The sequence below is a fragment of the Methanococcus voltae genome (assembly GCF_024807655.1).
Lineage (GTDB): Archaea > AGJL01 > Methanococci > Methanococcales > Methanococcaceae > Methanococcus > Methanococcus voltae_D.
This window is the reverse complement of the sequence record NZ_JANUCR010000007.1, coordinates 1-50,806: the sequence shown is the minus strand read 5'-3', so window position 1 is coordinate 50,806 and position 50,806 is coordinate 1. Positions and strand designations below refer to the sequence as shown.

Annotated in this window: 37 protein-coding genes; 19 read left to right on the top strand and 18 right to left on the bottom strand. The window is 28.4% G+C overall.

The features are described from left to right. The 5 genes from J3E06_RS07705 to J3E06_RS07685 form a co-directional block, all read right to left on the bottom strand. Positions 1–1,342 (bottom strand): right-handed parallel beta-helix repeat-containing protein (locus tag J3E06_RS07705; RefSeq protein WP_259164969.1); only part of this gene is annotated, 1,342 nt, incomplete at its 3' end. 194 nt (positions 1,343–1,536) lie between these two features. Then, positions 1,537–3,762 carry an Ig-like domain-containing protein gene (locus tag J3E06_RS07700; protein WP_013180021.1) on the bottom strand — a complete coding sequence of 742 codons (2,226 nt, stop codon included), beginning with the start codon at positions 3,760–3,762 and terminating at the stop codon, positions 1,537–1,539. 254 nt (positions 3,763–4,016) lie between these two features. Beyond that, positions 4,017–5,420, bottom strand: a complete 1,404-nt coding sequence (locus tag J3E06_RS07695) for a Fic family protein (protein WP_013180022.1) — start codon at positions 5,418–5,420, stop codon at positions 4,017–4,019. Positions 5,421–5,735: 315 nt separating this feature from the next. Then, positions 5,736–6,269 (bottom strand): hypothetical protein, encoded by a 534-nt coding sequence (locus J3E06_RS07690; protein ID WP_013180023.1) that lies wholly within the window; start codon positions 6,267–6,269, stop codon positions 5,736–5,738. Between the two features lie 494 nt (positions 6,270–6,763). Continuing rightward, positions 6,764–8,671 (bottom strand): beta-CASP ribonuclease aCPSF1, encoded by a 1,908-nt coding sequence (locus J3E06_RS07685; protein WP_013180024.1) that lies wholly within the window; start codon positions 8,669–8,671, stop codon positions 6,764–6,766. A 1,235-nt stretch (positions 8,672–9,906) separates the two neighbouring features. On the opposite strand from J3E06_RS07685, the gene J3E06_RS07680 reads away from it, so the two are divergent. Beyond that, a complete protein-coding gene (locus J3E06_RS07680) occupies positions 9,907–10,371 on the top strand; it encodes an Hsp20/alpha crystallin family protein (protein ID WP_013180025.1) in 465 nt (154 codons plus the stop codon). A 238-nt stretch (positions 10,372–10,609) separates the two neighbouring features. After that, positions 10,610–12,175 carry a phosphomannomutase/phosphoglucomutase gene (locus J3E06_RS07675; protein WP_013180026.1) on the top strand — a complete coding sequence of 522 codons (1,566 nt, stop codon included), beginning with the start codon at positions 10,610–10,612 and terminating at the stop codon, positions 12,173–12,175. A gap of 58 nt (positions 12,176–12,233) precedes the next feature. Here J3E06_RS07675 and J3E06_RS07670 read toward each other — a convergent pair whose 3' ends face one another. Then, positions 12,234–13,268 (bottom strand): bile acid:sodium symporter family protein, encoded by a 1,035-nt coding sequence (locus J3E06_RS07670; RefSeq protein ID WP_013180027.1) that lies wholly within the window; start codon positions 13,266–13,268, stop codon positions 12,234–12,236. Positions 13,269–13,530: 262 nt separating this feature from the next. Between J3E06_RS07670 and J3E06_RS07665 the strand changes: the two genes are divergently transcribed. The 3 genes from J3E06_RS07665 to cobA all read left to right on the top strand — a co-directional run bounded on the left by J3E06_RS07665 (position 13,531) and on the right by cobA (position 15,875). After that, on the top strand, positions 13,531–13,761 hold the full coding sequence (locus J3E06_RS07665; RefSeq protein WP_259164960.1) for a MoaD/ThiS family protein: 231 nt from the start codon (positions 13,531–13,533) through the stop codon (positions 13,759–13,761). Positions 13,762–13,892: 131 nt separating this feature from the next. Beyond that, positions 13,893–14,999, top strand: coding sequence for a 7,8-didemethyl-8-hydroxy-5-deazariboflavin synthase subunit CofG (gene cofG, locus J3E06_RS07660; RefSeq protein WP_013180029.1), 1,107 nt, complete (start codon positions 13,893–13,895; stop codon positions 14,997–14,999). Positions 15,000–15,131: 132 nt separating this feature from the next. After that, a complete protein-coding gene (gene cobA / locus J3E06_RS07655) occupies positions 15,132–15,875 on the top strand; it encodes a uroporphyrinogen-III C-methyltransferase (RefSeq protein WP_013180030.1) in 744 nt (247 codons plus the stop codon). Positions 15,876–16,001: 126 nt separating this feature from the next. Here cobA and J3E06_RS07650 read toward each other — a convergent pair whose 3' ends face one another. Next, complete coding sequence (locus J3E06_RS07650; RefSeq protein ID WP_013180031.1) at positions 16,002–16,283, bottom strand: hypothetical protein; 282 nt, start codon at positions 16,281–16,283, stop codon at positions 16,002–16,004. Between the two features lie 155 nt (positions 16,284–16,438). Next, on the bottom strand, positions 16,439–16,612 hold the full coding sequence (locus tag J3E06_RS07645; RefSeq protein WP_013180032.1) for a hypothetical protein: 174 nt from the start codon (positions 16,610–16,612) through the stop codon (positions 16,439–16,441). 449 nt (positions 16,613–17,061) lie between these two features. On the opposite strand from J3E06_RS07645, the gene J3E06_RS07640 reads away from it, so the two are divergent. After that, positions 17,062–20,538: a NosD domain-containing protein gene (locus J3E06_RS07640; protein ID WP_259164953.1), complete on the top strand. Its 3,477-nt coding sequence runs from the start codon at positions 17,062–17,064 to the stop codon at positions 20,536–20,538. 485 nt (positions 20,539–21,023) lie between these two features. Here the strand turns inward: J3E06_RS07640 and J3E06_RS07635 are convergent, their stop codons facing one another. After that, positions 21,024–23,177: a hypothetical protein gene (locus J3E06_RS07635; RefSeq protein ID WP_013180034.1), complete on the bottom strand. Its 2,154-nt coding sequence runs from the start codon at positions 23,175–23,177 to the stop codon at positions 21,024–21,026. Between the two features lie 334 nt (positions 23,178–23,511). Further along, positions 23,512–24,195, bottom strand: a complete 684-nt coding sequence (locus J3E06_RS07630) for a TfuA-like protein (protein ID WP_013180035.1) — start codon at positions 24,193–24,195, stop codon at positions 23,512–23,514. A gap of 265 nt (positions 24,196–24,460) precedes the next feature. Here J3E06_RS07630 and purM point away from each other — a divergent pair, with 265 nt between their 5' ends. The 3 genes from purM (at position 24,461) to pscS (ending at position 28,769) form a co-directional block, all read left to right on the top strand. After that, positions 24,461–25,519: a phosphoribosylformylglycinamidine cyclo-ligase gene (gene purM / locus J3E06_RS07625; protein ID WP_013180036.1), complete on the top strand. Its 1,059-nt coding sequence runs from the start codon at positions 24,461–24,463 to the stop codon at positions 25,517–25,519. Between the two features lie 113 nt (positions 25,520–25,632). Continuing rightward, complete coding sequence (pheT, locus tag J3E06_RS07620) at positions 25,633–27,354, top strand: phenylalanine--tRNA ligase subunit beta (RefSeq protein ID WP_013180037.1); 1,722 nt, start codon at positions 25,633–25,635, stop codon at positions 27,352–27,354. A gap of 215 nt (positions 27,355–27,569) precedes the next feature. Next, positions 27,570–28,769 carry an O-phospho-L-seryl-tRNA:Cys-tRNA synthase gene (gene pscS, locus J3E06_RS07615; RefSeq protein WP_013180038.1) on the top strand — a complete coding sequence of 400 codons (1,200 nt, stop codon included), beginning with the start codon at positions 27,570–27,572 and terminating at the stop codon, positions 28,767–28,769. A 20-nt stretch (positions 28,770–28,789) separates the two neighbouring features. Here pscS and J3E06_RS07610 read toward each other — a convergent pair whose 3' ends face one another. The 5 genes from J3E06_RS07610 to J3E06_RS07590 all read right to left on the bottom strand — a co-directional run bounded on the left by J3E06_RS07610 (position 28,790) and on the right by J3E06_RS07590 (position 33,794). Next, positions 28,790–30,058, bottom strand: a complete 1,269-nt coding sequence (locus J3E06_RS07610; RefSeq protein WP_013180039.1) for a geranylgeranyl reductase family protein — start codon at positions 30,056–30,058, stop codon at positions 28,790–28,792. 175 nt (positions 30,059–30,233) lie between these two features. Then, positions 30,234–31,484 carry a SufB/SufD family protein gene (locus J3E06_RS07605; RefSeq protein WP_013180040.1) on the bottom strand — a complete coding sequence of 417 codons (1,251 nt, stop codon included), beginning with the start codon at positions 31,482–31,484 and terminating at the stop codon, positions 30,234–30,236. Further along, positions 31,481–32,233, bottom strand: a complete 753-nt coding sequence (locus J3E06_RS07600) for an ABC transporter ATP-binding protein (RefSeq protein WP_013180041.1) — start codon at positions 32,231–32,233, stop codon at positions 31,481–31,483. The genes J3E06_RS07605 and J3E06_RS07600 overlap by 4 nt, the downstream gene beginning before the upstream one ends. A 263-nt stretch (positions 32,234–32,496) precedes the next feature. Beyond that, positions 32,497–33,078: an archaeoflavoprotein AfpA gene (afpA, locus tag J3E06_RS07595; protein WP_048187105.1), complete on the bottom strand. Its 582-nt coding sequence runs from the start codon at positions 33,076–33,078 to the stop codon at positions 32,497–32,499. Positions 33,079–33,191: 113 nt separating this feature from the next. After that, on the bottom strand, positions 33,192–33,794 hold the full coding sequence (locus J3E06_RS07590; RefSeq protein WP_013180043.1) for a flavodoxin family protein: 603 nt from the start codon (positions 33,792–33,794) through the stop codon (positions 33,192–33,194). A gap of 208 nt (positions 33,795–34,002) precedes the next feature. Here J3E06_RS07590 and J3E06_RS07585 point away from each other — a divergent pair, with 208 nt between their 5' ends. Both J3E06_RS07585 and J3E06_RS07580 read left to right on the top strand, forming a co-directional pair. Continuing rightward, entirely contained in the window at positions 34,003–34,497 is a 495-nt protein-coding gene (locus J3E06_RS07585; RefSeq protein ID WP_259164971.1) for a deoxyuridine 5'-triphosphate nucleotidohydrolase, read from the top strand. A 217-nt stretch (positions 34,498–34,714) separates the two neighbouring features. Continuing rightward, a complete protein-coding gene (locus tag J3E06_RS07580; protein WP_013180045.1) occupies positions 34,715–35,077 on the top strand; it encodes a hypothetical protein in 363 nt (120 codons plus the stop codon). Positions 35,078–35,150: 73 nt separating this feature from the next. Here J3E06_RS07580 and J3E06_RS07575 read toward each other — a convergent pair whose 3' ends face one another. Further along, on the bottom strand, positions 35,151–36,368 hold the full coding sequence (locus tag J3E06_RS07575; RefSeq protein WP_013180046.1) for an ABC transporter ATP-binding protein: 1,218 nt from the start codon (positions 36,366–36,368) through the stop codon (positions 35,151–35,153). A 340-nt stretch (positions 36,369–36,708) separates the two neighbouring features. Between J3E06_RS07575 and J3E06_RS07570 the strand changes: the two genes are divergently transcribed. From J3E06_RS07570 to J3E06_RS07550, 5 genes are all read left to right on the top strand, one after another. Beyond that, complete coding sequence (locus J3E06_RS07570; protein WP_013180047.1) at positions 36,709–37,854, top strand: nickel-dependent hydrogenase large subunit; 1,146 nt, start codon at positions 36,709–36,711, stop codon at positions 37,852–37,854. 337 nt (positions 37,855–38,191) lie between these two features. Beyond that, entirely contained in the window at positions 38,192–38,458 is a 267-nt protein-coding gene (locus tag J3E06_RS07565; RefSeq protein WP_013180048.1) for a 50S ribosomal protein L34e, read from the top strand. A gap of 12 nt (positions 38,459–38,470) precedes the next feature. Further along, the gene (gene cmk, locus J3E06_RS07560) at positions 38,471–39,007 is read left to right on the top strand and encodes a (d)CMP kinase (RefSeq protein WP_013180049.1); all 537 of its coding nucleotides are present in this window, start codon (positions 38,471–38,473) and stop codon (positions 39,005–39,007) included. Positions 39,008–39,152: 145 nt separating this feature from the next. Further along, complete coding sequence (locus J3E06_RS07555; protein ID WP_013180050.1) at positions 39,153–39,386, top strand: 50S ribosomal protein L14e; 234 nt, start codon at positions 39,153–39,155, stop codon at positions 39,384–39,386. Positions 39,387–39,984: 598 nt separating this feature from the next. Beyond that, on the top strand, positions 39,985–42,195 hold the full coding sequence (locus J3E06_RS07550) for a cache domain-containing protein (protein ID WP_013180051.1): 2,211 nt from the start codon (positions 39,985–39,987) through the stop codon (positions 42,193–42,195). 168 nt (positions 42,196–42,363) lie between these two features. Here J3E06_RS07550 and J3E06_RS07545 read toward each other — a convergent pair whose 3' ends face one another. Together J3E06_RS07545 and trxR are read right to left on the bottom strand one after the other, a co-directional pair. After that, positions 42,364–43,317 carry a metallophosphoesterase gene (locus tag J3E06_RS07545; protein ID WP_013180052.1) on the bottom strand — a complete coding sequence of 318 codons (954 nt, stop codon included), beginning with the start codon at positions 43,315–43,317 and terminating at the stop codon, positions 42,364–42,366. An 88-nt stretch (positions 43,318–43,405) separates the two neighbouring features. After that, positions 43,406–44,389, bottom strand: a complete 984-nt coding sequence (gene trxR, locus J3E06_RS07540) for a F420-dependent thioredoxin reductase (protein WP_013180053.1) — start codon at positions 44,387–44,389, stop codon at positions 43,406–43,408. 381 nt (positions 44,390–44,770) lie between these two features. Between trxR and J3E06_RS07535 the strand changes: the two genes are divergently transcribed. The 3 genes from J3E06_RS07535 (at position 44,771) to J3E06_RS07525 (ending at position 50,655) form a co-directional block, all read left to right on the top strand. Beyond that, positions 44,771–46,018 (top strand): uracil-xanthine permease family protein, encoded by a 1,248-nt coding sequence (locus J3E06_RS07535; RefSeq protein ID WP_013180054.1) that lies wholly within the window; start codon positions 44,771–44,773, stop codon positions 46,016–46,018. Positions 46,019–46,260: 242 nt separating this feature from the next. Further along, complete coding sequence (gene upp, locus J3E06_RS07530) at positions 46,261–46,959, top strand: uracil phosphoribosyltransferase (RefSeq protein ID WP_013180055.1); 699 nt, start codon at positions 46,261–46,263, stop codon at positions 46,957–46,959. Positions 46,960–48,000: 1,041 nt separating this feature from the next. Further along, the gene (locus J3E06_RS07525) at positions 48,001–50,655 is read left to right on the top strand and encodes an ATP-dependent helicase (protein ID WP_048187411.1); all 2,655 of its coding nucleotides are present in this window, start codon (positions 48,001–48,003) and stop codon (positions 50,653–50,655) included. Positions 50,656–50,806 lie beyond the last annotated feature (151 nt).

Below are 50,806 nucleotides of genomic sequence, written 5' to 3'. Positions count from 1 at the left end.
TTAATATAGGACCTTGAGTATCAAATACTAATGGTAAGTAATCTACATTTCCTAATGAGATGTTATATATTTCATCACAAAAACCATCGCCGTTTATATCGTTATGAGTTTCAGACCAACCGGTACCATCAGGTTTAAACCATAAGTTTCCCCCACCGTTTGCTTTTGTTGTATTTAAGTTATTTAAAATACTCGAAACTATATGTATATTATTCGTATTATTAAATATATTTTTTATAATCGAATTATTTTCGGAATTTAACAACTGAATACCATAATCAGTATTTGAATTCATATTATTATTACGAATATTTGAATTATCCGAATCAGATAAATACATACCAAATTTGTTCAAATTCAGGGTATTGTTTAATAATGAATTATTATGGGAGCCTAGTAAATGAATACCATAATCAGTATTTGAATTTAAAATATTATTACTAATATTTGACCTATCCAAACTTTGTAAGTAAATACCATTATCTTTATTTAAATTTATAGTATTGTCTGCAATAATAATTGTGTCGATTACCTGGTACATATGAATACCATCGACTGTATTTGAATTTATAGTATTTTTTATAATGGATATATTCGTTATTTCAGCAATAACAATACCACTATCTTTATTTAAATTTATAGTATTGTCTGTAATATTTAAATTATACACTCGATATAAGTCAATACCTGGATTTTGATTTAAAAGTATAGTATTATTCGTAATATTTGCATTATGTAGGTTTTGCAATTTAATACCATATCCATTTGAACTTACATTATTATTTAAGATATTCAAATCATCAGAAGTTCCAGATATGGATATACCCCAATCGCTGTTTGAAATTACGTTATTATCTATAATACTGGTATTAGGTGAATCTTCTATTGATATACCTCCATTAGTACCTAAATTTACCGTATTGTTGATAAGGGTTGAATTTTTTGAAGACACTATACGGACATTACGGTAATTTGAACTTATAGTATTATTAATAAGTGTAGTATCCTCAGAACCTTCGATTCTAACACCATAACCAATATTAGATATATTAAAGTTTTTTATTGTCGTATTTTTCACATTGGATACATAAATACCATAATCTAAAACACTAACACTATCACTATCTTTAATGGTAAAGCCTTTTCCATCGATTGACACATTATCACATACGATATTAATAATATGACCGCCGGAAACCGTTATATTATTATCTAAATAATATTTACCTGGCATATTAATTGTGGTGGGCGTAGTTATTGCATTATCCGCATACGCCGTATTAACTGCCAACATTGTTATTGTTAATAATATAAAAAATATTATTTTATAATTTTTGCTCATGTTCTCCTCCTTAAATTATATAAAGTTAATTATTTACTTAATTAAATATATAATTTTTTATATAAACATAGTTTTGACCATTAAAATTAAAAGATAATCTAATAACTGAATAATAGATAAAACCAATAAAATAAACAAATAAACAAAAGAGTAAATGAAACCTGAAAGGTTTCATCAAAAAAGGGAAGGGAGTATTAAACTAAAACTGGTCCTTCGGAAGTCCATTCTACGATAATAGGTTCTGTAGGTAATTCTTTAAGTGTTTCAAAGTATTTCAAAGCAGCTTCAGTTCCTAATCTATCGGAACCAGCGATATAAACTACATTATAACTTTGAACTACTGAAGCACTATTATCTTGTATTTTAAGTATTTGTATAATACCTCTATTTTCACCAGGATTCTCATTTGAAACTGGTTTTACAAATCTATCATTATATTGCTCAGCTATTTTATTTGATACTGGCCCACCTACAATAATAGTATCCCCAGTTATTTCATAGTCATCTGGGTAAATATTTTCTTTTAAACATTCAGCTAACTGTTTATCGAAATTACTTCCGTAAACGACTGTTGATTCTGAAACTGTTCTCTTCATATTTGATGATTCAATTGAATCTGAAGCATCTAACGTTTTATGATGTGTAGTTGTGGTTGTAGTACCGCCATTATCATTGTTTGAACTACGTTTTATAATGAATTCCACAGATTCTGAAGTTCCCATATTTCTTGATACATCCTTTGCATAGACCTTTAAAGAATAAGTTCCTTCAGTTAATGTTTTATTTAATATATAATAATCATTTAATAAATTCATCGATTCATTTACTCCGTTTAGTTCAGCTTTAACTTCAGAGATTGTACTGCCATCTTCCACAGTTGCATTTATTATAACGTTCGTATTATCGCTTGTAGTGTTAATAGTCCCATTTGTTGGATGATTAATGCTAATTGTTGGGGCAATTTTATCTTCACCATATCTTAGTAAATTTACACTACTACCTAATGCGGAATAAGAAGTCCCTAATACATATTTTACATTTTGATAATTATGTAATTCTTTAGGATTACCTGTTGAAATAGTCTCAGAAGGATAAGAATTATTATACATCAAATTACCTGATGTAGTATATTCTAAAAATACCATTTTATAATAATTACTTTCATCAGCACATTGGGCAAGTACACATACTTTACCAGGATTATAACATAATGCCACTGGTTTATTGTTTTTTGAACTAAATGTATAGGTTGTATTCCAATCATTAGCTCCAGTTTCCGTATCATAATTGGATAAATATAACATATTATTATTTGCGGTACTATTTTTAATAGCGTCCAATATGTAAATATTATCGCCCAATACCATCATAGATGTTTTTAAACCATCATCGGACATATTTGTGAAATAAGATGTACTCCATAATAAACTTCCAGTACTATTGTATTTTAAAAGTAATGTATCTCTTGTAGTATTTGTTCCACGCCCTAATACATATGTATTTTCATCACTGTCTATATGCATAGATATTGGATAATCTTGACCTATAAGGTAATCATAACTTGCATTCCATAATCTATTACCATCTAAATCATATTTTAAAAGTAATAAGTCTTTTGAATTTTTTATACCTCCCAAAATGTAAATATTGTTATTTACCATCTTAGCGGAAGTAACTGATTCTCTTTCTAAATTATAATCGTAAGTTTTTTCCCACAATAAACTACCTGTTTCGTTATATTTTAACAAAACAATATCGTAAGTTCCAGAGAATCCCGATTTATTAATTGAATTACTGATTACATATGAGTTTTTATTGTCATCTACAAATACCTCTTTTAGGTAATCTTTGTCAGATTTATAATCATAAGAATTTGACCACATTAAAGTACCATTTGCATAATAGTTTAACAGAACTACGTCAAAAGTTGAACCTGCACCATATGCGCCTACATATAAATTTCCATCTTTTAAAACAGCTTTTTGGGCTGAATCATAGGCCGTACCATAACTATAAGAGTTATTCCATAATTTATTACCGTCTGTATCATATTTCACTACGATTACATCTTGGCCGCCACTTTTTCGTCCATTTCCTATGACATATATTTCATCGTTTTGTACGATTAAATGGGTAGGGGCATCATCATAACCCATATAGTCATAAGAAACATTCCAAATTACGGAACCATTTTTATAACATTTATATATTATAATATCATCACTCGTCCCAGAATCTATTTCACCGGCGAGATATATTGTATCATTTTCGAATACCATTGAATTATCCATAAGGGAATACAATGAAAAATTATAATTTTCTATCCCTAAAAGACTATCCTGTGTCAATATGGCCGAATTAACACAAGACATACCACCTAACAAGAGAAGAATTGTAAAAATTACATATTTTATTTTCATTTAACACGCACCTCTTTTATTATATGATGTAATATTTTAATTAGTTATTATATAACTATTGATTTAAATCTTTCATTGAGACTATTAAATGATAATATTAATACAAAATAATAAAATAACAATATAAAAAAATTAAAAATAAAATAATAATAATAATAATAAAATAAAAAAATAATATATAAAGAAAAAATAGAATACTAATAAAATAGAATACTAATAAAATAATAAAATAATAAGAATAAGATATTTAAAAATTAATCATTCATCAGTGCGGTATATTCAAATCTCTTCCCGCTTTTACGTTTGATAATTTTGTTATTTTTCACGAGCAACTCTAAATCATTTCTGGCAGTATCGTAAGCAACGACAAATATATTTTGAATTTCTTTAATTGTAATGTACTTTTTAGGATTATTATAAAAATATTTTAAAATTTCTAATTGTCTTGAATTTAAATCCAAATTTAAATTTTCTGAACTTTCTGAATATTGTTTTTCAAAATCTAAAAGTTCTATTTCTTTTTTTGAAATGTAATTATTCATTTCATCGATTGATTTTTCAATAGCATCTAAATTATAATTTATAAAGTATGTTAAATCATTTTCGTCAGTTTCAGAATATAAATAAGCTTTTGCATATTTCTTTTTAGCATTCTTTAATATTCGTGAAATTGCAGTGTACCTAAATCCATAATAACCTCTTGAAAGTACGTACCAATAAAATATGGCTCTTGCAGTACGTCCATTACCATCGTTAAATGGGTGTATGTACCCAATTAAAAAGTGTAAAATTATCCCTTTAATAATTGGCGGTATAAAATACCCGTCTTCGTCAGAATTTGCAAATTTGCAAAATTCTTCCATTAATTCAGGCACTTGATTGTGTTTCGGAGGCGTATGATAAGTTATACTCGTATCGAAGCTATCACCCACGATTATATCGTCATTGTCTCGATAATTTAATTCATCTTCTTTTTTTTCCAGAGTATCATCAGTTATTAACATATGGAGCTTTAATATAAGTTCCGGTGTTAATTTTTCTTCTAAGAGTTCCTTATAAATATACTCCATCGTATTATATCCGTTGTATATCATTTTTTCCGAGTTGTTTGTCGGCTTTTTTTGTTGGAGTATCATTTCTTTAGCTTTTTTCCGAGTGGTTGTCGCCCCTTCAATTTGACTTGACGCAATGGCCTCCTCAAGTAATGAATTAATTAGATATTTTCGTTTATATTTTTCACTAAGACTCTTAAGACCTTCATTCATCTCTCCGAAAGTTGCTTTATCTATTTTATGTATTCTCTTTAGTATGGTGTTTGTTAAACAATATTTAAAATCATAATCTTTTATTTTAAAATTCTGAAATTTAAAAGCTCTTAATGCTTGTAATATAAGCCAAAGTTCTTCTTTATCAAGGCTTATATTTTTATATTTTAAATCTTCCCAATGCACATAATCTACATTTAATAATATATCCTTTTCTTTTTTTGGAATATCTATATCTTCGCCATTGATTACAGATAGTACTAATTTTAGATAGTGTCCCATTTTATACAAATTTGGTATGGGTGGCAGGTTAAAATTTGAATTACTGTCCGAATTAGAATTTAAATTATTCAATATATCTAATATTTTAGGAGGTTTTTCGGGAATTTTCATAATTTCACCATAATAAATTACATATTTGTATCATTATTGATTACAACTTACGAATTACCAATTTGGTAGTTTTTGGTAGATATTGGTAGTAAGTTATGAAGTTTATTATGTATATACTTATCTACCAATTTGGTAGTTTTTGGTAGATATTGGTAAATGATAGCAAATAATACATTGAAAAACATTGAAAAAACAAAAATCTCTAAACATATTTAAAAAAAATCTGTAATATTTAAAATTTATCGTATAAAATTATACAATATTTGCTAATTTGTAAAAAATAATATAAAATAAAATAAATAATTATATTGGGGGTTAATTATTTAGTATTTTATTATTTAAATCGTTAAGTGTTTTTAGTTCATTATCTAATCCATTTTTCATGGATTTTAATTCTTGCTTTTTTATGTTAATCAATTCTTTCAATTCTTTTTCACCATTTGTTGAATTTTCAAAAGAATCGGATTTTTGGAGTTCTGTATATGTACCAAGTATATCATTTAATGAATTTTCGCATTCATTAATTTTTACAGTATAATAATTTACATTTTCTTTACAATATTCTATTTCAGAAACTAAACCATCTAATAGTTTCTTTTCACAAAGTAAATAACTTTGTTTATGAATTTTATTTTCGCAATTTTCATTAACATTATTTAAATCGTTATAATTTGTTGATTGAAATGTAATCTCCCTATTTTTTAAATATTGTCTATTTTCATTTTTTGACAAAATAAAAAACAAATTGCCAAAATACTCCATAGAACTTTCAAAAAACATAGCATAGATTACAACTATTCCAATTATTGCCATAATAATTATGGATATCAGGTTAATATCTAATCCCATATTACCCCTATTATGTGTAAATATACGTTATGTACTCATTTTTTCAATATTTGTGGTGTTAATATTTAAATTGTTGTGTGTGTTTTTGCTACTTTGTTATTATGACTATTAAAAAATAAAGTAGAAAAATATGTTAGAGTGATAGTGTAAAAATAGTTGAATAATTTTTTACAATATCGTTGATTATTTAATTATTTAGTTATTTAGTTATTTAGCTATTTAATTAATATGATATTTTAGTTTACCCTTATAAATATTTCATTTAATGCCGTTATGTACATATACCTTTTAATGTATATCATAACAACAATACTATATAATTAGTTATCATATAAATAATATGTACAATTAATTTAAAACATACTGAACACCTTTGTAATATAGTTCAAAAATGGATAAAAAGATATATATAAAATTATTTTTTAAAATGACGTTTGTTATAGAACAAATTAAACTAAAATATATAATAAAATAATACAAAGATAAATATAAATTTATCTTAATCTAATAGAATCTAAATTCATAGGTGCTTTAGTCTCTTTTTTAAATAATTTATACGCAGTGCTTGCTAAATCTATACATTTGGAAGCTTCACCGTGTATTGTTAATATCTTATCTGGGATTGGTTTTAATTTTCTAAGGTATTTTATAAGTTGCTTTCTATCGCAGTGTCCTGAAAATCCTTCAAGCGTGTGAACAGATAATTTAACTTTTATAGCTCTTGTTTTTCCGTTTTTACCCATTAAAGGTATTTCTTTCCAACCTTTTTGGATTTTTCTACCCAATGTACCTTCACTCTGGTATCCCACAAACACGATGGCGTTTTTCTCATCGTCTGCAAGTGTTTTAAAGTATTCAACACTCGGACCACCTGTAAGCATACCTGATGTAGCTAAGATAATACAAGGTTCGTCTCTACCGATTACGTTTCTTCTGTCTTTGGTGTCTTTAACTTTCTTAAATACTTCTGATAAGAATGGATTGTCTCCTTCGTGGAAAATTCTGTTTCTCATATTCTTTGATAAGTATTCTGGGTAAGCTGTGTGTATTGCAGTAGCTTCCCAAATCATACCATCTAAGAATACCGGCGCATTGAAAATTCCTTGATTATATCCTTCTTCAAGTACAAGCATTAACTCCTGAGCCCTACCAATACCAAATACTGGAAGAATTACTTTACCGCCTTTTGCAATAGTTTCAGAAATAACTTTTAATAGCTCTTTTTCTGTTTCGTCTCTTTCAGGCAGTACATCATCGTATCCACCATATGTAGATTCCATAATAAGGGTTTCAAGTCTTGGGAATTGACAAACAGCCGGTTCTAATAATCTTGAAGCTTCAAATTTAATATCGCCGGTGTATGCTACGTTATATAATCCATCACCAATGTGGCAGTGTGCAATTGCAGAACCTAAAATATGCCCTGCGTTATGCAATGTAAGTTTTACAGCTGGTGCAATATCTGTTGTAACACCATAATCCAATGGTATTGTATGTTTTATTGCATTTTTTACATCTCTTGATGTATAAGGTACTGGTTTACCTTCTTTTTCCGCAATATCTATATAATCCTTTTGTAATAAGGTCATTAAGTCTCTTGTAGGTTTTGTACAGTAAACAGGACCATCATAACCGTATCTAAATAAACCAGGGATAAAACCACAGTGGTCAAGGTGAGCGTGCGTGACTACTACAGCATCGATTTCCTCAATTGAAAACTCTGGAGCATCAAAATGAGGGAATGCTTTTTCGTCGTCCATACCTACGTTAATACCGCAATCAATCATAATACGGCTTTCAGGGGTTTGGTGGTATAAACAAGTTCTACCAACTTCACGGCTACCGCCTAAAAATGAAGTTCTAATCCAACAATCATCTCTTAATTTAACATCTCTGTGTATTCTTCTTCCGATTCTTCTAAGGATATCTTTTACATCCGCTCTTTCCCGATACATTGTTGACCTTATTGCCTTTATTGTATCTGATGGAATAGGCGGTGCTCTTACAGGTTTAGGTGCCCATTGGATTTCTTTTTTAATATCTTCCAATGTACTACCTTCTTTACCAATTACCAAACCAGGTTTTTTTGATTCGATGATAACCTCACCAGTATTAGCATCAAATATGCAATTTACAACTTCTGCATCGTCTGGAACGATTCTCAAAATTCTTTCTTTTGCGATATCGGGTTCAAGTAATACTGAAGGGTCTGGCCTTATGGCTATACGTTTTCTAAAATCTTTAGCAAGCTCCTTTATGAAGTTATTTGAAAATAGTTCGGGGTTTTTAGCATAAATTACTACTTCGGAACCTTCAAATTCCACGTCAGTAATTACAGCGTTTCCTGGAGCTCTTTTTATTACATTTTCCTTTAAATCGTTAAGTATTTCTTCGGCTGACAAAATAGTCCCTCCTATTATTATAAACAGGATTCATAATTCCTAATTCATAATTCGTAATTAAGTTTAAATTAAATATGTTTAATTAAATGTAAAATATTGACAATATTGACAATATTGACAATTTGTATATTATTAATAACAACCTAAAATTTTTAAAATAATAACTAATTAAAATCTGAGCTTAAAATAATGGATATATTAATACCAGACCTTAAGCAAATATTTGCATAATTTGCCCCTTTTTGTTCAGATATTGTTTACGTTAATTGTAATTTGCGTTTAAATTTAAATAAAATTAAATTTTATCTTTACGATTTATCTTAAATTTATTAGATTTATTAGATTTATTAGATTTATTTCTAATCGTTTAATCGTTAATCCTTAATCGTTAATCGTTTAATTTTTTAATTATTTTATAAGCGATATACCTAATTCTTAATAAAAATATTATTTTAAAACTAACTTAAAATTATATTCTTGATATATTACTTTGAATTATATATTGCTAAAAAAGAATCTCTTATTTTTTAGTTATCTACAGATTTTAAGGTTTTTATCTTTATTCAACTCGTAGTTGTTAAAATTATATACCTATTATACATATATACGTATTATATACGTGTGTTAAATAAATATGGAGTATATACGCAATTTAATTGTGTATTATTAAAAAAGAACACCAATATGTTCACATCTATAATAAGTAATCATAATAATAATCATAATAAAAAACATTATTTTAATCAATTGTATACTTGAATATAATTATGCTAATCATATATTTAATATTATCTATTTTAATGGTTATCACATTATGAAATCTATGCTAAAATCTATGCCATAAACATATTTTTAATATATCTCAAATATATTATTTCATAATATATTATACTATTCTCCATCTCCTTTTTATATTTTTTGGTTTATGGGTTGTATATTACCCCATTGTGCTATTTTAAAATGTATTGTAATTATTTATTGATTTGTGGGTTATTCCATAATATTGTTATGGTATTAATAACAATAAAAATATACTTAAAAATATAAATATATTTTTGAATATAAAATATACTATCCATAAAATAATAAAATAAAGATAATATTATACTATATAAAATAATATCTATTTAATAACATTTAATTTAACAAACCACAACCAAAAGGTATATATAGAACTTCAAAGTAATAACATAATAACAAATAAGTTAAAATATGCTATAATAGAGGTGGTATACATGTTTGGAAGAGATACGGACCCTTTCGATATTATAAAATCTATGGGATTTATGACTGGAATGGGAGATATTAGCTCCTCATTTGGTTCTTTTGGTTCAAAAAAACATGTAAAAATAGGTAATTTGGAAATTCAGGGTGAAGGATTTATGCCGATTACAGTTATTGACGGTGATGAGTCAATAAAAATTATGGCATTTTTACCAGGGGTTGAAAAAAACAACATTATAATAAACGCAGTTGGAAATTCAATTGAATTAAGAGCTAAAAGAGAACCTTTAGCAATTACGGAATCAGAAAACGTCGTATATAATGAAATGTCTTCAGAAGAAGATGCTTACAGAATGATTACTTTACAATCACCTGTAAAAGAGAGCGATTCAAAAGCTAAATTTGAAAACGGAATGTTAACGTTGGTGCTCCCTAAATCGGAAGTTTCAATTAAAAAAGGAATTGATATTGAATAATTGATATTGAATAATTGATATTGAATAATTGATATTTAATAAAATTATAATTAATAAAATTATTTACTTTTTTTATAATATGATTTTACATTTTTTATACATATCATTTATATTTCTTAAATCATAGATTATTATATATATTATAATATAATACCTAAAAATTAATTAAACATACGAAATAAAGGAATATGGAAATATAATTTAGTAAAATGATGTTATAATTAAATTTGGTGATAATTTGGTTTTTAAAGCTTACGATATTAGGGGAAAATATAAAGAACAAATTGATTATGAATTTGCATATTCTTTAGGCGTTTCTTTGGGTGAAAAATATAAAAATGTGCTTGTAGGAAATGACGTAAGAATAGGTTCTAAAGAACTTGTTAAACCATTCATATGGGGACTTTTGGATATGGGAAGTAAGGTTTATTATGCAGGAACTATATCTACACCTAAGATGTACTACGGAACTAAGGGGGGTGGCTATGATTTAGGCGTAATTTTAACAGCTTCACATAACCCGAAAGAATACACTGGTTTCAAAGTATGCGACAATAACGTTGTGCCACTTTCACCGATTGAGGATATTAAACCGAATTTCTCAAGGTTAGAAATGCAACACACAAAAATCGAAGAAATTAAAAATACAAAAATTTTAGATATTCCAGATATTAATTTTGACCCGATTGAGGATTATGAAGATTATCACGTTAAAAAGTTTAAAAATAGCTTTTCAGGTGAAGAATTGAATAATTTATCAATAGCTGTTGATTTTGCAAATGGTGCAACTACTTTGGCAGAAAAAAACATAATTACACGATTATTTGGAAATTATAATTTTATAAATGAATGTCCAGATGGAAATTTCCCAGCACACGAGCCAGATACGTTAAAAGAGGAGTGTTTAGAGCAGATAAAAGACACTACAGAAATTACAGGTTCTAATATTGGGCTTATTTTTGATGGTGATGGCGATAGGTTAGGTTTAATCGACGAAGAAGGTAATACGCTAAAAGGAGACATTATCACAGCCATAATTGCTGAACAAATTATTAAAGACATAAATTTAAAAAAGATAGATTACCCAGAATGTGAATACGAATGTGAATGCACTTGTCATCCAATAAATAAGTCCGAGGATACTAAAGATATTAACGATACTAAAGATACTAAAGATACTAATAATATTAATAATATTAATAATACTGATGATATGGCGAAAAAAATTGTATGTTATACAACCAAACTTACAAAAGACGGTAAACCTTGTATTAACACCCCTAAAATAGTTTATGATTTAAGATGTAGTAATATTGTGCCCGAATTAGTTAAAAAACACGATGCTGAAGCTATTAAAACACGTGTAGGTCATTATTTCATCAAAAAATTGATGCACGAAATTGATGCGGATTTTGCAGGTGAATTTAGTAATCACTTTTACTTTAAAGAGATAGGATACTTTGAAAGCCCATTATTGGCTTTAAAATACGTTGTTGAGGCAATGACAGATAATAATATGAAATTATCAGAATTGGCAAAACAGTATGAAGTTTATTACCATAGTGGGGAAATAAACTTTAAATTGATAGATAAAATTGCACAAGAAAAAACTATCGAAACTATCAAAGACCACTTTAAAGACTGTAAAATAGAAACAATTGATGGAATTTCGATATATTGTAATGATTGGTGGTTTAACTTACGTGCTTCAAATACGGAGCCTTTACTAAGACTTAATTTAGAAGCAAAATCTAAAAAACAAATGAATGATAAAGTAAATTATTTAAAAAGTTTAATTATTTAATTAATATTATTAAATTATTTTATTATTTTATTATTTTACTATTTTACTATTTTATATCTTATTTTTTAGCTTTAGGTTTATTTTCATAATTTTTTATGCCTACATCTATCAAACTTTGTTTTTTTGATAACCTACCTTCCATTTCCCTGTCTTTTTTAGTCCAATAATTAGCCAATATTGGCCCTGTTATATTGTGCCAAACACTGAATATTGCACCTGGAACTGCTGAAAACGGTGAAAAATACTGTGTTGCCAGTGCTACGGATAAACCAGAGTTTTGAACACCTACTTCAACCACTATCGCCCTTCTTTTAGCTTCTGAGACGCCTAATTTTTTTGTAATTCCATAGCTAATTAATAAACCGAGCCCATTGTGCAAAATAACTGCAAGTAGTACCAAAAGTCCAGAAGTAATTATTTTATCCGCATTTACACCAATGATTGCCCCAACAATTAAAACAATAGCTATTACGGATACTAACGGCATTGATGACCTAAAAGGTTCTAATTTTTCGCCCATTAATCCATTTAGGACTAAACCCAATGTTACAGGTAAAAGTACAATTAAAAATATTGACTGTATCATTGAAGAAGCTGGAATACCCACCCATTGATGAGCAAGTATTAAAGTCAATATTGGAGTTATTAATGGTGCTATAATCGTAGAAACTGTTGTAATTGCTACAGAGAGAGCCACATCTCCCCTTGCAAGGTACGTAATTACGTTTGAAGCTGTTCCTCCAGGACAACAACCTAATAAGATTACACCCACAGCCAATTCAGGAGGCAATTGCAAAGCTACTGCAATAATATATGCTAAAAGGGGCATTAACGTAAATTGTAAGCCCATACCTAATAAAACATCTTTCGGTCTTTGGAAAACTATCTTAAAATCATTAAAATTAAGACTCATCCCCATACCAAACATTATAATTCCTAAAAACAATGATATATGTGGTAAAGCCCACGAAAAAACATCTGCGTTAAAAAATCCAATTATTGAGCCCAATATAACCCATAATGCAAAATAATTTTCCGCAAGTCTTTTTATATTTTCAAATATGTCTGAAAAGACGGTTAATATTTGGTACATAAAATCACCCAACAACAAAGCTGATAAAAGCTGATAACAAAGCTATTCAAATAGTTAAATTGCATAATTCCCATATTTAAGTATCTTTTTAATTATAATGATTAATCATTATAAATCAAAATACCATATATTTTTATTATATATAAATATATCAAATTAATCCGATAAATAGTAATAAAAGATTAATTAAGAAGATATATAAAATAAAAAATACAAAGGATAATTAATCATTAGGCCAAAATTACAATAATAAGGTGATTTTTTGGATAATTTAAACAATCTGGATAAAAACAATATAATTAAAATCATAATAAATCACAACAATGCAAATAAAACGATAGAACTTAAAAAAAATAGTACTGTGGGCGATATCATTAAATTAATGCAATTAGAAGATGTATTGATAATTAAAAATGGTGAAATACTATCTAACGATGATATAGTACAAGAAAACGACAAATTACGAGTATTGCCCGTAGTTTCCGGAGGATAATCTTTTTTAAGTAATAATGAATTAAATTAAACTACTTTATATAACCTCTATTAAAAATAATTAAAAGATAAAAAGATAAAAAGATAAAAGATTAAAAAATTAATAAATTAAAAATAAACTATGGTGATTTTGTGATAAACCACGAAAATGCTTTAAATTTGCTAAATTCCACATCTACAACCGAAATTTTAGAAAATTTATTAAATTTATCAAAATTAGATGATACTAATAATGGTAATAAGGGTAATAAGGGTAATAGTAAAACAATTACATACTCAAAAAATGCTTTTATACCTGTTTGTACCTGGTGTAGGAACATTTGCGGATACTGTACCTTTAGAGAAGAGAATTACACCCTTTTAACTAAAGAACAGATGAAAGAAACCCTTAGGGAAGCCGATAAATATAACTGCCACGAAGCTCTCTTCACTTTTGGGGAAAATGTAGACGAAAACCCCAAAATAATGGAAGAATTAAATAAAATGGGTTATAACAACATTATTGAGTATTTATACGATATTGAAGAATGGTGTTTAAATAATACAGATTTATTACCCCACACAAACTGTGGAATACTTACATACGAAGAATTAAAAACATTAAGGGAAGTTAACGCTTCTATGGGTTTAATGTTGGAAAATTCAAGTAGTAGACTTTGCAAAACAATTGCACATAAAGATAGTATCGGAAAGTTGCCTAAAACACGTATCGAAATGATGGAAAACGCAGGAAAATTAAAAATACCATTTACAACAGGCATTTTAATTGGTATCGGAGAAACTAAAGAAGAATTGATTAATTCAATTTTTGAGATTAACCGGATAAATGAAAAATATGGAAACATTCAAGAGGTAATAATTCAAAACTTTAGGGCTAAAAAAGGAATTCCTATGGAAAATTACCCTGAACCTACCCCTATAGAAATTTTAAAGACCATAATATTATCTCGAATGATTTTAAAGGATATATCTGTTCAAGTCCCTCCAAATTTAAACAAAGAAACTGGACAGTTGTTATTACTCGCAGGTATTGACGATTGGGGCGGTGTTTCACCGATTACTAAAGATTTTGTTAATCCAGAAGCCCCTTGGCCAGAAATTGAAGAATTAGAAATGTTTAGCAGAGAATTGGGTTATAAATTAGTTGAAAGGTTGCCCGTGTATGAAAAATACATTAATAATGAATGGTTAGATGATAGGTTATTTAAAAAAATTCAAGATATAAAACGTAAAAAATAAAGATAAAAATAAAGATAAAAATAAAAATAAAAGTAAAAATTAATATATGATAAATAGAATAAAATACGATAAATTAAAAATAATTTAATACTAAATTATTTCATATTTTTATTATAGGGTCAAGGTGTGATGATGGAAAAAAACAATTCAAAAGTAATATTGGTCGGTGCAGGACCTGGAGATGAAGAATTAATAACATTAAAAGGAATTAATGCAATAAAAAACGCAGAAGTGATTGTTTACGATGATTTAGTGGGCGAAAATATCTTAAAAAATAATGCCTCAAAAGATGCAGAACTTATATATGTGGGAAAAAGAAAAGGTAAACATTCGCACAAACAGGAAGAAATTAATCAAATAATAATCGATAAAGCAAAAGAAAATAAGCTCGTAGTTAGGTTAAAAGGTGGAGACTCTTTTGTATTTGGTCGAGGCGGTGAGGAAGTCCTTGCAATAAAAAAAGAAGGTATAAACTATGAAATAATACCGGGGATTACTTCATCTATTTCAGTACCTGAAATATTTGACATACCTGTAACACATCGCAAAGTGGCAACGTCATTCACTGTTGTAACGGGACACGAAGCAGGAGATAAAAGCGAAAACGAAAAGCAAGTTAAATTGGAAGATTTAAACGCTCAAACAATTGTTATTTTAATGGGAATATCAAACTTGGAAAATCACGTTAAAAAATTGTTAAAAAATCCTCGAAGAAACGAAAATACGCCTATTGCAATCTTAATGGATGGTACACGAGATAATCAAAGAATGGTTAAAGGAACGCTTGGAACAATTGTTGAAATTGCTCAAAAAAGTGATGTAAAAGCTCCGGGTATTATCGTAGTGGGCGATGTTGTCAACGTTTTGGATATCTAATACTATTTTCGTATTATTTTATTTTATTTTATTTTTATATTTATTAATTTTAAATTATTCTATGGTATCTTAATTCATTTTAATTTTAGTTCATTTAAATAATAAATAGAGTATTTATATATAATATTAATTTTCTTTTGATGCAACTTTCGAATTATTTTTAATCATAGTTTTTGAGAATGCTAAAGTACCCACAGGTCCACAAATTAACAAAAATAACGCTACAGAGTGAGCAAAACCTATGTAATATATTTCATTGACAACTATTAAAAATGTAGCCACTATAATTGCTAGTAATCCCTCGCCAATCAATACATTTGACGTATTTTTATGAAAGCACAACTTTAATGAGGAAAATGCCCCTATAATTAAAGTAAACAATGTAAAGTATATTACATATTCATTCATTTAAATCAACTCTTTAAGGTTCTGTAATTTTATTACTAACTTTAATTATATTTATTATTGTACAAATTACATATACTTGAACTTTTATAATTAAATATTCAATTTTTCAATATTATCTAAATTATTAACTTTTTTATTAACTTTTTTATTAATGTTTAAGATAATGACGTATATGCCCAGTATATAAATATTAAAGAACCTAAAAATACTGAAAACCACATCCAAATATTTAAGAAAAACACGAGTTTGTAATATTTTTCAGCTTTTTCCGGGTCATTCATAAGTTTTTTTATAGGGTCATTGCCATAATATTTTTTCCTTTTTAACATGAGTATTCACATCGTAAATTATAATTACATATATGAATTCTTAATTTATATAATTATTGCAAAAAATAATAAAATTTGACTGTGAAGTACGCAATTAACAAACCAAAATATACTAAAATAATACTAAAATAAAAATTATAATTTATCAAAAAATGATTAAAAATAAGTTATAAGTTTTATTATTAGGTAATAAGTTTATTAATTAGGTATCCAACCATATAAAAAAGTTTATATACTCCCTAAGTATATATTCATTGTAGTATAGGACATTATATGATTGTCTAAAATATTTCTTTTTATATGCTTAATTATACTCAAATTTATCGCATAATCATAAATTATCTTTTTAAATTATAAAATATATAATATTTTATAATTATATAGTACAATATGTTCTAAATAAATTGAACAAATAATACTCTTAAACTAATAATTAAATGAGGCAAATTATGAGAACTATAAATAATAAAACAGGGATTTTAACATTTTTAATGTTATTAATTTCTCTGTTGGCAATTAATTCAGCTTACGCTGACACACAAATAACAGGTCCCATAAATATTACAACTCCGGGAACTTATTATTTATCAGATAATTTAACTATTACATCAGGAAACGCTATAAAGATTGATTCTATCGATGTAATAATCGAGGGAAACGGATATACAATAGATGGAAGTAATCAAGGTACAACAGGTATCGTTGTTAATAATGGTTACTCTAACGTTGTTATAAAAGACATCCATATAAAAAATTTCACTGATAATGGTATTTATTTAAATGGCGTTAGCAACAGTTTAATAAAAAATTGTTATATAACTTCAAATAAAAATTATGGGATTTACGTATATTATTCAAATAATAACAATATTACAAATAATACTGTAAATTCAAATAAAAATTTGGGGATTTGCGCATATTATTCAGACGATAACAATATTGTAACCAATAATGCATCAAATAATAATCAATATAATATTTACGTGAAATATTCGGATAATATCAAAATACTAAATAATACTGTAAATTTAGCCAGTGATGGTATCTATGTAGAACGTTCAGATAATAACTCAATATATAACAATACTGTAAATTCAAACAGTTATGCAGGTATTATGTCATTTGACTCAGATGATAACAGGATATTTGATAATACTGTAAATTCAACAAGTGTTGCAGGTATCTATGTATCTAACTCTAAAAATAACACTGTTGAAAATAACGTCTTAACTTCGACAGGTATTTTAGTATCTGGTAATTCTTTAATACAATATTGGAGTTCACAACTAATAAAAGACAATACTATAAATGGTAAACCAATTTACTATTACGCAAATGCCAATACAGGAACTGTACCAACTGATGCAGGACAGGTTATTATTGGAAATTGTACGAATATGAATGTAGAAAACCTAAACTTATCAAATATAGGTATAGGATTACAAATTGGTCATTCATTCAATAACATAATTTCAAATATCACCGCAAATTCAAATAGGTTATACGGCATTAATATGTATATGTCATATAATAACACAATTATAAACTCTACATTCATAAATAATGATAGAGGTATGTATATATCGGATTCATACAATAACAGTCTATACAACAATATATTTAACAATACTAATAATGTATTCCCGGATAATTCTAAAGGCTATTGGAATACATCTAAGGAAAACGGTGGAGGTAACTTCTGGTTTACTCCAACCGGGACAGGATGGTCTGAAACTGCTACTGACGATAATGAGGACGGTTTCTGTGATAGTCCATATCAAATGAGCTTAAACAATATCGATTATTTACCAAAAGCACTCGATACAAAAGGACCTAATATAATAATAAACAGTCCTATAAAAGACAAAACATACAATATCAGTAATATCTTAATAAACGTCACTACCACAGATATGAGTGGGGTAAAAGAAGTAATTGCTACTATAAATGATACTAACCATTCAATGAATAAAAATAACAGTTATTATACATATAATGCTACAGCATTATCAGATGGAACATATACTTTAAAAATATATTCAAAAGACAATCTTTCAAATGTAAATACAACTGAAACTACATTTAAAGTTGATACAACTGCTCCAAAAATAATAACAATAACACCTGCGAAAAATTCAACCATAGGTGTTTCAACAAATTTACAAGTATTAGTTAATGAAAAATCAATCATAAACGTTTCATTATCGAATGAAACAAATACACAAAGATTTAATTTAACTGAAGATTTAAATAATGAAAATTTATACACTAAATTGCTTAAGGATTTATCTAAGGGGAATTATACATTAAAAATAACTGCAACTGATTTATACAATAATAGCTATACGAATGAATCTACTTTCACAGTAGATGATACCAAACCTGCTATTGAAATTGTAAAACCCACAAATAATTCAATATTCAACATATCCAATATTTCATTAAATGTTACAGCAGATTCAAATGTCACTTCAGCAATAGCAAACATTAAATCAGACTCTGTAGATAAAAACATTACATTAATAAAAGATAATAATGAATATGTAGGAACTACGGGAATTTTAGGTGAAAATAAATATAATATAACAGTATATGCAGTTAATACATTAGGGAATACTCAAATTACAAAACCTACTACAATTACAATAGATACGACTAAACCAACAATTACAAACTTAAAACCAGTTAATAATTCAACAGTAAACACCGGATTTACAATAAATGCAACAATTAATGATAATTTAGGTATTAAAAACGTAAGCGTTAAATTAAACGGAACTAACTACGCAATGACAAATATAAGTGGAAACACATACAGTACCTCACCTATAACATTGTCAACTGGAAATTATAGTTATGCAATAAAAGCATACGATTTAGCTGGAAATTACAAAATAAGTACTGTAAACTTTAAAGTGGATACAACTGCTCCAAGTATCAACATAACTACGCCGTCATCTAAAATCTACAATATTAGTAATATAACAATAAATGCAACGGTTATTGATTCAACAATGGTTGATAAAGTAATTGTAAATATAAACAATGAAAATATTACATTAAATAAAGCAGGTAATTACTACACAGCATCTAAAACATTGAATGACGGAAACTACACTTTAAAAGTATACGCAAATGATACATTAGGGAATAAAGAGGTTTCGAGTATTAAGACATTTACTGTGGATACGAATAAACCTTATCAAGTTCTAATAAATACCCCACAAGGCACCATACGAAATAATGATTTTACAATAAATGTTATGGCTTCAGATAACATAAGTGGAATAAAAGAAGTTATTGCAAATGTAAACAATGAAAATATTACATTAAATAAAACAGGTAATTACTACACAGCATCTAAAACATTGAATGATGGAAATTATTTATTAAACATTACTGCAATAGACAATGCTAACAACAGTAATTCAACAAGTACAACATTTACAATCGATACATACGTACCTTCATCAAATAGTCATCATAAAACGTTAGATGCTTCAGATTCAATTGAATCATCAGATATGAAGAGAACAGTTTCAGAATCAACAGTCGTTTACGGAAGTAATTTCGATAAACAGTTAGCTGAAGGTTTAAAAGAAAATATTTACCCAGATGACTATGAAGTAACTGGGGATACTATTATTGTAGGTGGACCAGTATCAAATAAAATAGCTGAGCAATATAATGATAGATTTGTAAAACCAGTTTCAAATGAGAATCCTGGTGAAAATAGAGGTATTATACAAATACTTAAAATACAAGATAATAGTGCTTCAGTAGTTCAAAGTTATAATGTAGTTTATATCGCTGGTTCCGATAGATTAGGAACTGAAGCTGCTTTGAAATACTTTGAAACACTTGAAGAATTACCTACAGAACCTATTATCGTAGAATGGACTTCCGAAGGGCCAGTTTTAGTTTAATACTCCCTTCCCTTTTTTGATGAAACCTTTCAGGTTTCATTTACTCTTTTGTTTATTACTTTTTTAATATAGTTTAAAACGATGTTTACTCGGAATTACGTAATATATAAAAAGAAGGCATAGATTATTTAAAAATTTTAGTAGATGTACCCTAAACATATTTTTACATCATATAATAACCTCAAATTATAATTAAATATTTGTAAATTATTTTTTTAAATATACCTGTCTTTATTTTTAATCGAAATTTTAGAATAAATAACACTATTGGAATTTAAGAAAAATTATAAAAAAGCAGTACTTAAAATTTATGAACTCTTAAAAAACAAAAAATACGGCAAATTTATCGATAAAAATTAGTATTTTCAAAAAAAAAGATGAATATTTAAAAAATATAGGTTAAATTCTATTTCACTGTAAAATAAACAAATAAACAAAAGAGTAAATGAAACCTGAAAGGTTTCATCAAAAAAGGGAAGGGAGTATTAAACTAAAACTGGCCCTTCGGAAGTCCATTCTACGATAATAGGTTCTGTAGGTAATTCTTTAAGTGTTTCAAAGTATTTCAAAGCAGCTTCAGTTCCTAATCTATCGGAACCAGCGATATAAACTACATTATAACTTTGAACTACTGAAGCACTATTATCTTGTATTTTAAGTATTTGTATAATACCTCTATTTTCACCAGGGTAGTTATTTGAAACTGGTTTTACAAATCTATCATTATATTGCTCAGCTATTTTATTTGATACTGGTCCACCTACAATAATAGTATCCCCAGTTATTTCATAGTCATCTGGGTAAATATTTTCTTTTAAACCTTCAGCTAACTGTTTATCGAAATTACTTCCGTAAACGACTGTTGATTCTGAAACTGTTCTCTTCATATTTGATGATTCAATTGAATCTGAAGCATCTAACGTTTTATGATGACTATTTGATGAAGGTACGTATGTATCGATTGTAAATGTTGTACTTGTTGAATTACTGTTGTTAGCATTGTCTATTGCAGTAATGTTTAATAAATAATTTCCATCATTCAATGTTTTAGATGCTGTGTAGTAATTACCTGTTTTATTTAATGTAATATTTTCATTGTTTACATTTGCAATTACTTCTTTTATTCCAGATGTGACTAATCCATCATCTGTACTAACGTTTATTACAATATTGTTTGTTTTTAAAGTTCCGTTTGGCGTGTTTATTGTAATATTTGGTGCAATTTCATCTTTTATATAGTTTAATAAATATAAATCATAATTGTCATTGTTCCATATATGACCCAATACGTATATATTATTGTTTTGTATTACCATTCTTTTCGGTTCATTATCTAATGAATCAACCATATATGAATTATGACTTAGTAAATTGCCGTCTGCGTCATATTTTAATAATATCGTATTCTGAGAACTATTATACCCATAACCTATTATGTTAATATTATTATTGTATACGCCCATAGATACTGCCCTATCATATTCTCCATGGTAGTCATAGGCCCTATCCCATAGTAAATTTCCGTTTGAATCATATTTTAAAAGTATAATATCTTGACTTTCATTGATTCCGATACCTAATACATATAACGTATCATTATATGCCGATACAGAGGTTATTGCATCATACCTACCACTATAATCGTAGGTTGTATTCCATAGTAAATTTCCATCTGAGTCAAAAGTGGATATTAGTATATTTTGAGAGGTAATATCCTCATAACCCAAAATATAGAGTTTACCATTACTCATTACAGTATGCAAAGGTTCATTATCTATGGATTTATAATCATATGTTTTATTCCAAAGTAAATTGCCGTCTATGTCGTATCTTAAGATTACAGTATCATAGTTTGTAGCATAACCTTCCCCGATAAGATAAATACCATTGTCATAAAATTTAAGACATTTTGCACAGTCATACTTTGAATAATTGTACGTCCTATTCCAAAGTAAATTGCCGTCTAAATCATATTTTACCAATCCAAAATTAGAACTTGAATCCCCCTGTTCATTATATACGATATAAAATGCATTGTTATATTCGCCACAGGAAACCAGTCCTTCGCTTTTTGATTCGTTATCATAAGTCTTGTTAAAAACTAAATTGCCGTCTAAATCATATTTAAGAAATAATAATCCATCTGCTCTGGCATTATCATTTTGACCTATAACATAAATATAATCGCCATACGTTGAGAAACCTGAGAAACCTTGATTTTTTTCAAATTTGTTATATGACCTATTCCAAACTAAATTGCCGTCTAAATCATATTTTAAAAGCATTATACCTTTTGAATTATTGACACTGTTGTATGTATCTCCAGAAACATAAATATAATCGCCATATTTTAACATACCCCTGGGGATATCGTGAGACGGATTTGACATATAAGTAGTATTCCATAGTAAATTGCCGTCTTTATCATATTTTACGAGTAATGTATTTAGTGTCGTATATGAATTATGAGCTAAGATATATGAATTATTATCACTTACAATTAATGATACGGGATAATCATTGTCTCCCATATAATCGTATTTTTGACCCCATACGAGACAATCTTCATTATATGCAGAAATAACGTTTAAACTACACATTAATACGAGACTAAGTATTATAACATATTTTAATTTCATAATGTACCTCAATTCTATTAATTAGTTATTATTTGTTTATTATTACTATTATTATATTGATATTATTAGAAAGATAATATAGTTGTTTAATGGGATATCTAACTATATATTATATGTTAAACTATAGTATTTAAACAATTCAATTTAAAATTAATAAATAGTGACATATAAATAAATTATAAATATTATCTCTTAATTAGGGTATTTAAAATTAAATAACATCAAAATCTTCGTTAAATTTAAAAATAAAAAAATACTAAAAAGAATAATAAAAAGAATAATAAAAAGAATATCAATAATATATAAAAGATATACCAAAAATTTAAGTATTTTATTAAAATGTTGAATTATCAGAAATTATTTTTTTTATCATATTGCATCCGTCGATATGCTTTATATCCCGTTGAGTGTTTATGTAATCCATTATTTTAATTTGTATTTCTTTATCAAGTTTTGATTTGTCAAAAACGGTTTCATATGTCCTAAGGGGATAATAAAGTTCCTTTGCACTGTTTATTATTAATTTATAATCCTTTTGGTTAATTATATTTTCAGCTAACGCATTTTTCATAATTTCCCTAAAACTAACCATCGAAAAAGTTATTTGTACGATTTCCCCATTTTCTGTTTTCTTATCAAATGTGACTGCAACCTCATCATCATCACATAATTTTCCAGATTTATAAAGTTCGTAAACTTTGCCTACGCCCATCATACCTAAAGTATCCAATTCTGAAGCCCTCAACGCACCCATAGAGCCTGCACCGTAAACTTTAACATTGTTTTTCAAGATATTTAATATTTCCCTATGACCTACAGCCGTATTTTGTAAAAAACAACCGTCTATTATGCCTATTACGTCATAATTAAGCATTTCAGGTTTTTGCAAGTCGCCTCGTTTTATGGGGTCGTAAATTGTTAATTCATAATTATTAAGGTTGGATTCTTCAAATAAATTTTTAATTTCCTTTTCTTTTAAAGTTAGCTTGGAAAATATCGCTATTTTTAAATTTTCCATAAAATCACTATCGTTTTTAGTTTTTATTTTAGTTTTTATTTTAGTTATTATATTTATTACTATCCAAATATTTGCAATTTCCTTTAAATTTAAATAAATTATAAATACTATGTTTAAATAGATAATAGATAATTCTATATTAAAGATTGTCAAAAATTAATTTAATTAATATTTATGTAATAATCAACTAATAATTAAGTAATAGCTAATCATAGTTATTAGTAAAAGATTACGTATAAAAATTATGTATGTTTGAGGTGTAATTTTGGTTACTTATAAAGACGCAGGCGTAGATATTTACGGCGAAGACAAAATAATAAAAGCATTAGTTTCACAAATCAACTTTAAAAGGACCGACGCAATAAAACCCGCTGATTTAGACGGACACTATGCTGGAGCTATTGAATTTGGCGATTACTATTTAGTACTCTGTACTGATGGAGTAGGTAGTAAAATGGTAGTTGCAGAAATGGCTAATAAGTTTGATACCGTTCCTATCGACATGATTGCTATGAACGTGAATGATGCTATTTGCATTGGTGCTGAACCGGTTGCATTAGTCGATTATATGGCTGTTGAAACTATTACCGAAGATATCGCAAAACAAATCGGTAAAGGATTGAACGAAGGATTAGAACAATCCAATATAAACTTAATCGGTGGAGAAACTGCTTCATTACCAAGTATGATAAATGGTGTTGACCTTGCAGGCACCGTATTGGCAGTTGTTAAAAAAGACGAAATAATCACAGGTAAAGAAGTTAAAAAAGGCGATGTAATCGTTGGTTTAAGAAGTAGCGGTGTTCACAGCAATGGATTATCACTCGCAAGAAAAGTATTCTTTGATATCGCAAATTTAGACATCAATTCAAAATTAAAACACGGAAAAACAGTTGCAGAAGAATTATTAACCCCTACAAAGATATATGTTAAGCCTGTAATGGATATGATTAAAAAATCAGATATAAACGTTAAAGGTCTCGCACATATCACAGGTGGCGGATTTAGAAAGATTAAAAGGTTAAACAAGAATATTACATATGTAATAAATGATTTACCAGAACCTTTGCCAGTATTTAAGGAAATAAAAGAGCTTGGAAATGTTGACACTCACGAAATGTTTAAAACATTTAATATGGGTATTGGCTTCTGCGTAGTTGTTTCAAAAGAGGATGCTGAAAAAGTAATCGAAGTAGCAAACCAGTACTTAATTCCTGCTCAAATTATCGGTAAAATTGACGATGAGTACACTTTAAAAGACGGAGAAACCGTTAAGAATACTGTTGTTGTTAAATACGGAAGAAATGAATTTATAATGGAATAATTTAAAAAATAAAAAATAATATAAAAATAAAAATAAAAAATAATATAAAAATAATAATAAAATAATAAAATAATAAATAAAAATAAAACAAAAGGAAAATTCGGTGAATAAAAATGCCTACAATCAATGTTGATAAAAAAGATTTAGAATATTTGGCAAATTTATCACTTTCTGATAAATTAATCGAAGATAAATTTCCAATGATGGGCGTAGAAGTAGAGGAACTTTTCGAAGAAAACGATAGAGAAATGGTTCAATTTTCTATTAACCCAAATAGACCAGATTATTTAAGTGTAGAAGGTCTTGCAAGAGGTTTCAGAGGCTTTATGGGTATTCAAACCGGTTTGGCAAACTACGATATTAAAGATAGTGATATCGAAGTAATTGTAAAATGTAGCAAAGAAAGACCATATATAGCTTTTGCACTCGTTAAAAACGTAATTGTCGATGATTTAATACTTGAAAGTATCATAAATCTTCAGGAAAAATTGCACTGGGCAATCGGTAGGGATAGGAAAAAATTAGCTATAGGTGTCCACGATTACGATAAAATAGAGGCTCCATTCATATATGATGAAGTAGAAGGAGATGCGGTTAAATTTGTACCTTTGGCAATGGCTGAAGCTGGTGAAATGACACCTAAAGAAATAATCGAAAAACACGAAAAAGGTCAAAAATACGCACACCTCATAAAAGATAAATTCCCATTAATTACTGATAAAAACGGCAATGTGTTGTCAATGCCCCCAATAATCAATGGAGAATTAACTAAAGTTAGTACGAATACAAAAAACCTTTTAATTGATATTACAGGAACTGAAAAAGGTGCTGTTGAAAATACCTTAAACATTGTAGCTACTGCACTTGCTGAGAGAAGAGGAACTATTTTCAGCGTAAAAGTAATTTACGAAGAAGATGGAAAAGTTATTAATGAAGAAACCTATCCAAAATTAACTCCTGAACAAATAGAAATCGATTTGGAGTTTATTAATAAAAAATTAGGCTTAGAATTGAATTTCGGTCAGGTTATTTCAGCATTGAGAAAGGCAGGTTTAGACGCTGAATTAATCAATAAAAACGGTGAAAACTTACTTAACGTTTACATTCCGGCATACAGAAACGATATGTTAGGTAAAGTGGATATTGTTGAAGAAATAGCTATTAATTACGGCTATGAGAAATTTAAAGGCGCTAAAATAAATGTCCATACAATCGGGCAAAAGAATGAATCAGAGGTTAAATCTTCTGAAATTAAAAATACTATGATTGGTTTAGGATTCCAAGAAGTAATGAACTTAACTCTTACAAATAAGACAATTTTATTTGAAAATATGAATATGGAAGTTGGTTCAGTGGAAGACGGCTGTAAAGACTACATCGAAGTTTTAAAACCTGCATCAATTGAGCATAATGTCATTAGAACTACAATAATCCCTCAATTATTGGAAACCCTTAAAATAAACAAACATAACGAATTGCCTCAAAAAATCTTCGAAATTGGAGATTGTGTAATCATTGACGAAAACGCAAAAGAAACCGATAAATACTTTGATACCAAATGTAAAGACGTTAGAAAAGTTTCAGGTGCGATAATTCAACCAAACGGCAATTTTAACGAAATTAGAAGTGTAATTGATGCACTTTTAAGAGAACAATACGATAACTATGTTATTGAAAATTACGCTCATCCGTCATTTATTAAAGGTAGATGTGCCAAAATTTTAGTAAATGAGGAATACAAAGGATTATTTGGAGAAATTAATCCTCAAGTTATCGTTAATTTTGAATTAGAACATCCGATTACAGCGTTTGAAATTCAAATAACTAATGATTAATAAAAGATAATTGATATAATTGATATAATTGATAACTAATATTAAATAATTAACAATTAATAATAAATATACTATCTAATTTTATTATTTTTAAACAACCATACACATTTTAATAAAATTATTTTAAGTAATTAATTTAAGTAATTAATTTAAGTAATTAATTTAAGTAAGTTAAGTAAATCATATGATTTAAATCAAATTTTACGGGGTTTATAATGGAAAATACGGAAAAAACCACGATTGGAACCGATATAAACACAGATAAGTATAAAAACATTAAACGACATCTTGAAAGAGAGATGATTAACTTAAATCCGATTCAAAGAGGCGGAATTTTACCTACTGAATCAAAAAAGGTTATTTATGAATATTGGGACGGTTATAGCGTTTGTGATTACTGTGCCGGTAGATTAGACCAAGTTGAGACGCCACCTATTCACGAATATTTGGAAGATGCTTCAAAATTCTTTGGTGCAGATATTACGAGACCTACGCACGGTGCAAGGGAAAGTAAGTACGTAATAATGAATTCAGTGTGTAAACCTGGCGATTATGTAATTATGGATGGCAATGCACACTATACGTCCTTTGTAGCTGCTGAACGTGCAAAATTAAACATTGATATTGCACTGGTGGAAGATTACCCTACATATCGAGTAATACCTGAAAAATACAAAGAAAGAATCGAAACATTGGAAGATGAAGGTAAACCAATCGGTTTATTATTGCTTACGCACGTTGATGGTAATTACGGGAACGTAGCAGACGCTAAAAAAGTTGGGAAGATTGCAAAAGATAAAGGTTATCCATTTTTATTAAACTGTGCTTACTCAGCAGGTAGAATGCCCGTCAACGCAGAAGCTTTAAATGCTGATTTTTTAGCTATTTCAGGTCATAAAAGTATGTCCGGCTCTGGACCTTGCGGTTTATTAGCAATTAGTAATAAAAATGAAGAATACAGTAAGCAAATCTTGAAAACGTCTAAGAAAAATATTGTAAAAGAACTTGAAATGTTAGGTTGCACGAGTAGAGGAATTCCAATATTAACACTTATGACGAGCTTTGCTCACGTTATTGAACGTGTTAATAACTGGGATAAGGAAGTTAAACGTGTAAGATGGATTATTGACGAATTAGAAGCCGTAGGGTTTAAACATATTGGTGAAAAACCTAAAAACCACGATTTAACCAAATTTGAAACTCCAATTTTAGATGAAATTGCGGAGCACGATAAAAGAAAAGGTTATTTCTTCTACGAAGAGCTCAAAAAAAGAGGCATCGGCGGTATAAGACGAGGAGCTACCAAAGAGTTTAAAATGAGTGCTTTCGGATTAACTGACGAGCAAACTAAATATGTAGTTGATAGCTTCAAAGAAATTATTGAAAACGGAAGAAAAGAGAATAATTTAAATTAACATATTTTTTATTTTTTATTTTATTTTATTTTTTTACCAAATAAGGAAGCTTCTACGACTTTTTTTAAGATTTCAGAAGGTTTGTCCATTTCTCCATTGTTATTTATATAATCAATTAAATTTTTATCAATTACATATTTTAATATTTTATCAATTTTCTTATTATTCAATTTATTCATCAAATAGCTCATTTTTAAACCATAGTTAATTTCTTTACCTATTTCTGATTTCCAAAGCTCTTCATAGGTCTTTAAATAATCTAAATTGGCATTTTCTTCATTTAAAAATTTTGTATGATATTTTGTATAGTACTCGTTAATAGTATTTGCACATAACTTTGCACATTTTGCACCAAAGTACAAACCACCTCCGCTAAGTGGTTTTACCTGATTTACTGCATCACCTACGAGCATTACGTTGTTTAAAACGCTTTTACTATTATATCCGAGTGGAATAGCACCGATACTATATTCTATAGGTGTGGCACCTTTTAATATTTCTTTTGCATTCTCATTTGTAGCTATAAAATTATTGAGCTTATTTAGTGCGTCTTTAGTATCACACATCCCTACTCGCACTCTATCTTTGCCAGTTGGAATAATCCACGTAAAAAAATTACTGCTGTATCGCTTGTCATAAAAAACGTTTACAAAGTCGCTATCAATATTAGAAACGTTTACATACTCTATTTGTACCCCGGTGATTATTTCTCTTTTTTGGTGCATTTTTAATGACTTTCCAATTCCTGACCTTACTCCGTCAGCCCCTACAATTATTTTTGGAGAAAATATGTATTTTTCATCTTTTAAATTATTTTTAACTTCTATTATGTGTTTTTTGTTTAAACTATTATTTTTACTATTTTTACTATTTTTATTATTTTTATTAGTGGTTGTTTCATTTAAAATTTTTCCGTGAGATTTTAACATTAAATTTACATTTTTATTTTTTAAAGCTCTTTTTGCAATGTCTTTGTCCATTTCTTTCCTTTCAAAGACCATTGCCCTTATTTTATTATCATCACCCACTGTTAAATTTTGCTTTTCACAGAATATATTTGCCCCCCTAACTTTATTAACTATTCCTTTGGGATTTCCTAACTCATTAAAGCCTTTTTTACTTAATAAACCAGCACACTGGATTGGAACACCTATCGATTGATGTTCTTCAACAACGAGTACATTTAAATCTTTTTGGATGTTTTCCGCAGTTATAAAACCAGCAGGACCTCCACCTACGATTATAACATCATATTGTTCATTTTGATTATTAATTTTTAAATTTGGCATTTTTTCATCTTTATCCTAATTTTAGTCTGTAATAATACATATTCTAATAAACTATAAATTATTTGCTAATTTTTTAAAATAAAAATAATATAAAAATAATATAAGAATAATATAAAAATAATAAAATTAAAATTAAAATTATAATGGAAAAAATAAAAATATACAGTAATTAAATTTACATCGCATTTTCAAGTGTCATATCCATCATTTCTTTAACGTTTTTAGCAAGTTCTTCAGGTAAACCATTAATGTCTACGCTAAGGAATCCTTTAATAATTAAAGAAGTAGCCTCATCTTCCGTAAGCCCTCTTGACATTAAATAAATAAGCTGGTCTTCTGCAATTTTACCAACTGCTGCCTCGTGAGATAAATCTAAATCAGTCTCAGTAGCTTCCAATTCGGGAACTGCCAATATTCTAGCATCTTTTGAAAGGATTAAACCCCTACATTCGAGATGTCCTTTAACTCCTTTTTCAGCACCTACCAGATGACCTCTTGAAATTACTTCGGACTCGTCAACTGCAATAACTCTTGAAATCATATCCGCACTTGAACCTTTTCCGTTAAGAACAACTCTTGAACCCATATCATACTTGGATTTACCCGTACCGTACACAATAGTCTGGAAAGTTGCTTTACTGTTGTCCCCATCACAGTATGCTGTAGGGTAGCTTTGCATCGATTTAACTGGCATTGTAGTAACATAATTGTTAATAAATACTGCATCTTCATCTAATCTGATGCCTGTTCGAGGTCTAACGTGTACGTTTTCACCCCAATTATGTACCATCGTATATGTTAATTTTCCGCCTTTTTTAACGTAAAATTCAGAAACCCCTAAGTGAAGACCGGATTTTACGTGTGGTGATGTTGTACAGCCAGTAATAACGTTTAGCTCAGCTCCTTCATCCACTACTATAATATTATGTACGTTTTGAGAAACATCTTCTTTACCAATTAAAAGACAAGTTTGTAATGGGATTGATTCCTTCACACCTTTAGGTGCGTAGATAAAATAACCTTGAGAAAGCTCATTTTCAACTCTCGCAGAATATTTATCTTTAATTTCCACTACATTCCAATAATATTCGCTTAAATCGTGTTTTTCCAACGCTTCTGTGATTGGCATTATTTCAATGTTTTTATACATTTTTGAATATATCGGTTCATTATTAACTTGCAAATATGAACCAGATGTGTTTTTCTCGTTTATATCGATTCCGACTTTTGAAAGTGCTTCTTTTTCATCTTCTTCAATATCAGTGAGTGATTCAACCGCCCTATTTGTATTTTTTGGTGTTGGGTAATCATCTAAGTTTATATCGTCTCCAAATGGTGCTGGAACGTCTTTAAATTTCTCGGCTATAATTTTAGCTTCTTTTATTTTTTCCTGCATTTTTTCGCTAAGGTTAGAATTTAAATTCATTTTCCCACCACACATTTTTTATTTCTTGAGCAAGCAACACATCTTTCATATCCATTTTTAATGATTTCGGGAAGGATTTCGTTAGGTGAGCCAGAGCAAGCTATTACTCCATCATATAATACGTGTGCTTTATCTACATCCATAAAGTTTAGGATATAACCCAAGTGTGTAATGATTAATCCTGATTTATGCCTTTCACTTGGTTTTTTGTCTTTATCTAAAAGATGGTTGATAATTCCACCCAATAATTCAACGTTTTCAACATCTACACCGCTGTCTGGTTCATCAAACATAATTAAATCAGGATTTTGAGCATAGATTTGCAATAATTCAGACCTTTTAACTTCACCGCCAGAAAAACCAACATTTACATCTCTTTCATAAAAGTGTTTAATGTTCAATTTTTCCGCCATTTCGTTTATTCTGTTCATTTCCTTTGTGGTTATTGACTCGAGCAACGTATTTAACCGTACACCAGATAATGCAGGTGGTGATTGGTAAGAAATACCTATACCAAGTTTTGCTCTTTCATACATTGGCATATCTGTTATATCATGACCTTTAAAGTAGATATTACCACGTACTACTTCATATTTTGGATTTCCAAGTATTGTATTTAAAAGTGTGGACTTACCCGCACCGTTAGGGCCAAATAAAACGTGGCTTTCGCCTTTATCGATATACAAGTGTATATCTTTTAATATTACCTTATCCCCTGTTTTAACCGATAAATCTTCAATTTGTAGCATATAAACACCTTTTTAAATTCGGTATTAGTTAAATTTTTAAATTTGGTAGTGGCTTTGAATTAACAACATATGCGTATATGAGTATATAATAATTAGATAATAATTATATAATGATTATGTAATTAAAAAAATAATCGTTAATAGTATATATTATTTTATATTTGATTTCATAAAAACATATAAAAATTTGGATAAATATTCTTAAATATATGGTCATTATCAATTATTATTTTTAATTTTAGTTTATTTTAGTTTATTCTATTTTATTCATTGGTTTCGTTATTATTAGATTCTAATTTATCAAATAATTCTTTTAAAGCAGGTTTTATTTCGCCCACAGAATCCAAAACTTCTATTTCTTCCATCTTTTTGATGGTTTCTACATTTTTATAATCCACATCCCGGAGATGTAATGTTATGGCCCTCCCATCAGGGATTATTGTGTCTATTTCCCCTAATCTATTGTCTGGTGGGTACATATATATAGGAACTCTTGCTTTAGCACCCTGGGCAACCGAATTGGTGATTAATGTATCTGCAATACCGTATGCTATTTTTGCAGTAGAATTTGCGGTTACCGGAGCTACTAAAAAAGCATCATACTTGCCAGTTTGTAATTTACCTGGTAAAAATGGAGCATTTGAATTTGCTTCAGGCAATACTTTTTCAAAGTTTTCTTTTAACAAATCAATCAAATTATAAAGGTTCAAAACCATTCTTGCATTTTGAGAATAGTATACGTGTACTTCAAGACTTGGATATTCGTCTTTTAATTCAATCATAGTTCTCACAATTTCTTCAATCTTGTCTCCACAGCCTGTAATGCCCCATGCAATTCTAACCATCATATCACTTTTACAACATTATTTTTGTATGTTTATCTATTATATTTAGTATATATCATATTTTATCTCTATTTACATACTTCTTATTTATTTAATTCCTATTTATATACTTCTTATTTATTTAATTCTTTATAAAATTTATTAAGTGTTCTCTTTAAAACTCTTATGCCCTCGGTGTCATTTTCAACGCCTTCCCTTCCTAAATCACGAGACCAAAACGTAGCGCCTAAATTAGAGCCAAAAGAACCGCCACTAACGGGTAAAGCCCCATTTAGTATATAAAAATCGTGAATTGTTTTTAAAGCCACTTCTTGACCTCCATTCCTATCGCCACCTACTGAAATGCCCATTCCATATTTATCACGTATTGCGTTAAGTTCCATAGCAAATAAAGCCCTACATCTGTCCATAACTGTTTTTAACTGCCCTGAAACGTTGCCATTATAACACGGCGTACCCATAATTATGCCATCTGCCCATTGTAAAGCTTCATAGACTTCTTGCATACTATCTTTATGTACACACCCCTGTTTTTTTCTTATGCAATGGTCGCAATGTATACAAAACTTTAATTCTTTCCTTGCTACAGTAATATATTTAGTTTCGCAATCTATTCCGTCAGATTTACATTTTTCAGAAAGGTAATTTAGCGCATAATTAACCGCAAAATCAGTACTTTCCAGTCTTGGACTTCCACTAATGCCTAAAATCTTCAAAAAACCACCCTTTTAATATTAAATACTATGTATATTATTTTATAATTTGGTTAATAAATAGTTTAATAATAACTAAAAAATAAATGTAAAATAAATGTAAACTAAATGTAAAATAAATATAAGATAATAGTAAAAATAAACGATAAATTAAATAATTAAATTTAAATAGAATTACTAAAATTAATAAAATTAAGTTAATAAAAACTAAATTAAAAATAAAAACAAGGTATACACTATGATAATGGGCGCAAACATATCAAAAGAGTTTTTTGAAGAATTAGATGAAAAACAAATCCAACAGTGTGGTATTGACTTAAAAGTTGGTTCTATTTCCAAATTAAAAGGCACCGGATGTATAGATTATTCAAACAAAGACAGAATATTGCCTGAATATATAAAAATATTCGATTCAGAAAAAGATGAATACATAGATTTAGAACCGGGTATTTATATCGTTAAGGTAGCCGATAAAATGAGTATACCTGAAAATATGGCGGGTTTTGCATACCCGAGAAGTACATTAATTAGAATGGGTGCAACACTCTACACAGCAGTTCACGACCCTGGTTATGTGGGTTTTCCAGCTTACGCATTACACGTAATAAACCCATTAAGGATTAAAAAGTATGCAAGAATTGCACAAGTTGTATTTATCGCTACAAAAGACTCAAACGGGACTTATGAAGGAATTTACAAAGAATAAATATTTTATTTTATAATTTTATATATTTTTTGTTTTTTATTATTTTTATATTATTTTTATATTATTTTATTATTATTTTATTATTATTTTATTATTATTTTATTATTATTTTTATTTTCTATTCTTAAAATATGTTGTTAAATTTATATTATATAAAATAGATAAAATTATTATATCTATAAACAGTGTTTTATATAAAATAACGGGGGGTTTTACAATGGGTTTGGCAAATACCACTAAAATATTGATAATTGGGATAATAGTATGGCTATTTTACAAGCCACTTGGTTATTTAATTATCATATCATTAATTTTAAATGGGTTATACTGTGCATTTAAAAGTAAAAACCTAAAAACGATAGATAAAGTAATATATTTGTTAATGGCAGTGTTTGTAATTGGAGTAACCATTCCTACGGGTTTTTTACCAGATAGTTATAATGGAGAACAATTAATACGAGATAATTGGGTGATTTATGCCATTGCTGTTGGTATTACTATCTTATTAATTGGGATTTACTCGTATCGAATGAAAAAATACTATATTGAAGTAGATTTCCAAAAAAAGCCATTAAAATAGATATAACTAAAAATAAAATAAAATAAAATATAATATAATAATAAAATAATAAAATAATATAAAAATTCTATTTTTATAAATTTTGTAATGAATCTATCGAACCATCAAATTGTACAAGTTTAATGTCGTTAGATTTTGCAAATTCGACTAATTCATTATTCTTTTGGTTAATTTCGCCTACGGGGAAATTAGAATATACAAATATGTCGCATTTTGATAATTCATTTTTCGCATTTTCAAAAGTTTCATTTTCTATATTTGAGAATGATTTTTCAGAAATAATGTTTATTTCCATAGTCTTAGAAATTGCATAATCGATGTCATTTTCGTGTAATATGCCCACAGTAATGTCATAACCATTTTTCTTGAAATATCTCAAAGCTTTTGCACCAGTTCCTCCACCACAAGTTATAAACACTTTTTTAGGCGTAGGGGCACTTATTTGTGATTCCAAATCGTCATTTAAATTTATATCTTTATCTAAATTTACATTCAAATCTGCATTAAAATCTGCATTTAATTTTACTTTATTTGTATTTTTTAACTCGAAATATCCGATTTGCTCGTTATAGTTTGCCTCAGTTAACCCATAAAGGTAGTTAACCGTCTCAGAGGTCATAATATCTTCAGGATATCCATAAGCAAGTATTTTATTATCTTTTACGAGTGCCATTTTATCAGCAATTCTTAAGGCAAGCTCTATGTCGTGCAATGTGACAATAATCGCAATATCTTTTTTAGATAATTTTCTAAGCAATAATGTAAGTTCTATTTTATGGTTTGCATCTAAAAAACTTGTAGGTTCGTCAAGTATCAATATTTCAGGCTCTTGAGCAAGTGCTCTTGCAATCATTATTTTTTGACGTTCTCCATCACTCATTTCAAAGAAATTTTTTTCAAGTAATTTTGTTGCATTTACTAATTCCGCACTGTGCAATATTATTTCTTTGTCTTTTTTGCTTAATCTACCCAATAAACCAGTGTATGGGTGTCTACCTATTGAAATTACGTCATAACCTGTCATATTTGCCGGGTTAATTCTGTCTGTTAAGACTACCGCCATTTCCTTTGCAAGCTGAGCGGGTTTTAAATTATGGATTTTATTACTGTTTATATAAACTGCTCCTTTTTTAGGAGTTAAATATGTTGCAATAGTTTTTAATAAAGTGGATTTTCCTGCCCCGTTAGGTCCTATAATACATAATATTTCATTTTTGTGAACATTTAAGTTAACATTTGTTAATACTTCTGAATTAGCATATCCTACAGTTAAATTTTCCGTTTTTAACATTTTATAACCTTTCTAAATTATAAATATAATTTTAAATTCCGTGCAATATGATTTTATATGATAAGATAACAATATTTTTCAACAACGTTATGGAATAATTATAATAATATCAATTATGGAATTACTACTTATTAAAGTTATCTTAAATTTTTTAAAGTTATATTAAATAAATGATAATATGTATTATATATTCAAATAAATAGATTTACAATTATTATTTATATTAATAGAAACATCATATTTGTTAAATTTTAATGATTAATAATGTTAGTTGTTATTTATATCAAATATAGATTATTTAATATTAAAATAAGTTAAAAATAAGGAATCGTGAAGTCGTATGTATGAAGGAGAAATAGCAATCGGACCAGTGCACTCTACAATGTTAGAACCACACAGATTAAGGCTTTTTATAGATGATGAGATAATAAAAGACGCTGAATTAACAATTGGTGTTAACCACAGAGGTATTGAAAGATTAATGGAAGGTTTACCTGTGGAAAAAGCTTGTATATTAACTGAAAAAATATGTGGTATTTGCTCACATATCCACCTTTGGAGTTCAGTCAGACTTACAGAAATTGCAAGCAAAATATACGTACCTGAAAGAGCACAGCATATTAGGGTCATTATTGAAGAATTAGAACGTTTACACTCGCACACATTATTGTTCGGTCACGCTTTTGAAATATTGGGGCACGAAACAATGTCTATGCGATGTTTTATGACAAGAGAACCAGTAATGCAAATATTCTTCGAAATATCTGGTAGTAGGGTTCATTACTCTTGCCCGATAATTGGGGGAATTAGACCTCGTTGTGATATAACTGAAGAACAATGTAGGAAAATACTCCCAAAATTAGACGAATACGAAGAAAACATATCTGCCATAATAGACAGAGTTTTAAACGACCCGTTATTAGTTTCCAGAATGAAAGACGTGGGAGTACTTGACCGAAAAACTGCGGCTAAATTCCACGCTGTCGGTCCAACTGCACGAGGTAGTAATGTAAAATCAGATATGCGTAAAATGGGATGGGTTCCAGAGTATGACGTATATGAATTTGACGAAATATTATTCGATGGTTGCGACGTATTATCAAGAATTGCAGTTCGAGGATTCGAAATTCTCGAAAGTATTAAAATAATAAGACAAGCAATAGGCTTTTTAACCGATAAAAGCTTAAGCCCTGAAATTTACAATTCAAACTATGAATTAGAAGAATTTAAACCAATTGAATGTTATACGGAAGCTCAAAGAGGTCAACAATACTATTCATATGGTGTAGATGCAGACGGAAGGGTAAGACACGCAAGAATAAGAACTCCTACGGCTACAAACTTAGGTGCTATGGAAGAAATCGTTAGGGGATACCACGTTAGCGATGCAGAGCTTATTATTGCAAGTTGCGACCCTTGTTTCACGTGTACCGATAGGTTATCAATATTAAAAGAAGACTACAATACATATTCTAAAAAAATTTAAATAAATAATAATAATAATAATAATTAATTATTAAAGAATTATTAAAGAATTATTAAAGAATTATTAAAGAATAATAAATAATTATTAAATGTCCATTAACTAATTGATAAATACTTATTTTTTAGTATTTTGTACATTTTGTATAATATCTTACTTTTTTTAAATAATTAATCAAATATTATTCGTATTATTAAAAATGCGTGGAAACCTTTTTATATATGAAATATATAATTAAAGAGTTATAGGTACAAATTACAATTACCCTGTACCGATGGATGAATATCCCAACATAAATACGAATAAGAAACAAGAATAAGAAACAAGTGGAGGTAATAATATGCCTGCCCCAAGATATAAATCTGGCTCAATGAAAAAAACCTGTAAAAGAGTAACCAAAGGAAACACAGCTCACTACAGAAGAAAAAAACAAGGTGTAGCTAAGTGTGGTGCTTGCGGTGCTGTTTTAAACGGTGTGCCAAACGGCAGAATTGCAGAACTATCAAAATTAGCAAAAACCGAAAAAAGACCTGAAAGAGCATTCGGTGGACACTTATGCCCAGCGTGTGTTAAGAAAATGATGGTCGAAAAAGCAAGAAACTTTTAATTAGGTGCTATGATGATTATAACCATTGGAGGACTACCTGGAACTGGAACAACTACAATTGCCAGATTAATCTCTGAAAAATACGGCCTAAACCACGTTTGTGCAGGTTTTATATTCAGAGATATGGCCAAAGAAAATAATATGACTTTAAAAGAGTTCAGCGAATATGCTGAAGCTAATGATAAAGTAGATTACGAAATTGACCGTAGGCAAATTGAATGTGCTAAAAAAGGTAGTATAGTCCTCGAAGGAAGATTGGCAGGTTGGATGCTTGAAAAGAATAATATCAAAGCGGATTTAAGCATCTGGTTGAAAGCAGACCCAATGGTTAGATGCAAAAGAATAAGTTTGCGAGAAAACGAAGGCATCGAAAAAGCGATGGACGAGATGATTCTTAGGGAAAACTCTGAGAAAAAACGATATAATGAAATATACGATATAAATATTGATGATTTATCAATTTATGATATAATTATCGAATCATCCAAATGGGATATCGACGGGGTATTTAATCTCATTGATTATGCAATCGGTAATAAAATTCAATAACTAAGAGTTAATACTAAGATTTATTATGTATACAATTAGTTATCATTATTACCCTTCGGAATGAAGTTAAATACTTCCCTATTTCAAGAATGAAGTGCGCAACGGCGACGTTCACATTAACAAAAAATAAGGCGAGGTAATACTTATGTCAGCTATAGAAGTAGGTAGAATTTGTATAAAAACATTAGGTAGAGAAGCAGGAAACACATGTGTTGTTGTAGAAGTATTAGATGCAAACTTTGCAGTAATTGACGGAAACGTTAAAAGAAGAAGATGCAACTTAAAACACATTGAACCTACCGAAAAAACCGTTGAGTTAGAAAAAGGAGCATCAACAGAAGAAGTTAAATTAGCTTTAGATGCTGCAGGTTTATTATAATTGAAATAATTAATAATTAAAATGATTATTTCAAACTCCATAATTTTATTTTTTTATTTTTTTTATTATTAATTGTTAAGTTTTAGGTGTTAATTTTTATATATTAGTTAAATATGATTTTTAATAGATTTTTTGCCCGTATTTTCACAATAATTTATTATTTTTTAAGTTAAAAATGTGCTTGACTTAACTAATTAATCAATATTGTAAAATTTAAAACATTAAATGTTTAAATCTTGGATATATAAATTTAACTATTTGTTTAGGATAATAACTTAAATATATTAAATTAATAATAGATAATATTGTTCCCATAATATGACATAATACATAACATTTAGACAAAATTTTATTGTAATAGGAAATAAAACATTGTTTTAAAATTAATTATGAAATTAATTATCACATTATATATAACTGGATTACAAATCAAAGTCTAAAAATATAATTATATAATTACCCCCCACATCTAAAATATTGAAAATTATTTAAATTATTTAAATTATTTAAATTATTTTAAAAGTTTTTAAAAGTTTTAAAGAATATATCTATGTTTATTTATTAATTAGCTACTTAATTACAGTATTTGAGGTAAATAATGAAAAAAAATACTAATTTATTTAAAAAATTAGGCCATAAAATGTTGGTTCTTTCGATGATATCCTTATTAATTCCATTAATCTTAATAAGTGGGTTTTCAATCAATGGACTTGATGGATTAGCATCGAAAAGCTTAGATAAATCCGCAGAATTATCTTTAAATTCTGGCGTTGTATCATTAAATGATGAATTAACCCAGTATGGTGATTTTTCAGAATATGTATCAAGTACAACAGGGTTAAAGAAAGAAATACTTGAAAAAGATACTAAAAGTTTAGAAAATAGAATTGATGTTATAAGAAACGTTCAAAATGCCGAATTAATAGCAATTACAGATGCAAATGGAAATATAATTGTATCGAATGCTCAGAACAGCGACTTTAACATAAACAGTATTACATCTAAATTCTCAAAATCTTCAAAAACAGTAGCTTTTGAAGCAGTTCCTGGAAATATTGCTGAAAAATTTAGCAATTACAAAGTTCAAAGTGTTGATGGAGCTTTAGCAATTATTTCAGTTAATCCAATTATTAGTACATCTGAAAATGGCAAAAGTACAATTGGTTATTTTGTAATGGTAGATATTTTAAACAATGATGTAGATTACCTTTCAAAATTACAGCAAGAAACGGGCAGTACTTCATCTTTAACACTTTATGATACGAGAGTTGCCACTACACCGGATACTAAACAGAATTTAGGTAATACCATATACTCTGAAGTTTATAATCATTTAAAAACAAATGAAAAATATACTGGTGAATTAAATATCGACGGTAAAAGTTATTACTGTGCTTACAAAGCGTTATACGACGTTGATGGTAATTTAGTTGGTACTTTAGGAATTGGAGTACCTACAGATGAAATAACAACAGTATTAAATGATACTAAAACAGAAATAATCATCATAATAATCTTGGGTTTATTATTTGGTATTGGTATATCGCTATACTCAAGTAGGGTAATTACAAGACCAATAAATAAATTAAAAGAAGTTGCCGAGAAATTTGGAGCAGGAGACTATTCAATTCGTTCAAATGTTAAAACTGGTGATGAATTAGAACAGTTGAGCAATTCATTTAATTTAATGGCCGAAAACGTAGGTGCAATGAAAAATTTAATGGAAACGGACAAAGAAAAATTAGCCGATGTAGTGATGGAAGTATCTGAAGTTCTTAAAAAACTTTCAGAAGGCGATTTCACAGTTTATGCCGACGAAAGTAAAGATATTAACGGATTACAAAAAGCACTCAATAATGCAACTAAAAACATCAGTGAATTAATTGCAGACTTACGAAAGGATATTGAAGTATTAAATAATGAAATAGAATTGGTTGAAAGTCAATTGGTAAATGCAGAAGAAAGTGCCGAACAATTAACAGATGCAGCTTCGCAAGTAGCTAATGCAGCATCAGAACAGTCTGTAAAATTACAAAGTACTACTGACCAACTTATGGAAACTTATGAAGAAGCTAAAATGGTTAATAAAACAGCAGAAGAAACTGTCGAAGTTGCTGAAGAAATAAATGACAATTCGAACAATGGAATTAATAAAGTAAATAATGCAATCGAAACTATGCAAAACATTGCAAATGTAATTGATAACCTCAGTAAATCGATTGGCGAACTTGGAACAGAAAGTAAGAAAATAAATGAAGTAACTACATTAATTAAGGATATTGCAGACCAAACCGGTTTATTAGCACTTAATGCGAGTATTGAAGCAGCGAGGGCAGGAGAAGCAGGTAAAGGTTTCGCAGTTGTAGCAAGTGAAATTAAAGACCTTGCAGAAGAAATTAAGAAATCCGTAGAGGATATAAATATAACAGTCAAAGGAGTTAATTCAAAAATTGAAGAAACCATAAAACTAGGAGATAATGGTAAACTTCAAGTAAAACAAGGTGTTTTAGCAATTGATGACGTTAATTCAGCCTTTGATGGAATAAAAAACAGTGTAATTAAGGCCAGTGAAAAAATTGACAATATTTATCAAGGTTCAGAAGATGCTACAAATAATACGGATTCAGCATTGAAAAACGCACAGGAAGTTACTGCTATTGCAGAGGAATTTGCTGCAACCGCTGAGGAAGTTACTGCCTCCACAGAAGAATTAAATAGTATTATTGAAGAAATAAGAACTGCTTCTGAGGAATTGTCAAAGATTTCAAACCACGTAAACGAAAAAACGTCTGGATTTAAAATTAAATAAAAATAATAAAATAATAATAAAATAATAAAATAATAAAATAATAATAAAATAATAATAAAATAATAATAATAAAAATAAATAAATTCCATTAATAAATTAAAGTATATAAAAAAGCAATAATTGATAATTGATAATTATCAATATTGGTAATATATTAGTGATTATTGATTATTGCAAATAATCTTCTATTTCTTTTAAATTAGGAAAATACATAATTTCCTTTTCTTTTATTATTGGATAAATTTTTTCTTTAAAACTTTCTGATTTTATATCTTTTAAATAGGGCGATAAAAAATTACCAAATAATTCATTTATTTTCACACCCGAGGGTATATTTGAAAATGAGGGCAATATTAAAATATTCTTCATATTATAATTTTTATCGTTAAAAAATGTATAATAATCTGCAATATGCAAATAACTTGAAAATCTATGATTATTTAATTCTAAAACTGGGTGTTCGTGCCCCATTATCATTAAATCTATTTCAGATTTAAAATGCACATTTTCTTGATTTAAAATTTTATGGCCGTGATAATACAACAAATTATTTATTTTATAGTATTCATATATTTCATACAAATCACTATCATCAACTTTTGGAAATTCAACATATATCAATTCTTCTTTATTTTCATTTATTTCACTTTTTTCAGTTATTTCACGTTTTTTGAGTTCAATGTCGTATTTCTTTCTTAATTCTGCATTTTTCTCATTTATTTCGTCATTAAATCTATTTACACATTCTGCCAATACATAATCAATCATTATGTCGTGATTTCCTCGAATAAGTATTAATTTAGTGTTTTTGTAATTTTCATATATTAATTTTAAGATTTCATACATCACGTCATAAGTCTTATAGGGTATTTTATTAAAGTGATGTAAAATATCCCCGACCATTATAAACTTTTTAGGATTGTATTTATCCAACAAATAAACAATTCTGTTTATTAGAACTGTTTTTTCGTGTAATGGAAATAATACGCCTCTTCTTTTAAATTGTTCTTCTAATCCAATGTGTAAATCAGAAACCGCCACAGTTTTATTTTTAGAATCGATTAAAGCATTTCTATCAAAATGTAAATTTAAATTCCTATAAAAATTGGCTATTTCTTGCATAGTATCAAATCTCTTAAATTTTTAAATCTCTTAAATTTTTAAATCTCTTAAATTTTTTTGTATTTTTGTATTTTTGTAATGAGATTAATTATTTATCAAATTTTTGCAAATATTTGGAAGCACTTGAAAAAGCATAAACTCCTTCACCGACTGCCTTAGAAACCTGCAAAATTCCTCCAGTAATATCGCCACAAGCGTAGATACCTTCGATATTAGTTTCACATTCTTTATTAGTTATTACAAATCCTTTTTTTAGATTTATACCACTTTCTTGTAAAAATTCGCTATTTGGGGTATATCCAAGCATTATGAAAGCTCCATCACCATTTATAATTTTTTTAATCTCTTTAATTTCTTTAGTACTGTCTTTTTCGGTTAATTCGACTTCTATACCTTCAAATTTATTAGTTCCTTTAAATTCAATTGGTTTTGCATTATATATTATTTCCAAATTCTCAATTTTTTTGAGCCTGTCCATCATAATTTTTTCTACGACTTTAATTTCATTTTTATCCGTAATTATTGTAATTTTTTTAGCAATATCTCTTAAATTGTAAGCCGCCATAGCTGCAGGCGTATTTCTACCGATTACAAGTACGTGCCTATCTTTAAAAAAGAAAGCATCACACATTACACAGTATCCAACGCCTTTACCGACATAATCGTCCTCATTTATTCCCAGAGATTTATATTTGCTACCTGAAGCTATTACAATGGTTTTTGTAATGTATTCGTTATTTTTCGTAATAACCTTGTGGTAATTTATTTTATTATCCCCATTTTCATCATGGATTATAACCGCATTAGGCACTACACTAATGACTTCTTCGTGTATAATCGGTAAATTTAAACTATTAGCGTGTTCTGCAAAATTATTGGCAAGTTCAAAACCTTTTATTTGAGAATATCCCAAATAATTCTCAACGATACCCGCTTCTGCTATTTTACCACCAGCATTTTCTTTTTCAATACAAATTGCATTGACTCCACCACGCATTGCGTAAATACCTGCTACAAGACCTGCAGGACCTCCACCTATAATTACCATATCTTTAAGATTACCAATTTCCATAACGCACCCTTTTATTTTAAAATTCTCTTTGATAAATTTTGTTTTGTATCATTATTTTATTATTCTTAATTTATTATTCTTAATTTATTATTTATCGTTCTACATTTTTATATATTTTTTTATGAATTCGTATTTTATAATTAAATTTGTCTTTAAAACCCATTTTTATAAATAATTATAATTTTATAGATGTTAGTTAATAAATTATATATATGAAAAAATAGTACAATATTGAGGATAGGTAATCCACAAAAATGGTAATATGGGATATTGTACGAACTATGTATAAAATAAAAAATAAAAAATAAAATAAAAAATAAAATAAAGTATTAATATATTTACCTAATTATTATATTATATTATATTGTTTGGAGGAAAAAAATGAAAAAAATTGTATTGGGATTCCAGCACGTTTTAGCGATGTTTGGAGCTACTGTCACTGTACCGTTAGTAGTAGGTAATGCCATAGGACTTCCACTCGAACAAATAGCGGTTTTAATTCAAGCTGTTCTTTTAACTATGGGTATTGCTACATTATTACAAACCACAATCGGTTCAAAGTTCCCTATTGTTCAAGGCTCAAGTTTTGCATTTATTCCTGCATTAACGACCATTGGTACCACAATAAGTTTAGCTGCTGTTGAAGGTGCTTTAATCGTTGGCGGTCTTCTTGAAGCGTTTACTGGTGCTTTTGGTTTAATCGGAAAATTAAAAAAATTATTTACCCCTGTTGTTACAGGTATTACTATTATGTTAGTGGGTTTCAGTTTGGCAAATACTGCTATGCAATATACATTTAACTATTTTGGAGACCCTACTGGTACATCCATCCCACAAGCTGCTTTTGTTGCATTGTTAACCTTTTTTACAACCGTTGCAATTACTTTAAAATCAAAAGGAACTTTAAAAACTATGCCTGTAATCATAGGTGCCACAGTTGGCTATATTGCAAGTATTGCGTTAGGTCTCGTAGATTTTTCATTAGTTTCAAGTATGCCATATTTCAATTTACCGCAAGTAATGCCTTGGGGTATGCCAGTATTTGACGTTAGCGCAATATTTATTATTTTATTTGCATTCCTTGTAAGTATAATTGAAAGCGTAGGGGATTATCACGCTATTTCAACAATAGCCGATGAAAGTATCGATAACAAAAAAATAAACAAAGGTATTGCATCAGAAGGTTTGTCCTGTACTATTGCAGGTTTACTCGGTGGTTGTGGTACGACAAGTTATTCTGAAAATATAGGCCTTGTAGCACTTACAAGAGTTTCGAGTCTCCAAGTTGTACAAATCGGTGCAGTAATATTGATTTTATTCTCGTTGATACCTAAATTTGCCGGCGTATTGGCATCTATCCCAGGACCTGTTTTAGGAGGTCTTACAATTGCTTTATACGGTATGATTGGTTTAACAGGTCTTAAATTAATTAAAGATAAGGTAGAATTAAACGATAAAAACACATTAGTACTTGCAAGTTCCCTAATTGTAGGATTGGGTTCTCCACAATTGCCTGCGGAATTTTTATCACATTTTCATCCGATAATATCAAGTATATTGGAATCAGGAATGGCAATCGGTGCAATAACTGCCATAGTACTTGACCAATTGTTTAAAATTAAAAATTAATACTTTCTACCCATTAATTTTTAAAATAAGGTTTAATATAGCATATTAATTGATAAATTTAAGTATATGTTATCAAAAAGTTAAAATAGTACATATTTCAAATAAAAATATGATGACAATTAAAACTTATTCATAGAATAAAATAAAAAATAATAAAAAATAATAATAAATAATAATAAATAATAATAAAAAATTTCAATATTCTAATTATAATACTTTTAAAGATATAATGAGGCGATATAATGAAAAAAGATACAAGATGGGAAGGCGTATACTCATTTGAAGACTCACCTTTTTTAATTGAAACACTTTCGGAATTAAGAGAGCAAAACACTGACAATATCGCATTTAGAAAAGGTCTCGTAAGACTTGGTCGATATATGGGATACGAATTAACTAAAACAATGGATTTTGACGAGTTAGAAATAGAAACACCTCTCGAAACTACAATTGGATTAGCAGGAAAAGACAGAAAAAATATATTAATTATCTCAGTTTTAAGAGTTGCAATTCCATTGATGGAAGGTTTAATTAAAACACTAGAATCTGCAAGAGTAGGTATTGTTTCAGCTTCAAGAGGACCAGCTCCAGACTTCGATATCAAAATGGATTACATAAAAGTGCCAAAATTAAAAGAAGAAGACACATTAATTATTTGTGACCCAATGATTGCTACAGGTTCAACATTAATCAGTGTAATGAAAGAACTTGAAAGTTGTGGTATGCCTAAAAGAATTATAATTGTTGGTGTAATCGGAGCCCCAGAAGGTATTGAAGCAATTAAAAAAGAATACCCTAATGTAGAAATATACATAACTCAAATGGATAGGGAATTAAACAAAAAAGGTTATATTTTACCAGGTCTTGGAGATGCAGGAGACAGGGCATTTGGCGAACCTGTAAAAGTATCATTATTACCTCAAATGCACAACCTTGAATAAATATCAATTAAAATTTATTAATATAAAATATTAATAAATAATATAATTTGATATACTTTTTTTATATGATGTATATATAAAATAATTGAGAAATATGTTTCAATATTGTTAAAAATAGTTATTTTTAAGAAAATTATAAATTTAATGTTGTTAAGGCGTTTAATTAATTAAAAGGTTAATTTACTATAGCGAATTATTTAACTACATTTTATTAACCCGAATCTATATATACGGATAATACATATATTTAATCGGACATTATGACCTTTAGATGGCATAATTAGTCTAAAACAGTTTAACTTAAGACTCATAGAATAAATAATACACGAAATAAATAGTAATTATAGTTGATATATTCTCATTATTATGTTCATACAGTATGTAAATACATAGTTTTGAAAAATCAATCTCACGATTTATTATTATTATTTAACTATTTAATTATGTAAATCTAATGATTTTATAATTTAATTATAATTTAAAACTCGAAAAATTTGATAAAGGGATTTATCCTCAAAATTTAGGATAATTGCCAAGTTTACCTATTTGTAAATATTATTATTCTATTGTTATTATTAATTAATCATACCAAAACTTTCTTTTTTATTTTTAAAACATTTTTATAAACTTATAACGAATTTTTTTATTCAATCTTAATTGATATATTTGTATTTATTAGTTTATAATTGACGATATTCGAACCAAAATCTTCGAAAAACTATTTATATGATACTAAATATATGTACACTATTAATTATCATATTTATAATCATATTTATTATCAATTTTACTAATTACTTTATACTTAATTCAAAATTCAATCACATAATAATATATCTAAATATTGATATAAATCACCACATAACTAATTTAAAAATTTAATGGGGGACTATTATGAATATCACAAAAAATATCACAAATAATCAAATTTCAAAATCAAATACCTTAGAAGAGGAAATAAGAAACGAAATATCGTCTAAAAAGGCGGAAAATCTTATTTCAAAAAGTATATCTTATAGCAACGGGAAGTATGCGTTTGATATAGATTCGGATGAAAAAATACTGGATTTATTTGAAGATGGTGTTAGAGATTGGTGGGTAAATAAATTTGAAAAATATAAAGAATTCAACGACGGATATTTTACACCCCCTCAACGTCAAGCGATTCCCCGTATCCATTACGGAAGAAATACGCTTATTTGTAGCCCTACGGGTAGTGGTAAAACTCTTAGTAGTTTTATGAGCATTATAAACGAGCTTTTTAGAATTGAAAAAGAAGAAGGTCTTGAAAATAGTGTATATTGTATATACATTAGTCCTTTAAAAAGTTTAGCAAATGATATTCACGTAAATCTTGAAGAGCCCCTCGTAGAAATTAAAGAAATATTAACGGAAAAGTATGGAAAAGAAGATATCGGAGATATTAGACACGCCATAAGACACGGCGATACTACAAGCTATCAAAAAAGCAAAATGTTAAAGCAAACCCCGCATATATTAAATACAACCCCGGAAAGCTTAGCAATTATACTAAATTCCCCAAAATTTAAGGAAAAATTAAGAACTGTGAGATGGGTTGTTATTGATGAAATACACTCTCTTGCAGATAATAAAAGAGGCGTACACCTTAGTTTAAGCCTTGAACGATTAAGAGAGCTTACAAAACACGAATTTGTGAGAATTGGATGCAGTGCAACAGTTGAACCTCTTGACGAAGTAGCAAGTTATTTGGGTGGTTTTTACGATACTGAAATACCTCGACCTGTTGAAATCGTAGATACGAGATTTGTACGTAATTACGATATGAAACTAATTTGTCCAGTTCCTGATTTAATTATGAGTACCCCTGAAGAAATTTCAAAGAAATTATACGGCGAATTGCACAAATTAATTGAAGAACACGAAAATACACTCATATTTACAAATACAAGAGGGGGAGCTGAACGTATACTTTACAATTTACGTAGAAAATTCCCAGAATATACTGAAGAAAATAGCGGTAGCCATCACGGTAGTTTATCACGAGATAAACGATTAGAAATAGAATCTAAGCTTAAAAAGGGCGAGTTAAAAGTAGTAACTACGAGTAGCAGTCTTGAGCTTGGTATCGATATGCCTTACGTGGATTTAGTAATACAAATTGGTAGTCCAAAAAGTGTTAAAGTACTGCTTCAACGTATTGGTAGGGCAGGTCACGGTATCGAAAGGATTGCTAAAGGTAGGTTGATAGCTTTAGATAGGGATGAACTTGTAGAATGTACAGTTATGCTCAAAAAAGCAGAAGAGGGCTTTATAGATAAGGTTCAGATTCCTAAAAAGCCTTTAGACGTACTCATTCAGCAGATATATGGAATTGCAATAAATGGAATAATTGAATATGAACAAGTTAAAAATATTGTACGAAGGAGCTACAATTACAATATGATGACTGATGAAGACTTTAAAATAGTTTTAAACTATATGACGGCAAGTTATGCAGGTATGGAAGATAGGAATATTTATTCTAAAATTTGGTATGATGAAGAAACTAAAAAAATTGGAAAATCTGGTAAAACTGCAAGAATGATTTATTATACAAATATAGGAACTATTCCGGATGATTTCAGTTGTGATGTATATGTAAGAGCCAATAAAGATTGGATTGGTAAATTAGACGAGCAATATCTTGATAAACTTGAAAAAGGCGATGTATTTGCGTTAGGTGGTGAACACTTGAAATTTGTATATCGTCGAGGTAGTAAAGTTTATGTGGATAAAACCTCTGAAAAACCAAATATTCCAAATTGGTACTCTGAAAGGCTTCCTCTTAGCTATGATTTAGGTAAAAACGTTTTAGAATTCAAAAAAACTGCCATAGAAAAATATAATAACGAAATATTGAAAGATTGGCTTTCTAAAATGCCAATAGATAGCAATAGTGTAGAAAGTCTTTGTGGATTATTTGGTCAACAAATTCAGTATACTGGTAATAATAGCATTAGTTTACCGAATAGGCTTGTAATAGAAGAATACAACGGTGAAGGATACGACGGATACAAAAAGGATAAAAAAGGAAAATCGGAACATAAGTATCTCTACATCCATAGTAATTACGGGCGAAAATTCAACGATGGATTTAGTAGAGCGATAGCTTATAAAATTAGCGAGTATTTTGGCGTTGGAGTATTGGTTAGCGTATCAGATACAGGTTTTTCGTTGGAAATACCGAAGAAAAAGCATATTGAAATAGTTAAAATCATTAAAGAATTAACTCCTGAAAATATATATGCTACTTTAAAACTTGCTCTTGAAAATACGAATCTTATGAAGAGAATTTTTAGAATAAACGCCACAAGAAGCCTTATGATACTTAGAAACTATGCAGGACGTAAAAAATCGGCTAAACGTCAGCAAGTAAGTGCGGATTTGCTCATACATTACGCTAAAAAGTTAGATAGATTTGCACCTCTAGAAGAAACTTACCGTGAAATTATCGAGGATAGTTTAGAGGTTGAGCATTTACAAGAAATTTTAGGTAAAATACAGTCTGGACACATTAGATTAGAGCATATTGACGTGTCTATACCAACTCCAATGAGTTTTGGACTTGCTACGCTTACAGCAAGCGATGCGGTACTTGCAGAGGATAAAAATAATCTCTTAAAATTATTCCACGCTCAGGTGATGTATAAAATTTCTAAAAAAATAACTAATTAAAATAAATAATTAAAATAAATTGATATAATTAGTTTAAAAACTGATATATTTAAAACTAAAATAAAACTATAATCTAAAAATAAAAAATAATGATTTAAAATTAATAATTTTAATTAATTATTCAATTTTAAATCTTTCAGCTGATTTTTCA

Bases quoted from the DNA above. Each gene is read 5' to 3' on its own strand.
- J3E06_RS07700 (WP_013180021.1), bottom strand. From the start codon at position 3,762: ATGAAAATAAAATATGTAATTTTTACAATTCTTCTCTTGTTAGGTGGT.
- J3E06_RS07695 (WP_013180022.1), bottom strand. From the start codon at position 5,420: ATGAAAATTCCCGAAAAACCTCCTAAAATATTAGATATATTGAATAAT.
- J3E06_RS07690 (WP_013180023.1), bottom strand. From the start codon at position 6,269: ATGGGATTAGATATTAACCTGATATCCATAATTATTATGGCAATAATT.
- J3E06_RS07680 (WP_013180025.1), top strand. From the start codon at position 9,907: ATGTTTGGAAGAGATACGGACCCTTTCGATATTATAAAATCTATGGGA.
- J3E06_RS07670 (WP_013180027.1), bottom strand. From the start codon at position 13,268: ATGTACCAAATATTAACCGTCTTTTCAGACATATTTGAAAATATAAAA.
- cobA (WP_013180030.1), top strand. From the start codon at position 15,132: ATGGAAAAAAACAATTCAAAAGTAATATTGGTCGGTGCAGGACCTGGA.
- J3E06_RS07650 (WP_013180031.1), bottom strand. From the start codon at position 16,283: ATGAATGAATATGTAATATACTTTACATTGTTTACTTTAATTATAGGG.
- J3E06_RS07645 (WP_013180032.1), bottom strand. From the start codon at position 16,612: ATGTTAAAAAGGAAAAAATATTATGGCAATGACCCTATAAAAAAACTT.
- J3E06_RS07640 (WP_259164953.1), top strand. From the start codon at position 17,062: ATGAGAACTATAAATAATAAAACAGGGATTTTAACATTTTTAATGTTA.
- J3E06_RS07635 (WP_013180034.1), bottom strand. From the start codon at position 23,177: ATGAAATTAAAATATGTTATAATACTTAGTCTCGTATTAATGTGTAGT.
- J3E06_RS07630 (WP_013180035.1), bottom strand. From the start codon at position 24,195: ATGGAAAATTTAAAAATAGCGATATTTTCCAAGCTAACTTTAAAAGAA.
- pheT (WP_013180037.1), top strand. From the start codon at position 25,633: ATGCCTACAATCAATGTTGATAAAAAAGATTTAGAATATTTGGCAAAT.
- pscS (WP_013180038.1), top strand. From the start codon at position 27,570: ATGGAAAATACGGAAAAAACCACGATTGGAACCGATATAAACACAGAT.
- J3E06_RS07610 (WP_013180039.1), bottom strand. From the start codon at position 30,058: ATGCCAAATTTAAAAATTAATAATCAAAATGAACAATATGATGTTATA.
- J3E06_RS07605 (WP_013180040.1), bottom strand. From the start codon at position 31,484: ATGAATTTAAATTCTAACCTTAGCGAAAAAATGCAGGAAAAAATAAAA.
- J3E06_RS07600 (WP_013180041.1), bottom strand. From the start codon at position 32,233: ATGCTACAAATTGAAGATTTATCGGTTAAAACAGGGGATAAGGTAATA.
- afpA (WP_048187105.1), bottom strand. From the start codon at position 33,078: ATGGTTAGAATTGCATGGGGCATTACAGGCTGTGGAGACAAGATTGAA.
- J3E06_RS07580 (WP_013180045.1), top strand. From the start codon at position 34,715: ATGGGTTTGGCAAATACCACTAAAATATTGATAATTGGGATAATAGTA.
- J3E06_RS07575 (WP_013180046.1), bottom strand. From the start codon at position 36,368: ATGTTAAAAACGGAAAATTTAACTGTAGGATATGCTAATTCAGAAGTA.
- J3E06_RS07570 (WP_013180047.1), top strand. From the start codon at position 36,709: ATGTATGAAGGAGAAATAGCAATCGGACCAGTGCACTCTACAATGTTA.
- J3E06_RS07565 (WP_013180048.1), top strand. From the start codon at position 38,192: ATGCCTGCCCCAAGATATAAATCTGGCTCAATGAAAAAAACCTGTAAA.
- cmk (WP_013180049.1), top strand. From the start codon at position 38,471: ATGATTATAACCATTGGAGGACTACCTGGAACTGGAACAACTACAATT.
- J3E06_RS07555 (WP_013180050.1), top strand. From the start codon at position 39,153: ATGTCAGCTATAGAAGTAGGTAGAATTTGTATAAAAACATTAGGTAGA.
- J3E06_RS07550 (WP_013180051.1), top strand. From the start codon at position 39,985: ATGAAAAAAAATACTAATTTATTTAAAAAATTAGGCCATAAAATGTTG.
- J3E06_RS07545 (WP_013180052.1), bottom strand. From the start codon at position 43,317: ATGCAAGAAATAGCCAATTTTTATAGGAATTTAAATTTACATTTTGAT.
- trxR (WP_013180053.1), bottom strand. From the start codon at position 44,389: ATGGAAATTGGTAATCTTAAAGATATGGTAATTATAGGTGGAGGTCCT.
- J3E06_RS07535 (WP_013180054.1), top strand. From the start codon at position 44,771: ATGAAAAAAATTGTATTGGGATTCCAGCACGTTTTAGCGATGTTTGGA.
- upp (WP_013180055.1), top strand. From the start codon at position 46,261: ATGAAAAAAGATACAAGATGGGAAGGCGTATACTCATTTGAAGACTCA.